Below are 47,102 nucleotides of genomic sequence, written 5' to 3'. Positions count from 1 at the left end.
GCCGCGACCTCAATGTCCAGCTCGCCGGAGGACACCGCCTCCATGTCGGCGCAGATCCGGTCGATCGGTTTGGTCACAGACCGCGCGAACAGCCAGCCGAAGATGGACATGCCGCCGGCGCAGATCAGCGATGCCAGCAGCAGCATGTTGCGCTTCTCGGCCGCCGGCGCCATCAGTTCCGCCCAGTCCTGTTCGGCAATGATTGCCCAGTTGGCGAAGGCCAGCGGCAGCGGCTCGGAATAGGCCAGAACTTTTTGGCCGTTGAGACCGCTTACACCTCGCAGAACATGGGATTCCCCGTCAAAGGCTTTCTGCACCTGCTCAGTGTCCGGCAGCTGCGACAGCACGTCAAAGCCGCCTTCAAACCGGGAGTTGGTCCGCGCCATCATGTCCTCGCCCGCCAGATAGATCTGGGTGGTGCCGCCCATGCCCTGCTCGTTGTTGACGATGGCGCCCAGCAGGTCCACCGGGATCTGCACTGCCAGCACGCCGACGGTGAGGTTGGCGTCATTCACAACCGGCGAGGCGGCAAAAGCCGCTGCGGCGCCGCCAGAGGGCGCATAAGGCATCATGTCGGCAAAGAACACCTCGCCGCGGCTGCCTTCCAACGCGCTGCGGTAAACATCGGCCAGGCCTGAATCCTTGAACGGGCCGGTCATCATGTTGGTGCCGAAGTCGTTCTCCTTGAACACCGAGTAGACGATGTCGCCCGCGAGGTTGATCAGGAAGGCGTCATAGTAGCCCTTGCTTTCGATCAGGGTTTTGTAGGCCGGATGAAAGGTCTCGTGATGCATGTGGTACGGCGACTCGCCCTTGCCGCGCAGCAGCAGATGCTTCTGCCCGACCGGGTTCGGGTTGTCGCCGATATAGGCCTGGCGCAGGATCTGGCCCGGGTTCCCGTCAAGGTCATTCCAGGTCATCGTCAGCCATTCGATGGCAGTCGCCGTGGAGGGCACCGCGGCCAGGGTCTGCACATCCGCACGGATCCCTGTCAGCAGAGTCTGGACCGAGTATTTCCGGTCCGCCACCATGGACCGGAACTGGTCCTCAGCATTTTGTTCGGCGCTGCGCTGGAAACTGATGGTGCTGATGGTGACGAGAATCGCCGTCACAAGCACACCGAACCCAACAACAAACAGCGGCAATTTATGTGCCAGCTTGAGCGATTTGAACGCTTTCATTCCGTCCTCCTAAGAGCAATGCGGTCTAGGCCACCGCAAAAGTGATGCCAGCCAGATTGCGGCGCATATGTTAATTTGCCGCTTACGGGGCAGGCTGCCTGCCGCATTTCGGTGCAGAAAACCGCCGGATTCTGCCGCGCTCCGGCGTCACTTTCTGAAGGTCCGGTAAAGATGCATCCGCAGGCTGTGCGCGGCGCCAAAAACACGCCTGCCGCCGCGCCGGCAGGTGATTCTGCCGGCCGTAAAACCACTGATAAAAATTGACGCTATTTCTGCAGCGGATTTGCCGCCGGCCTCCTTATGAATCCCCGCCCGGGCGCAGGCTGCGGCAATCAAATGTTAAGGCCCGCCGCATAAGAATTGCCTCATCGAACTCGAATTGATCGCCGACAACGGGGGGTGCGAATCGCCGAAAATGACTACGGAAACGCAAAAGCACATTTTGGACCTGCCAAACGCTTTCGCGGAGCTGGATCCGCTGATCGCCTTCCTGCAAGGCGCCCGCGCCCAGGCAGTTGAAATCGACTGCCGCGGCGTTGCCCTGATGCCGTCGCGCTGCCTGCAGCTTCTGCTCGGCGCGGAGCAGCAGTGGCGGTCCGAGGGGGTAGGCTTCTCAGTCACCAACATCACCGAAACCTGCCGCAAGTCCCTGACGCTTCTGGGGCTGGAGCCCAACCGTTTTGAAGACGAGGAAACAGCATGAAGACCAAAGTTCTGGCAATCGACGATTCCCGCACCATCAGGAATCTGCTGGCCGCAACCCTGGAAGAAGCCGGCTTTGAATACCACTGCGCGGTCGACGGCCGCGAAGGCGTGGACATGTACCCCGACGTGGCGCCGGATGTGGTGATCACCGACATCAACATGCCCAACCTCGACGGCTTCGGCGTGATCGAGGAGCTGCGCGGCGACGGCATCAACTCCAAGGTGCCGATCCTGGTGCTGACCACCGAAAGCGCACCGGAGCTGAAGGCCCGCGCCCGCGGCGCCGGCGCCACCGGCTGGATCACCAAGCCGTTCGACGACGCGTCGCTGATCTTTGCCCTCAAGCGCGTGACCGGAGCCGCGGCCTAAGATGTCGGGGTCGATTCAGGATACCTTCTTTGAGGAGTGCGAAGAGCTCCTCGAAGCAACGGATGAGGGGCTGACCGCCATCGAAGGAGGCGATCACGACCCTGAGGTTGTCAACGCGATCTTCCGGGCCGTGCACTCGATCAAGGGCGGCGCCGGGGCCTTCGGCCTCGATGACCTGGTGGCCTTTGCCCACCGGTTCGAGACCGTGTTTGACGAGGTGCGCTCGAACCGGCTGGATCTGGACGAGAAGCTGATCCAGCTGCTGCTGCGCGCCAGCGACCATCTGTCGGCGCTGGTCGAAGCCGCCCGCGACGGCGGCCAGATCGACGAGGCGCATCATGACACCCTGCTGGCCGCGCTAGATGAATACATCCCCGAAGAAGAGGAAGACCTCACCTTCGAGCCGATGGGCCTTGGCGGCCCGGCGCCGATGATGGACCTCGGCGATCTCGGCGCCGCCCCGGCGGTGCCGCAAGAGGAGACCTACCGGATCCGCTTCCAGCCGCTGAAGGAAATGTACGGCACCGGAAACGAGCCGTTCTTCCTGTTCCAGGCGCTGAAGGACATGGGGGAGCTGACCGTCCAGCTGGACGAGAACGAGCTGCCTGGTTTCGATGCGATGGACATGGGTGAAAGCTATCTGGCCTGGGACCTGGTGCTGGTCACCAAGGAGCCGCGCTCGGTGGTCGAAGCGGTGTTCGAATTTGTCGAAGGCCTGTGCGAGCTGTCGATCGCAGGCGACGGCGATGCCGAGGCGGAAGCCAATGCGCTGGCCGCGCTCGATGCGATGTTTGCCGCGCCGCCCGCCGCTGAGGCTGCAGACGGGGACACCCCTGCCGCCCCTTTTGAACCGCCGGTCCCCGCACCTGAACCCGAAGCCAAACCGGCAGCCGCCGAGGAAAAGGCATCGGCCCCGAAAGCCGAGAGCGGCAAACAGGAGCAGCGCGGCGGTCCCAAGCCCACGCTCCGTGTCGAGCTTGAGCGGGTGGACCGGCTGATCAACGCTGTCGGGGAGCTTATCATCAACCATTCGATGCTGGCCCAGCAGATCGCCAATCTCAACGTGCCCGACACCCGGGACGTCGAGACCGAGCTGGAAGGCTTCAAGAACCTGGCGCGCGACATCCAGGAAGGCGTCATGGCCATCCGCGCACAGCCGGTAAAGCCGCTGTTCCAGCGCATGGCGCGGATCGTCCGCGAGGCCTCTGCCGCCACCGGCAAGACCTGCAAGCTGGTCACCGAAGGCGAGAACACCGAGGTCGACAAGACGGTGATCGAACGGCTGTCCGACCCGCTGACGCACATCCTGCGCAACGCGGTCGACCACGGCGTTGAAAAGCCCGATGACCGCGAGGCGGCTGGCAAGTCGAAAACCGGTGAAATCCGGCTGTCGGCATCGCACCGCTCCGGCAGTGTCTGCATCGAGATCAAGGACGACGGCGCCGGCGTGAACCGCCCGCGGGTCAAGCAGATCGCGATCGAAAAGGGGCTGATCCCGGAGAACGCCGAGCTGACCGACGGCGAAATCGACAACCTGCTGTTTGCACCGGGTTTCTCGACGGCCAAGGAGATTTCCAACCTGTCCGGCCGCGGCGTCGGCATGGATGTTGTCAAGAATGCGGTGACCGGCCTTGGCGGGCGCATCAACATCTCTTCCGCCCCGGGCAAGGGTTCCACCTTCACCATCATCCTGCCGCTGACCCTGGCGGTGATGGACGGCATGGTGGTGTCGGTGGCCGATCAGACCATGGTGGTGCCGATCACCTCGATCGTCGAAACCATGCGCGGCAGCGACGACATGATCAACAGCCTGGGCGCCGACGGCACCCTGCTGTCGATCCGCGGCAACTTCGTGCCGATCTGCGATGTCGCCGGCGCTTTGGGCCTTTACCGCGAAAGCGATCAGCAGGCCGGCGTCTACCTGCTGGTGGAAACCGAAACCGGCCAGCGCTGCGCGCTGGCAGTCGATGACATCCACGATCAGCGCCAGGTGGTGATCAAGAGCCTGGACGGCGTCTGCGGGGAAATCCCCGGCGTCGCCGCGGCCACCATCCTGGGCGACGGCAAGATCGCCATGATCCTGGACCCTGAAAGCATCATTGCGGCCTCGCCCACTGCGGCCGCCTTTGACACCGAGCGGAGAATGAGCAATGCAAGCTGAAGTGAAGCAATCTGATCAGGAAGTGAAACACGCTGAACACAGCGAGTTTGTCAGCTTCACGGTGGCCGGGCAGGCCTTCTGCCTGAAGATCACCCAGATCCGGGAAATCCGGCGCTGGTCGCCGGTGACCATCCTGCCGCATGCCCCGGCCGACGTTTTGGGGGTGATGAACCTGCGCGGCGCGGTGATCCCGATCTACGACCTCTCCGCCCGCTTCGGCCTGCAGCAGACCGAAGCCAGCGAGCGCAACGTGGTCATTGTCGTCTCGGTGCACGGCAAGCCGGTCGGCCTGCTGGCCGAGTCGGTCTCCGAGATCATCTCGATCAACCCGGACGACATCCAGGACACCCCGCCGGTGGATAGCCGCAACACGATGGAATACATCCAGGGCATCATCTCGCATGATGACACCATGGTGCGCATCATCAACCTGGATGCGGTGATCTCGGCGCCGGAGCAGGTGATGCCGTGAGCGCAGAAGGGACCATCACTGCCCCGGCCGACAGCTTCACGCTCAGCGACCAGGAATTCGAAGCGATTGCGCAGTTCGCGCACAAGCACTTCGGCCTGGCGATGGCGAAAAGCAAGAAGCCGCTGGTGTCGTCGCGCCTGGCCCGCAAGCTGCGCCAGCGCAACATCACCAATTTCAAGGACTACCTCGCCAGCCTGGACGGCCCCAATGCCGACCAGGAGCGCAGCGGGCTGCTGTCGCTGCTGACCACCAATGTGACCCATTTCTTCCGGGAGCCGCATCATTTCGAAACCCTGCGCAACGAGGTGCTGCCGCCGCTGGTGGAACAGGCCCGGCGCGGCGGCCGGGTGCGGCTGTGGTCGGCGGGCTGCTCCAACGGGCAGGAGCCCTACTCGATCGCGATGACGCTGCTGGATGTCTGTCCGGAAGCGGCCAAGCTGGACATCAAGATCCTGGGCACGGACATCGACCCGGTGGTGGTGCGCCATGCCCAGGCGGCCAAGTACCCCGAGGACGAGCTGGCCCAGATCGATGCGAAATACAGCAGGCTGGTGCCCAAGCGCGATCCGGACGGGCGGCTGCCGGAGAGCCTGCGCCAGCTGATCACCTTCGGGGTGCTGAACCTGATCGAACCGTTCCCGTTCCGGGGCAAGTTCGATGCGATCTTCTGCCGGAATGTCGCGATCTATTTCGACAACCCGACCCAGCAGAAAGTCTGGAGCGCCTTCCAGAATGCCCTGAACCCGGGCGGCACCCTCTTCATCGGTCACTCCGAGCGCATGTCTGGCCCGGCTGCGCAGCACCTGAAGACGGCCGGGATCACCACTTATGTCAACTCACCCGCTGGCAGGTAACCCTGTCCACGGCTGCAAGCAGAGCAGAAGGAAACAAAAATGAGCTTGAAAGACTCTCTCCGCGTCATGGTTGTCGATGACATGTCGACGAGCCGGGGGATCATCACACAAAGCCTGGATGAGATCGGCATCAAGAACTACATGGTCGAAAACGCCGGCCAGTCCGCCTACCAGAAGCTGACCCAGACCCCGGTGCACCTGGTGCTGTCGGACTACAACATGCCGGGCATGGACGGGCTGGGACTGCTGAAGGCGCTGCGCAGCCACCAGGTGACGCAGCGCGTCGGCTTCATCCTGGTCACCGGCAAGCCGACACCGGAAATCATCCAGGTGGGCAAGCAGCTTGGCCTGAACAACATCATCCGCAAGCCGTTCACGGTGGCAACCATGAAGCAGGCCATCGAACAGGTCGTCGGGCGGCTCTGATCATGGAACGTCCCGACAAAGCCCTGGGCGAACTGTGCGCCGCATCGGCGTGGGAAATGGAGCAGCTGCGCAGCCAGATGCAAGCGCTGGAGGACGTCGTCCTGGATGTGCTGGAGCGGGGCACCGCCCCGACCAGCCAGGAGCTGCGCTCGCTGCAGGACTTTGACCTGGTGATCCAGACCCTGTCGGGGCTCTCCGGGTTCTACCGGCGGGTTCAGGCCCAGGTTGACGAGGCCGGCCCCGCGGACCTGCCGGCCGCTGCGGCCGGGGTCACTCTGGAAAAGCTGCGCGACCGGCTGCGTTCGGCCAGCAGCATGGCCAGCACCTGATATCACAAGGCTCCGCCCCTTCGGGGGCGGGGCCCTGCTGCGCCGCGGGCGCGGCGAATTTCCTTTTTCTTTGACGCCGCGGCGGATTACATTGGGTCCAGCAGAAACTGCCACCCCGGGTATCCGCATGTCTTTTCTTTTCAAACCCTTGATTTTCACAACCTGCCTTCTGCTTGCGGCAGGGGCGCAGGCTGCCAGCGACCGCATTGCTCTGGTTATCGGGGTGGCGGAATACCAGCACCTGCCGCCACTGGAGAATACCCGCAACGATGCGGTTGCGATGGCGGACACGCTGGAAGGGATCGGCTTCGACGTCAGCCTGGCACTGGATCCGGGCACCTCTGAAATGGAACAGCTGCTGGATGATTTCGCCTTCCGCTCCGAGGTCGCCGATCTGGCGCTGGTCTATTTCGCCGGCCACGGGATCGAGGTGCAGGGCGAGAATTTCCTGATCCCCGCTGACGCCAAAGTGGCCAGCAACCGCGATGTGCAGCGCCAGTCGCTGTCGCTGAAACAGCTTCTGGATGCGGTGGACCGGGCCCGCAAGATGCGGATCGTGATCCTCGACAGCTGCCGCGACAACCCGCTGGGCGACTCCATTGCCCTTGATCAGAGCAGCGGCCAGACCGCCGATACCGGGCAGGCAACCCGCGGCGGCGGCGGCATGGCGCCTGCCGATCCGGACCGCGGCACTCTTGTGGCCTTTGCCGCCAAGGACGGCCAGGTGGCGCTGGACGGCAGCGGCAGCAACTCGCCCTATGCCACCGCGCTGATGGAGAAAATGGTGCAGCCGGGTTTGGAGATCAGCCTGATGTTCCGCCAGGTGCGCGACCAGGTGCTGCAGAGCACCGCCAACCTGCAGGAGCCGCATACCTACGGCTCGCTGACCGGCGTGCCGTTCTATCTGGCCGGCCCCGGCGAAAATGACGCCCCGGTGGCGGTTGCCGATGCCTCTGCTGCATGGGCGGCGCTGAAGCCCGACCAGGAGGAGCAGCTGCTGGCACTGGCCGAACTGGGCGACACCCGCTCGATGCTGGGTCTTGCCTATATCCGCTTGAACCCGAACGAAGGCCGGTTCGACCCCAAGGCGGCGGTGGATTTCCTGCAGCGGGCCGCCGATGCGGGCTCGCCCGAGGCCCAGTTCGAGCTGGCCAAGCTGTATGAGCGCGGCACCGGCGTTGAAGTCGATCAGCCCAGGGCGCTGGAACTGTACCAGGCCGCCGCGGCCCAGGATTTTGCCGATGCAATCAACGATCTCGGTTTCCTGCACTATCAGGGCGGGCTGGGCCTGCCTTCCAACCCGAAAAAGGCCCTGACCTTCTTTGAGCGGGCTGCCGACCTGCGTCATCCGCAGGCGCAGTTCAACTTTGCAGCGCTGATCGACGATGGTCTGATTCCGTCGAAAGGTCCTGCAGATTCAGCGCATTACCTTTACGCCGCGCTACGCAGCGGGAGTTCCGACGTGCTGAACCTGCTCAGCGAACGGCCGAAGATGTTCACGCCCGAAACCCGTCGCGCCTTGCAGCAGAAGCTGAAGGAGAACAACTTCTACGCCGGCGCGATTGACGGGGATTTCGGCCCAGGCACCCAGCGCGGAATCCGCCAAGCCTATGGACTGGAGGGGTAACCGGGCTACTTCAAGCCGATGTTACATCGTGCTTTGTTCCTCGTCCTGCTCACCTGTTTTCTGAACACACCCTTGGATAGCCAAGCCGCCGGCGGCTATGGCGGAGGAGGCGGCGCTGGTGACGGCGGCGGCGATGGCGGCGGCGATGGCGGCGGTGACGGCGGCGGCGATGGCGGCGGCGATGGCGGCGGTGACGGCGGCGGCGATGGCGGCGGTGACGGCGGCGGTGACGGCGGCGGCGATGGCGGCGGTGACGGCGGCGGCGATGGCGGCGGTGACGGCGGCGGCGATGGCGGCGGTGACGGCGGCGGCGATGGCGGCGGCGATGGCGGCGCTGGTGACGGCGGCGGCGATGGCGGCGGCGATGGCGGCGGTGATGGCGGCGGTGATGGCGGCGGCGATGGCGGCGGTGACGGCGGCGCTAGCGGAGTCGGCTCACGCGGTGGCAGCGGCGGTAATGGCGGCAATGGCGGCCGCGATGGCGGCGGTGAAGGCGAAGGCAGTACCTTCGGAGGTTCCACTGGCAGCGGACGGCACTTTTTTGACCGCGTCCGGTCAGCCGATGAAGTGGTGGACCGCGTCGCTGGGTTCCAGGACCTGTGCGGCATCGTGGGCCCCTATCTGATCGACTGCCTGGCGGAACGCTTTGAAGCCTTGGAGAAAGACCTGGCAGGCCTGCCCGGGCATGAGCCCCTGCGCACAATTCTGCAGGAAACAGCCCGGGATCTGCGGCAGATCGCGCGGGAGAACCGCGACCCGTCGCGGCCGCGAGGCAAGGCACGGTCCCTGAACAGCACAGACCGGTCGCACCGTCCGATTGTGGCGGTGGCACCGGAACGGCAGGCAACCGCGGTTGCCCAGGCGCTGGCCGTGCTGGAAGAAACCCAGACCAAACTGCTGCGTTCGGCTGAAAGCTCGCCCACCAGGTCGGTGGTGCGCTACCAGCGGATTGCGGCGGCAATCGACTCCAGCAAGGTCTTGCTGCGGTCGGCGTGACCGCAGGCTGCAAAGCGGCTTACAGCAGCCCGTTCGCCAGCCATTCATCCAACTGGCGGCGGCTGATTTCAAAATGCATGCTGTCCTCGCGCCGGAACCCGGCGCCCCAGACCCAGCCCTGATCGTAGAAGAAATCCGCCATGATGGTGAGGCCCAGCTGGGTCTTTCCATCGGTGAAATTGTCCAGCTTGCCGTCGATGTTGAGATCCACCGCCAGGCCATAGCTGTGGGTGGACAGGGAATTTGCGGTGCCGCGAATCCGGCGCACACATAGCGCACCCGCTGTATTGATGCGGGCGTAAAGGTCCGGATCAGCCTGGCGGATGTTCTCGAACACCACTTTCAGGCTTTCGATCGCCGGGCGCAGCATGCTGACCCGGATCGGCCCGACCTGTTCTGTCACCAGCTTGTCCTTCAGCTCCGGGTTGGTCATCGGCTGGCAGGTGTCGTTCAGATCTTCCCGCGGGCGGCCCAGTTTCTCGGTCAGATAAGAGCCCCCGGTCACCCGCAGGCCCCGGTTCACGTTCAGCCGGTCGGCAATCAGCACCACCTGGGCATAATCCAGATCGGCGCCGCCGGTCTGGTTCCAGATCGCGGCCTCGCCGGCCGCATCATCAGTGAAAGGGCCGCCGGCGCCTGCCCCTCCCGCGGGCAGGCTGGCGACTTCGTTTTGCAAATCCGTCATCCTGGCCTGCAGATCCTCGACCTGCTGGCGCAGCATCTCGATCTCGATCCGGGCAGTGGAATCCACCCCGCCGGCCCCCTGGTAGTCCTCTTCGCTCAGCAGCCAGCTGAGCCCGAACCAGATGGCCGGGGCCAGCACCAGGCCAATGGCGATAATCACAGCTGGCAGAACCCGCATCTTTCCTCCCATCCGGTTTCGCGCCTATTTTCAAACTTTCACCTGCTGCCAGTAAAGCCCCTGTTTACAACTTGCCGGAAACACCGTGTTTTTTTCCCGGGCTGGCCGCCGCCCGCCATTGGCAGGCTGCAGGCGCTGGTATAAACTGCCCGCAATGTTGAAACGGTAGGGGAGGGCGCCGAGCATGATCCGCCTGAAAGGAATTTTCGCAAGTGTTCTGGGAGCCGGGCTGATTTTCGCTCCATTGGCGCAGGCGCAGTCGAACAGCGGCGAACTTTCGGTCGAGGAAATCACCGAAGCCTTCAAGAAGCAGAAAACCCGCGGCCTGGTGATCGTGCCCAGCAGCGCGGGCGCGGCTGAGAACACGGCAGAGGAAACCGCGACCGTTGCCGCCGCGGCAGAGGAATACAATCCAGTCGACCGCCAGACGCAGATCAACGTCCAGATCTCCTTTGACTTCGACAGCGCTGCCCTGCGCGCGGACCAGGAACCGAAGCTGGCCAACATGTGCGCATCGATGAAAGCGCTTGACGGCACCGTGTTCCAAATCATCGGCCACACCGACAGCTCCGGTTCGGCGGCTTACAACGAACGCCTGTCGCTGCTGCGCGCGCAGGAAGTGCGCCGTCACCTGATCAGCTCCTGCGGCGTGCCCGAGGATATGCTCAAGGCCATCGGCATGGGCGAAACTGCACCCTTCAATCAGGAAAACACCCGTGCCGATGAAAACCGGCGCGTCGAATTCCAGGCTCTGGGCTGACAACAGCTCAGGCCCGCGCCGGATCCAAGGCCAGGGAGACCTCCATGCTTGAATCGCGCCCTGGCGACTTGTTCCAGCCGGGTGACCTGCTCAACAACACCTACAGGATCGAATGCCTGCTGGGCCGCGGCGGCACCTCCGACGTCTACAAGGCGCGCTCGGAAATTTCCGGCAACCTTGTGGCCCTGAAAGTGCTGAAGCAGGAGCTCGCCGCCAACGAGGATTTCACCGTCCTGATGGCGCGCGAGGAAAACATCCGCGAAATCCGCCATGCCGCCGTGGTGCGCTACTCGGAGAACCATCGCACCCCCGACGGCCATATCTATCTGCTGATGGATTATGTCGACGGCCCCGGCCTCGACAAGCGCCTGAAACAGGGGCCGATGGCGGCCGAGGATCTGCTGGTGATCTGCCGCCGCGTGGCCGAAGGGCTGCAGGCGGCCCATGCCCGCAATATCGTCCACCGCGATCTCAGCCCCGACAACATCATCCTGCGCGGCGGCGATCCGGCAGAGGCAGTGATCATCGATTTCGGCATTGCCAAGGACACCAACCCGGGCGCCCAGACCATTGTCGGCAATGAATTCGCCGGCAAGTACTCCTATGCCGCGCCGGAGCAGATGAGCGGCGACACCGATGCCCGCTCCGACATCTATTCGCTGGGGGCATTGCTGCTGGCCAACTTTCGCGGTGCAGCGCCCAAGCTTGGCTCCAACCCGATGGAAGTGGTTGAAAACAAGCAGAAACCAGTGGACACTAGCGGAGTGCCGGAACCGCTCAAGACCCTGATCGACCGGATGTGTGCACCGGATCCGGCCGACCGGTTCCAGAGCGCGGGCGAGGTCCTCGCGTTCCTCGACAATCCCGACGGCGGCAGCCAGCGGGAGGTGCCGGAGGCCCCGGCCGAAGACGCAACCATCATCGTGCCGAAGACCAGCAAACCCGCACCGCCGCCATCGCCGCCGGCCTCGAAACCGGCGCCGGAAAAGGCAAAAAAAGGCGGCGGGCTCTGGGCGGCGCTGGCAGTTCTGCTGCTGCTTGGCGGCGGCGGGGCCGGTGCCTATTTCGGCGGCTTCCTCGACAGTTTCCTCGGACCCAGCTACCCGGAGGTCCGCCCCTATTCGCTGATTGCCGAAAAACAGCCAGACGGCCCGGTGCAGATCGTCGGCAACGTGCCGTCCGAAACGGTGCGCGACGGGCTGCTGGCGCTGTCGCAGGAGGCCGACCTGACACTCGCCTCCGGCGCCATCGCAGAGACCTGGGGAGCCGATGTGCTGGACACCGTGCAGCCGCTGGAGGGCCTGCGCGAATGGCGCCTGGTCATCAGCAACAACAAGGCCCGGCTCAGCGGCAGCACCGATGACCCCAATGTCGCGGAAATGCTTAACGAGAGGTTTCGCAACGGCCTGCCCGGCGCCCTGGAAGGCATGGCCGAGATCCGCTTCGAATTGCCGATGCTGCCGGTGGCAGAGGTCAAGGCGATCATGGAGTCCTTTGCCGACTGCGGCCCGCTGGTGCGGCAGGGCAACGGCCATTTCGAGGGCTACGGCCCCAATGATCCGATCCTGATCAGCGGCCGGGTCGCCAGCACCGCCACCCGGCTCGAGCTGTTCGATGCGCTGCGCGCGCTGGCTCATGAACGGCAGGTGGTACTGGATGTCGAGGTGCTGAACGACGCGTTGTGCGTGGTGGAACAGCACCTGCCCAAGGCCCCCTCCGGCGGTGCCGAGGTAGAGTTTGCGGTCGGCGGCGATACCGAGGAGCCGAACCCCTCGGGCCGCTTCTTTGTCGGCGAAAACCCGGTGATCGACGTGGTGCTGCCGGATGACGTGACAGACGGCTACCTGACCGTATCGATCCTCGATGTCTCCGGCAACGTGTTCCACCTGCTGCCCAATATCTCGCGCGGGGACAACGCGGTTGCCAGCCTGCGCGGCGGCACCGAGGGGGAGGTTCCGGTACGGGTCGCCTACAGCCTGGAGGAATCCGCGGCCAATGGCGGCATCGCGTTCAAGGTCGATGACAGCACGCTGGGCAAAAGCAAGGTTCTGGTGCTGCATTCCGCAGAGCCGCTGTTTGACGGCATGCGGCCGACGTCGGAAAGCGCAGTGGGGTTCGCCGAAGCCCTGAAAGCCAGTTACGAGGCGGATTCCAGCCGCATCCGTTCCCTCGACAGCCGTATCCTGGTCACTGCCAAGCCCTGACCCGGAACATCGGAGGTTTGCGGGAATTCCGGCCCGGGAAACATCTGTCCTCCGGAGCCCCTTCTTTGGCCGGGACACGGTCCCGCTACAGCACGTCCACCACGATAACGGTGATGTTGTCCGCCCCGCCGCCGGTCAGGGCGAGCTGGATCAGCCGGTCCCCCACGGTTTCCAGCGGCGTGCTGCCCAGCACGTCCTCGAGGATCTGGAAGGTGGCGTATTTGGTCAGCCCGTCAGAGCAGACCAGGAACCGGTCGCCGGGTTCGGTGCTGCCGCGGATCTTGTCGATCTCCAGCTCCTCCCCGACCCCGACGGCGCGGGTGATGGCATTGGAATGCGGGTGCTGCTCTGCCTCGTCCCAGGTCATCTTGCCGGCCAGGACATATTCCGCCACCGCGGAGTGATCCTCGGTCAGCATCTCGATATGGCCATCGCGCAGCCGGTAGATGCGGCTGTCGCCGGCCCAGAGGCCGACAAAATGCTGGTTCGCCATGATCAGCGCCGCAACGGTTGAGCCGATGGTGCCGCCGCCGCGCGCCTCGGCCTCAGCCCGGATCGCCTTGTGGGCATTCTGGATCGCCTCGCGCAGACCGTGCATCCGCGCCGCGGGATCCAGGCCCAGCGGGATCATCGCCACCGCATCGGCGATCAGCCGGCTGGCGAAATCGCCTGCATCATGGCCGCCCATGCCATCGGCAACCAGCCAGATGTCGTGCTCCGGCAGCGCCAGCACCGCGTCCTCGTTGACCTTGCGTTTCAATCCCACATGGGTCTTCGCGACGTAGCGGTATTTGCGCAGCTGGTTCATCCCGCCACCTCAGCGCCGGTCCAGACCGGCGCCCCCAGATCGAACAGCGCCAGCGCTGCAGCCCCCGCCGGCAGGCCCATGCAGGCCAGCGTCCGCGGCCCGCCATCCAGCAGCGCCGTCCACAGGCTGCAGCCGGACAACCGCGGGTTCAGCTGTCCTTCCGCCCCTGCTGCGCCAAGCCGCTCAGACCCCTGCGGCCCGGCCAGCACCACTTCCATGGCATCGGCCAAAGGTGCCGCGGCCTCTGCCGCATCGGGCACCGGAATGGCTGCAAGCCGTTCTGCCAGGCTGTCCTTGGTCATCGTGTCCTCCAATGCATCCAGTGCCAGGTCCTCCAGCCGCTCAAACACCCTTTCCGCGCCCAGATGGCCCAGCCCCGCCGGGTCCGTCCCGGGCAGCGCCGCCATCAGCGTCAGCGGAAACCGCCGCCCCACCCGGTCGACCGAGGGCATCATCACCCCCGCGGTTCTGGCAGCACCGGCAAGGCCCGCAGGCAGGGTGAACCGCCAGATCGGCGCGGTCATGTAATGCGCGTCAAAGCCGGACCCATAGGCGGTCCTGCCGTCGAGCAGAACCTGCTGCAGCCAGGCGTCCCAGACCCGCACAAACCCGCCCGGCGTGTTCAGCCGGAAGAAATCCCCGGCCGCAGGCATCTTGCCGAATGCGCCGAACCCCGCCATCACATCGACTTCGGGCAGCTGAACTTTGCCATCGCCGGCAGGGCGAAGGGATTGATGACCGACCCGGACTGCAGCTCGAACAGCGCCAGCCGCCCGCCGACCCGGAAATTCACCCGCCGCCGGTCGGAGACATTGGTGCGCCGCACCTCTGCCGCATCCAGCAGCCGGAACCAGGCCCAGGGCCCGTCCCGCGACAGCACGTTCTGGCTGTCTTTCTTCTGCGGCAGCAGCGTCAGCCGCGCCAGCCCGACCGAGCCGGGCCAGGTCACCGCCACCGGCGTCGGCGCGCCGGAGCGGTGATTATAGGCCACTTTTGTGCCGTCGATTTCCAGCAGCACTTCCTTGGCCTTGGGGTCCAGCGCATTGACGGTGATCTGGAAGCTCACTGCCGGCTGCGCGCCGCCCGCAAAGAAAGCCTCCTTGATCTCTGAAGCATACTGCATCTGCTGCAGCACCGCAGGGCTGATCCCCAGATCCACGTCGTTGACCCGTTTCCAGGTCCAGGGGCGGCTGCGGGTATCGACATATTTCAGCAGATGCTCATTGAAGAAGCTGTCGATCATGCCGTCGGGCGAAAACAGCTTGGCAAAATCCGCCATCGCAACGTCGGCGCGCGCCGAGCGGTTGAACGGGTACCGGTTCGCCAGCGCCTTTTCGCAGAACGGCAGCACCGCCGATTGCCAGCGCGCATTGATCGAGGCCCGGGTACCCTCAGACGTGATGCCCGACGAACCCGCAGAAATCTGCGTCGCCCAGCGGGGCAGCGGCCCGCCCATCCGGCTGGCGGTCTGCTGGAACTGCAGCAGCGCCTGGCCGCTTTGGCCGCCGGTTGCCACGCCGGAGAAGGACATCTTGTTCAGCTCCTGATAGACCAGCTGCAGCTGCCCCATCAGATCGTCCAGCTGCGACGGCTGGCCTTCGGGCCGGTTCACCAGATCATAAAGCCACTGGAACCGCTCCTGCACATAGGCTCCCGGCGGCTTGGCGGCCTGCCCCGGCGCATTGGCCGCGGAATTGACCAGCGCCTCCAGCAGGATCTGGCCCTGAATGGACAGGTTCGACCGCGACTCGATTGCCGCAACCTGCTGCGCGCCCTCTGCCAGTGAGCCGGAGTCCAGCACCGACTTGTCCTCGTTCAGCCGGGTCTCATTGCTGACCTCGGTCAGGATGTTGACGATGGGCGAGGTCGGCCCGGACAGAACATTGGTGACTTCCACTGCATGCGAGAGCGATTCCAGCGGGATGATGTCGATATCCCCCAGCAACTGGTCATAGCGGCTGATGTAGTCATTGTAATAGAGGTCCAGCACATCGCGGCTGAGCTTCAAGAGCACCGCCTGGTTCTGGGCCGCCTCGTTCTGCTCGCCCAGCACCCAGGCCTCGCGGTGGACCCGTTCGGCGACGCTGACCGCCTCCGGCAGGAACACGTTGTGGAAGCCGTCATAGGTGAAGATGCCTTCGATCCCGTCGTTCAGCTGCTTGCCGGAGCTGCGCACCAGCACCCGCCGGACCGAGGGGCCGCCAACGTCGGTGATCCGCCATTTCGGCAGCGCCGTAGCCTGCTGCGAGTTCAGGATGCCGTTATAGACCCGCTGCGCCAGCGGCATTTCCGACAGGATATTCTGTGCCTGGGCGATCAGCGGGCCGTTGAGGGCGATTTCCTCCATCGGCTGCGACAGAAGCGCGGTCAGGTGGTCCATCAGATCGGCGCGCAGCTGATTGCGGGCAATGCCAGGATAGGCAATGTTTTCCCAGTCGAGCCGCATCCATTCCTTGACCAGATCCTGGTTCATCGGCCCCTGCAGACCCAGCATCAGATAGATCTTCAGCGCCTCATACAGCGCATCGGGGTTGTTGATATTGCCCTCGATCTGCTGCTCCAGCCGCACCAGCAGCCGCGGCAGCAGGCGCCGGTTCAGCGCGCCGCGGTAGGTCTGCGCCGCCTGGGTGCCGATCACCTCGCCCTGATACAGGCCGTAGGTCATCGCCCGGTCCGGATCCGGGTCGGACAGCACCGGATTGCCCGGCATGTCGCGCAGGTTGTTCAGCGCCGCGGCCACCGGAACCAGATCAGTATCGCCGACCGGGCTCGGCGGCAGCTGCGCCGCCGCCGCCTGATAGGCCGCGACCTGCCCGTCCGCCTGGGCGATCAGGTCGGTGTTCTTGAGGTACGACCGCACCCACAGCGTGCCCATCGCAATGGCCACCAGCACAGTGGCCGCAATCGCAATCCGCCGGGTCCAGCGGTAGCGGCGCTCGACCTTGTCGTCGGCCGACACCAGTCCGGCCTCGGGGAACATCACGCCTTCGAACAGCCGGGTCAGGAAGAAGCTGCGCCCGGTGCCCTGCCCCGAGCCGATCGCCTGGCGCCCGATGCCGAAGGTCTGCGCCATGCCCAGCATCAGCCGGTCGATCGGCGTGCCTTCCTGGGTGCCGGAGGTGAAATAGACACCGCGCAGCATCTGGCGCTGCTCATAGCGGTTGTCCTGGAACACCTCCATCAGGAACTCGCGCGCCACCGCGCGCATCGAGGCCACCTGCGCCGGGAAGCCCGCGATCAGCGCCCGGCGCTGATGGTCGGTCTCGGTCTGCATCTTCTCCAGAAGCTGCGCGTTGAGCTGCCCCAGCAACAGGCCGAACTCCTCGTCGAAACCGGCAATCGGCGGCTGCTCCTTCTTGCCTTTAGGCAGCGGCAGGGTGAAGCCCCAGACCTGCTCGCGGTCCTCCTTGCCCAAGGCGTCGTGGAACTCCTGGAAGCCGGCAATCAGGTCCGCCTTGGTGAACAGCACATAGACCGGGAAGCGCACGCCCAGCTTCTCGCGCAGTTCCGCCAGGCGGCGGCGCACGGCGGCAGCGTGGCTTTTCTGGGTGATCTCGTCCTGCAAGCTGAGGTCCGACAGCGAGATCGCAATGATCGCGCCGTTGATCGGCTGCCGCTTGCGGTACTTCTTCAACAGGCCCAGGAACCCCAGCCAGGCGGCATTGTCGGCCTCGGCATCGCTTTCCTGCGTGGTATAGCGCCCGGCAGTGTCGATCAGCACTGCGTCATTGGTGAACCACCAGTCGCAGTTACGGGTGCCGCCGACGCCGCCAATCGCCGCCTTGCCCAGCTTTTCAGCCAGCGGAAACTGCAGGCCGGAATTCACGATCGCGGTGGTCTTACCGGCGCCGGGCGGGCCGATCATGATGTACCACGGCAGGTCGTTCAGGTGGCGCCGCCCGCCCTTGGACTTGCGCAGCTCCTTCATCGCGTCCTTGAACTTGCCGCGCAGCTCGCCGATTTCCTCCGACAGCACGTCATCTTCCGAGGTGTCGACGGTTTCCGCCATCTCCTCGGTCATCTCCTTGTCCTTGCGGCGGCGCCGCCAGAAGATGATGCCGATGGTGATGAAATACAGCAGGAAGATCACCCCGATGGTGATCAGCCGCGCCATCACGCCGTCGAACGGGCGCCAGTCATCGCTGCCGATGAAGGGCGCGAAAAACCACACGCAGGCCGACAGCACCGCCGCCAGGATCAGCAGAACGGTGTAGATCGACCGGAACAGGGGAATGATATAACGGCGGATCATCCTTCAACCTCCTGAACCAGCAGGATTTCGATTCTGCGGTTCTTGGCCCGCCCGGCGCGGGTGCTGTTGTCTGCAATCGGTTCTTTATCGGCGCGGCCCTCGGCCGACAGCCGGTCCGGATCGGTCATCACCCTGGCCATACCGGCCATCACCGATTTCGCCCGCGCCAGCGACAGCGCCATGTTCGAGGGGAAGCGGGAGGAGCGGATCGGCACGTTGTCGGAATGCCCTGCCACGATGATCTTGCCCTTTTCGTCATTCAGCGCCTCGGCCACCCGGTTCACCGGGTTGCGGAACGCCTTGCTCAGCTGGTCAGAGCCGGAGCCGAACATGCCGGAGCCGGCCAGCCGGATGATCAGCGTATTGCCCTTCTGGAAGACCTGCACGATGCCTTCCTTGATTTCCGGCTCCAGGAAGCCCGCGACCTTGGCAACCTGCTCCTCGGTGGTCGGCGCCAGCGGCGGCGGCGGCGGCGGCGGCGCGCGCCGTTCCAGCTCCGGCTTGGGGCCGGAATCCACAATGGTCAGCTGCCCGACCACATTTTCGGTCTGGTTCGACAGCATCCAGCTGAGGCCAAGGAACTGCAGCGCCAGAATGGCGCAGGTCGCGGCCATGGTGATCCACACCAGCCGCCAGACCGACAATGCCTTGAACGGTTTGACGATGCCTTCCCAATGCGGCGACAGATCGCGCTCGACGGGGCCGCGCTGGTTGCGGATGATCCGGGCCAGCGCGCCGCGGATCTGCAAATGCTTCTCGGAACCGCCCTGCTCAACCCGCAGGCGGCCCTCGAACCCCAGCGACAGGCACATATAGAGGAACTCGAGCATGTCGATATTGTTGCCCGGCTCCTTCTCCAGCCGCGCCAGCAGGTCATAGAAGCGGTCGCCGCCCACCACCTCGCGGTGGAAGGTCGCCACCATCGACTGCAGCCCCCAGGAGGACTGCCCGCCCCAGGGCGTGTTCAGCACCACATCGTCCAGCGTCGCGCACAGCGCATAGCGCGCAACCTTCACCGTCTGCGCGGCAATGCCAGCCTGCAGGGCGCGGTTTTCAAACGCGCGCACCTCGGCCACCACATTCTTGCGCAAGCCGTCCGGGTCCATGTGCTGCGCCCGGTTGCGGATGCGGGAAATCAGCGCGAACAGGGTCGAGGCGCAGGCCGTCAGCTGGTTCATCCCCGTCAGCGCCATCTTCGGCGCCTTGGCGCCGCCGGCCGCGGCCTGCGGTTTCGGCGCTGCTGCCTGCGGCACGCCATAGGCATCCAGGTCCGGCTCCGCCGGCTGTTCCGGCGCCGGCTGGGCCTGCTGCGGCACCTCCGGCTGCTGCACCGGCGTGGCCGTGCGCCGCCCGCCCGGGTTCGGCTTGATCACCGTCTTGTCGGTATCCCCGGGTTCAGCAAAGGGATCGTCATAATCAGCCATCTCAGCGCCTTCCCTTATGCATTACGGATCGCCCAAAGCTCCATCTTGAGCCCCGGATACTGGCCCGACACATGCACCGCGATGCCGCCCGAAGTGGTCATTTTGCGCCAATAGGGGCTGTCCGCATCCATCTCGAAATAGACCACGCCGGAGTGATAGGGGATCTGCCGCGGCGCCACCGGCAAGGGGCGCAGGGTGATCCCCGGCAGAGCCGAGTTCACCAGCTGGCGGATTTCCTCCACCGGGCCGATCTTGGCCTGGCCGGAGAAATGCTTGCGCACGTCCTCGGCCGGGATATCGGCGCTGACCGCCAGCACAAAGCCCGCGTTGCCCAGCAGTTTGCGGTCGGCGATGACCCCGACCGAGATGCCGTATTTGCGCGCCTCCAGCTTGATCGGAATTGCGGTCTGCTCCAGCACCGAGCTCAGATACTGCCGCAGCACCCGGATCACCGGCGCAAAGCAGGCCACCAGGTTGTCATGGGTATAGGGCGGAAATTCCGGCGCCTGCTTTTCGGTCGACATGAACACCGACAGCTCCCCCGCCAGGCCGGCGCAGGCGGCAAACAGCCGTTCGGGGTGCAGGTTCTCGATGTTGCGCAGGTGGCGCACCTGCGGCAGCAGCCGGTTCACCACCGCCAGCAGCATAAAGTCCGACACATCCGCCACCCCGCGGGCGCCGCCCGCTTCCGACAGGCGGCCCGCCAGCGCCTCCATCCGGTGCGCCAGAAGCCCTTCCAGCTCCCGCAGGAAACCGCTCAGCGCCGGTGCCGCCCGCACATCCAGGCAGGACGGGATAAAGGCTTGGTCCAGCACGATCTCCTTGTCCGGGCGCACCTCGATGATGCGCGCCACCGGGATCGCCAGCAGGTCGGCCAGATCATCCACCTCCAGCGCGAACTGCAGGCGCATCTTGCCCACGTCCAGCTCCACCGGCTTGCGCTCGGTGGAGGTCACGTCGGTCACTTCCACCTTGTCCGGGCGCAGCCGGCTGGCAGAGCGCTCTGCCCCGCTCAGGTCGACTTCGGTGGCGCCCTGGCGGCGCTGCGGCACGGTCAGATAGACGATGCAGTCCTTGACGGTGGTCGGCACTTCCATCGCGGGCGGATGCGGGTCTGCCATCGGCACCCGGAACACGGTGCCGTCATGGGTCAGCCCCTCGCAGGACTTGACCGCGAACTGGCCGATCTTCAGCGCCTCATGGTCGATCTCCAGCCCGTTCACGCCCCAGGCATAGGGGCTGAGCCGCCGCGCCAGGCCGCTGACCAGCGCCTCGTTGTAGCGGTCGGACTGCTGGAAATGGTGCGGCTGCAGAAACAGCCCCTCCGTCCAAAGTACCTTGCTGTCCCAGGACACCGGGATCTCCTCTTACTTGCGGGCACGCGCCCGGGGCGCGGTGCCGGTCATTCCTTCAGCCTGTCCAGCTGGTCTTTGTAGGCCCGCGCAAATTCGCGGCTGAACAGGTCGTGAAAATCATTCTCAGCCTGGTCGGAAATCTCCGCATAGAGCTGTTCATAAACATCCCAGTACCGCGCCTTCTTGCCGCGCAAGAGGCCGGTGAAGCCGCCCTTGTCCTCGATCTGCGCCTCCAGCGCCTTGGGGTCGAGCCGCTTGAGCACGCCTTTCAGCGCCGCCTCCATGCCGGTGACCATCGCCACCTCATGCGCCTTGATGTCCCGCAGCGCCTCCTCGGCAGCGGTTTCCGGGCTGAGGTAGCCGCGGGTGGCCGGGCGCACCATCGCCTCCACCGCCTGTTCCGGGGTGATCGAGAATTTCAGCGGGTTGTTCCCGCCGGCGGAAATCATCGTCTGCTCAATGCGGAACTCCGACTTGATCGAGGTCCGCGTCATCAGGATTTCGCGCAGGCCCGTGACCAGCGTCTTCATCACCCGGCCCATCCGCGCCATGGTGCTGGCGTGCTCTGCCGGATCAATGCTGAGCTCCGCACCAACCCCACTGAGGAAGGCGGCAACAGCCTCCTGCGCCTCTTGCGAGGGCGCGGCTGCCGGCGCCACTGTCTTCTCTCCGGTATCCTGCTGCGGCGGGATTTCCTGCGGCGGCGCCGGCGGGGCCTCTTGCGGCGGCGCCACCGGTGGCACCTCCGTCGGCGGCTGCGGCATCTCGCGCGGCGGCGTGGCAGGCTGCGGGTCGGGCTGGGGCACCGGGACTTCAGGCTCGCCGATGCCAGACAGGAACTCATCATCCCAGTCGTCCGGGATCATGTTCGGCTGCGACGCAGGTGCGGCAAACCCGTCCGAGGCAGTCGGGTTGTGGTTGGGCAGGCTTGCCCCCTCGCCTTCGCGCCCGTCGCTGGCCTTCTGGAAGAACGGATCCTCCTCCTCGCCCAGCGGCGGCAGCAGTTCGTCGATCGGGTCCACCGGGTTGAACTGCGCAGGCCCCTTCGGCCCCTCGCCCAGGAGATCGTCCAGAAAATCGCCGCCCGGCCCGGAATCCTCCAGCAGCTGCAAGGGGTCGGGCGCATTGGCGGCATTGCCGTGCGAGGCCGGCGCCTGCGCCGCAGGCGCCGCGATCATGCCGCCCACATCGGCCAGGTCGTCACGGATTTCCACCACCAGCTCGTAATTGCCGACACACAGCACGTCGCCGTTGTTCAGCGGCGTCGGGGTGCGGCCCAGCGGGATCTTGGAATAGTTCAGAAAGGTGCCGTTGGAGCTGAGATCGACCACCACCACATTGCCGTTGTGATCCTCGATCACACAGTGATTGCGCGACAGCATCTGGTCCGGGTCCGGCAGCACCAGGTCATTGCTGGCGCCGCGCCCCACGGTCAGGCTTGGCCCCCGCATCGGAACAGGGGCCGCATCGCCGGGCATCGCGCCCGAGCTCTGGAATTTCAGTGTCACTCCCATGCTGGGCTTATCCTCCCACCAGCACAGTGAATTCCCCTTTGACGACCATGCCGCCGCAGGCGGTGTTGTCCAGGATCCGCGCAGCCGGCAGGTTGCTGATCAGCACCGTTGCCGAGCCCTTGATGATCGGGTGCGGCGCGGGCGCCGCGGTGCACATGTCGGTCAGCCGCGCGGCCGGCAGCTTGCCCACCAGCACGGTCACCGCGCAGGGCGGCAGGATCGGCGTCGGCACCGGCAGCACCGGCGGCGGCGGGGTGGAGGGCAGCATGCAGGCATGCAGATCCGTCACCCGGGCCTGTGGCATTCCCATCTGTTACATCCTCCCTGTCAGTCCTGCGCCGCGTGCTGCGGGACTTCGATCACCTGCCCCTTGCCGCCGCGCGCGATATCAAGCGCGCGCTCCACCAGAACGCCGCCGTGTTCTTCAAACTTATCAGACAATTGACCCAAGGCCACCATATTCATGGCAAAGGCGGCCGCCTCAGAGGCCCCTGCCGGGGCAGGATATTGATTCAATTCTCCGGGTCCCAGCGTTCCCGCCGCATAAAGCACCGCCAGCGCGCAATTCACCGTGTCATCGTCCACATAGGCATGATCCAGTGTGATCCGCGCCTTGTCGCGGTTCTCCTCGCTGGGGTCGAACACCCAAGCCTCGGACGCGGTCAGCGAGGCCGGGTCCTGGTCCGAGCGCGGCCCGATGTAATCGCGCGCCGCCAGACAGGCCCACCACACCCGCTCGCGCGGGGGCAGCAGCACCGCCAGCGTGCGCAGGAGATCGACCAGGGCGCCCTTGCGCTCCAGCTCCTCCAGCACAACCCCCGCCTGCGCCGTCGGCGGCGCCTCCAGCGGGGTTTTCAGGATGACATTTGCCCGCGACAGCAGCTTTGCCACTGGATCAGCGGGCATTTTCACCAGCTTTTCAAATCTTGCCGACATCTGCGCCCACCTAGTTGATCATCGTGAGGCCGCCCTTCAGGGTCAGCATCGCGTCGCCTTTGACGGTGGTCATCGGCGCTTTTGCCTCAACCATGCCGGTGCCTTCGATCTTGATCATCGGCCCTTTGATGGTGACGCCCGAGTTGTCGATCTTGACCGAAGACGCGCCCACGGTCAGCTTGATTTCCTGGCCTGCGCTCATGGCGATCTTGCCCGCGGTCACATCCACGGTCAGATTGCCCAGCGACACGGTTTCCGAGTGGTTGCCCTGGGCAATGGTTTCGGTCAGGTTGCCGGTGTCGATGTCCAGGGTCATGTTGCCGGTCTGGATGTTCTCCGACTTGTCTCCGGTCTCCACCACTTCCGTCCTGTCGCCCTGATGCACGGTTTCCGTCATGTGCTGCTGAACCGTGAACACATAACTCTTCTCGTCCGCCGAGGTGACTTCAGGGTCAGGCGCATCCATGCCCACCGTCACCGTCGAGCGGTCCTTGACCAGCATCTGGTGATCCTTCTCGGCCTGCACCCGCATCAGTTCGCTGTCTTTCTTGTCGTCGAACATCAGCTCGTTATAGCCGCCCCCGCCCTTTGACGAATTGGTCTTGATGCCCAGCTGGGTCTGGTCGTCAGGATAGGTATAGGGCGGCATTGTTTCCGCATTGTAAAGCATGCCGGTGCAGATCGGCCGGTCCGGGTTGCCGTCCTCGAACTGGATCACAACCTCCTGGCCCATCCGCGGGATCGCCACCATGCCCCAGTTCTTGCCGGACCACGGCGTCATCACCCGCACAAAGCAGGACGAGGTTTCGTTCTCCTTGCCCTCGCGGTCCCAATGGAACTGGATCTTGATGCGGCCGTGCTCATCGGTCCAGATTTCCTCGCCGCTCTGCCCGACCACGGTTGCGGTCTGCAGGCCCTGCACTTCGGGCCAGGGTGTCACCAGCGGCGCCCGGAACTGGTCGGACTTCAGGATCGCACTAAAGGTCGAAGCGTAAACGTCGTGCTCCATCTCCTCGGGCACATCCATGTTCTTCGGCTTCAGATCGCGGCGCATCGACCCTTGGTCAGCTATCTTCTTCTGCCTCTGGCTTTCCCGCTCGCCGTAATCCCATGCCACCTTGATGTGATGCTTGGCATCAATCACCAGGTATTCCTTGTTGTGCTCCTGCACCGGGTGCTCCGACATGGTGAAGGTGCAGCCGGTCACCAGCGTCGGCACGCTGGAGGCGCCGCGCCAGCGGATGTGCTTGATCGCCTCCGCTTCCATCCGCACCCGCGCCAGTTTGTTGCCGAGGCTGGAATTCTTACGGTAATGGCCCTGGTAGTCGTAGACCTCATAGTCCTTGTAGGAATGCTTGCCCTTGGCGATCGCAGAAGTTGCCTTGAGATCCGCCGAAGGTGTCAGGAAATCGAAGTCGTTCAGCGTGACCTTGCCGCGGGTGACGCGCTCGTCCTTGGTCCACTCGGAGATATGCTCTTCCCGCCGCCGGTCGCTGTCATCGCGGGAATGGAACTCAACGGTTGAACCGCCGCTGATCGGGGAATGGCCGCTGACCCCGTCGCACAGGATCAGCTTTTCCCGCGTGGTCTCGCCGACCGGGCTTTCGAAATAGTAATAGATCCCCTCCTCCTCCATCAGGCGGCACAGGAAATCAAAGTCGCTCTCGCGGTACTGCAGGCAATACTCCCGCTTCTCATAGCTCTCGCTCAGCTTGTCTGTGAAATCGCTGAAACCGTATTCGCCGAACAGCTGTTTGATAATCTCAACCGTGGTCAGCTCCTGAAACACCCGCAGGTCGCAGGTCCGCGTCAGCATCCAGAACCAGGGGCGCACTTCGGCCACATACATCTCATAGCCGTTGCGGAACCCGAGATGCTCGACCGAGACGCAAAATCCGTTGAACTGATGCTCCGTCTCCTTGCGCATCACATGCACATTCATCTGCTTGCCGACCAGATCCTCCAGCTTGGGCTGGGCCTTGGTTGCGGCAAATTCGATGGTGGTTTCGGTGAGCTTGCTCAGCCCCTCGCGCACAATCGCCCGGCTCATCATCAGCCCGTCGGTGGAATATGTCCCCGACATCCAGGCGAGGTCGTTTTCATGGCCCTTGCTTACAACCATGACTCCTCCTTTCCGCGAAGGGAACCGGGCCGGAAATTGCCGGCGGTGTTCTCAAACATTCGCATCACAAATCATCCAAAAGCGCGGCGAGGTCCGCATCCATTCCGTCGTCATCCCCGTCATCGTCATCATCGCCGTCCCCAAACGACGACAACAAATCGTCCAGATCCCCGAGGCCGTCGTCATCCCCGTCGCCGCCTCCGAAATCCAGGTCATCCAGGCCGAGATCATCGTCGTCATCCCCGCCCAAATCCAAATCAAGATCCAGGTCATCATCTTCATCGCCGCCGTCCGCAGGCGGCTTGGCCGCGGGCAGTCCGCGCGGGTCCGGCGGCGACGGCTCCGGCGCCGGCAAGCCGGTCCAGGGCCCCAGGATCTCATTGCCCTTCAGCGAGTTGAAGGAGGTCAGCCGCACCTCGTCCCGCCCCTTGACTGCGCTCACCGCCATAAAGCCGCGCTCCTGCGCCAGCGCGATCTTGTCCAGGTCGATGTTGCGCTCGGTGCAGGGCAGCGCCACCTGATCGCCGAACCTGTCGTTCACATAATGATAGGGCATCCCGCCCAGAGACATAATCTTTCCCAGCTGCAGCGACGGCCCGTTCTCCTTGAACGACCGCGCCAGCAGGATCGCCACCAGCACCACCGGATTGGCCCAGAGCATGCCGCGCAGGCCTTCCGCTTCGGTGAACTCCTCGAAATCGAACTCATAACAGGGCTCGGTTTTTTCCCCATAGGGGCGGCGCAGCAGGAACCGCGGGCTGACCAGCCCCAGATGCCCGGCTTCTGCCATGCCCTGCAGGGTGTCCCAGGCCTCTGCCACCAGCTTGGGCCGCTCCGCCTTGGGCGTTTTCAGGAACTCCGGCGATATCGACGCAAAGAAGGGCGCATCGACATGCGCCGCCACCCGCGCGATCCGGCCCAGCAGTTCCGCATGCGGCGGTGTTTCCTCGAACTGGTACATGCCGATCAGCGCCGAATAGCCGCCGCGCCCGTTCTCCTCGTCCAGCGGCTCCTCGGTCAAAAGCCGCACAAAGCCGGTTTTTGACAGGTCGTCCTCCGCCGCCAGATCCGCCGCCAGCTCCTCCGCCGAGATGTCATAGAGCATCACATCCAGCGTATCGTCCGCCTCAATCGAGCGCGCCATCAGATCCAGCGACCGCCACTGCGCCTCAACCGACTGAAACTCCGGATGGTGCAGCACCAGCCGCATGGCGTCAGACAGCGCCTCATCCACCGCTTTCTGCATTGCCGCCACATCCGGGTCCGGCAGCGCCCGGATATGCGGGCCCACCACCCGCGCCAGCAATTCCTCAACCGGCGTGGCCGGGCGCGGGCTAATGCCGGTGTCCTTGATCAGCTGCTGAAAGGCGCTCAACCGCTTGTCCGCAGGCACCGCGTTCCCCGCCGATGTCCGCTTTGGCGCCCGTGCCTTGGTGCCGTATTTCTCCGCCCAGGCCTTCAGCGTCTTGGCGGCGTGATCCGCCGTCGCGCCGCTCTGCAGCTGTTTGCGCAAGCCCACCAGCTCGGAAAACAGCTCGACGTTTTCATAAAGCTCATCCGGGTGCAGCCCGTCGAGATCCTCCAGCTTGACCGCAATGCCCGCACCCTCCTTGCCGATCGGCAGCACCAGCTCGGTGGCGAAGCTTTCGATCACATCCTCGACCGTGTCCGGGTCCAAGAGGATCGCCTTGCGCGCAGCCAAGGTATCGCCGGTCTCCAGCTGCCCCTTGGCGGCCCTGCCGGAAAAATCGCCCAGGATGGCCAGCCGGAACCGCTTGCGCTCCAGCTTCTGCGCCGCGGGCCGTTCCGCGCTCATGGTGCCATAGGCAAACTCCGGCTCCTCCGAGACCTCTGCCGCGGCTGCCTCCGGCGCCGCCGCATCGCTGCCTTCGTCCAGATCTCCCAGCAGCGCATCCAGATCATCACCGCCGTCCTCCGCGGCGTCCTCATCTTCACCGCCAAGATCGCCAAGCAGATCGTCCAGGTCCATGTCCCCGTCGTCTTCGGTCAGGTCGCTGTCCTCCTCCAGACCGCCGAGCAGCGCATCCAGATCGTCCTCGGCGCTCTCCGCATTCGCCGCCTCTTCGGCCTCCGCTTCTTCACCAAGCCCGGCCAGCAGACCGTCCAGATCGCCGTCCTCATCCTCATCAGCCCCGAGATCGCCCAGCAGGTCATCCAGGCTGGTGTCGTCCTCAGTCTCCTCGCCGTCCAGCCCGCCCAGCAGCGCGTCCAGGTCTTCCTCTGCCGCATCCTCAGGCCCAGCGCTGGCGTCGTCTTCCAAACCGCCAAGCAGGTCATCCAATGCCTCATCGGCATCGTCTTCCGACTCATCAAGGCCGCCCAGCAAGGCGTCCAGATCATCGCCGCCGTCTTCTTCGGAGCCTTCACCGCCAGCCAGCAGCGCATCCAGGCCGGAACTGTCCCCGTCTTCATCCTCCGCGGCATCCAGATCGCCGAGCAGATCATCCAAACCGCTCTCGTCTTCCTCAGCCGCTGCAGCCGGTTCGTCTGCGGCGTCCCCCAAAAGCGCATCCAGATCATCCGAAAGCGCAGGCTCTTTATCCTCTTCCAGATCCCCAAGCAGACTGTCGAGATCGTCGTCCGGCTCGGTGTCCCCGGCATCGTCCGCATCCGCCAGAAGCGAATCCAGGTCCGGATCTGAAGCCTCCTCCGGGTCCGCACCGACGGCATCAGCACCCAAGCCTTCCAGCACATCAGCAGCCTCGTCTGCCGTGCTCTCCTCCGGTTCGCCGCTGCCGAGGTCCGCCAGCAGATCATCCAGCCCGCTGTCCCCGGCCTCCGTTTCCTCAGAAGCCTCCAGCGTATCAAGCACAGCGCTCAGGTCCTCTTCACCGGTGTCCTCGTCCGGTTCATCAAGGCTGCCAAGAATACCGTCCAGATCCGCGCCGCCGTCCGGTTCGTCATCCGGCAGATCATCCGCCAGCCCGGCCAGCACATCCGCAGCGGCATCCGCCGTTTCGGTCTCTTCCGGCGCATCCAGGCTGTCCAGAACGGCGCTCAAGTCTTCACCCGCCACCTCTTCCGCTTCCGGCGCGGCGTCCAGCAGCCCGTCCAGAATGCCGTCGGCGCCATCGTCTTCAGCGTCCTCCACCTCAACAGCGGCCAGGCTCTCCAGCGCATCCTCTGTTTCACCGGCGGCCTCTTCCTCTTCGGGCGCATCCTCCAGCAGGCCGCCCAGCACATCGTCCAGGCCCTCGTCTTCCTCCAACTCCGGAACGGCCGCCTCCGCCAGGCTCTCCAAGGCTGCCGCTTCCTCTTCGCCGTCGTCCTCCTCGTCCTGTTCCAGATCCGCCAGCCCGCTCAGAACGCCGGAAACATCTTCCTCCGCTTCTTCGGAGACCTCCACCGCAGCCAGGCTTTCCAAAGCCGCGCCAGAATCGTCTTCATCTTCAGCCGCTTCCGGCTCCAGCTCTGCCAGCCCCTCCAGAATATCCGAATGATCCTCGGCGTCCGGCTCCTCCACCTCGACCGAGGCCAGCTCATCCAGTACCGAGGAGGTATCTTCTTCCGCCTCCGCCTCCGGCACATCCAGGGCCGCCAGGCTCTCCAGGGCCGCGCCGGCTGTGTCCTCTTCCGGAGCGTCTCCGGGCGCCTGACCGGAAAGACTCTCCAGAACACCCGCGTGATCTTCCGCAGCCTCTTCCTCGGTCTCTATCTCAGCCAGGCTTTCGAGCGCGTCATCGGCCGCGGTGTCCTCGGCTTCATCCACTGCAATATCCGCCAGCGCGTCCAAGACGCCGGAAGGATCCTCCTCCTCGGCCTCAGCCACCTCAACCGCAGCCAGGCTTTCCAGCGCCGCGCCTGCGGCATCCTCTTCGGCAGCTTCCTCTGGCTCCTGCGCCGCCAGCCCGGCGAGCACATCGCCCGAGGTGTCTTCTTCCTCCACAGGGATTTCCGCCTGCGCCAATCCTTCCAGAACGGATCCGGTCTGATCGTCCGCTTCGGTTTCCGGGACCTCCGCCGCTGCCAGCGACGCCAGCGCCTCGCCGGCTTCATCGCCCTGGTCTTCCTCGTCCGGCGCGGCGGCGCTCAAGCCCGCCAGCACATCCGCCGAACCATCATCCGCCACCGCCTCGGCAGGTTCCGCCGCCCGCAGCTCGTCCAACACGCTGCCGGAGGCATCTTCCGCTTCGGTCTCCTCCGGCACCTGGGCCGCAAGCCCTTCCAGCACCCCGGCAGAGGCATCCTCGGCTTCCGGCTCCGGAACGTCGGCCTGGGCCAGCCCTTCCAGGACCGCAGCAGATGTGTCTTCCTCAACAGTTTCCTGAACCTCAGCCGCTGCCAGCGACGCCAAGGCATCCGCGGCCTCGTCCTGCTGTTCCGTTTCCACAGGGGCCGCCGCGCTCAGGCCCGCCAGCACATCCGCGGAGGTGTCTTCCGGCTCCGCAGTCTCCGGCGCTGCAGACCGCAGCCCTTCCAGCACACCTGCCGACGCATCCTCCTCGGCCTGCTCCTCAGGCGCCGCTTCGCGCAGCGCATCCAGAACCCCGGCTGAGGCATCCTCAGGCGCTGCATCCTCAGGTGCCTGCGCGGCGAGACCGGCCAGCACGTCGCCCGTGGTGTCCGCTTCATCCTCCGGCAGCTCCAGATCGCGCAGACTGTCCAGCGCCGCGGCGCTCTCCGCATTTGCAGCCGGCGCCGACACCGCGGCCAGCAGCGACGGGTCGTTCAGGATTGTCTCGATCAGCGCCTCGGCGCCGGTCTTGCCGTCCATATAGGCCATCAGGTTCTGCAGCTGGGTGCGCGCCTCCAGCAGCGGGCGCAGCGCGTCGACCTTGGCGGCAATTGCGCCGGGTGAGAAATCCTCCATGCTCTCGAACGTCAGATCCACCGCCAGATTGCCCTCGCCGGTCAGCGTGTTCGGCACGGTGAAGGCCGCGCGCGGCGCCAGGCCTTTCATGCGCTCGTCGAAATTATCGACGTCGATCTCCAGGAACTTGCGGTCCGCCACCGCGGGCTGCTCGACTTCGGATTTGCCCACCAGGTCGCTCATCACGCCCATCACGAACGGCAGCTGCACCTTCTTCTCGGCGCCATACAGCTCCACGTCATATTCGATCTGAACCCTGGGCGCCCGGTTCCTTGCGATGAACTTCTGCGAGCTGTCAGCCATTGCCCTGCCCCTTCAGCTGGGCAATCTCCGCCCTGAGCGCCTTGATCTCCTCGTGCAGCTCCAGCACATGCGCGTCCACCACATCGGTCTCCGATTTCACCAGGTCGCGCAGTTTCTCGAATTCCGCCTCGGCTTCGGCCTCCACCGCCGACTGCATCGTGTTGACCAGGAGGCCGATGAACAGGTTTAGCACCGAAAAGGCGGTGATCACGATGAACGGCACGAAGAACGACCAGGCCAGGGGAAACTCTTCCATCACCGGGCGCACGATGCCCATCGACCAGCTTTCCAGCGTCATGATCTGGAACAGCGAATACAGCGACCGCCCCAGGGTGCCGAACCATTCGTCAAAGACGGCACCGTACATCATCGTCGCCATCACCCCGAAGACGTAGAACACGATGGAGATCATCACGATCACCGCGCCCATGCCCGGCAGCGCGTCCAACAGTGCCTGCACCACCGCGCGCATCTGCGGAATGACGGACAGAAGGCGCAGGGCACGCACCACCCGCAGGCCGCGCAGCGCCGACAGGCCCTGGCTGTCCGGGAACAGGCCGAAGGAGACAACGACGAGGTCGAAGATATTCCAGGCCGAGGAGAAGAACCGCCAGCCATAGGCAAACAGCTTCAGCGCCAGCTCCAGCACGAAGATGGTCAGCACCGTGGTGTCGATCACATCCAGCAGCCCGCCCGCATGCGCCCGCACCGCCGCCGAGGTGCCAAGGCCCAGCGTGATGGCGTTAAAGATGATGACGCCCAGAATGGCATTGGTCACCCACGGGCGCTCGACAAATTCGCGGGCCCGGTCCCGAAGCGTATCTGCGGTCTGCGCGCTGCTGTCCACGGTCTTTCTCCAGCCGGTCTTTCCATTGGCCGGGCGCGCGCAGCGCCCGGTGTCTTTCCTTCAGTTTCAGGCCGCGTCGAACACGGTCCCGTCCAGCACCTTGCTGGTGATCTTGTCATAGGCATAGCCGCCCACCGCGCCGCCCACGCCCAGGGCCAGATCCTTGGCGCCGGTGGCAATCGAGTTGCCATCAAGCGGCGCCAGCGCCAGGGCCGCGAACTTCAGCCCTTCGCGGAAAACCTTCAGCGCCTTCGGATCCTTGATCGTCAGTGCCTTCACCCGCTTCATCAGGTCCTTGATGTTGTTGGCCCAGCCGCGCGCGTCGGCATACATGATCTGGATCTTGTCGATCGCCTTCTGAACTTCGGCATAGTTATTCGCCAAAGCCGTATCCAGCGCCTTGCTGATCATCACCAGCTGCGCCTTTTTGTCCTGCACCGGGTGCTTCTTCAGCTTCTTGCCGACCTCACCCAGAAACTCCTTCTTCAGCTTCTCCTGCTGCTTCAGGATCTTGTTCAGGGTCTTCGACAGGTCATGCATCTTGACGACCATCTGGGCGTATTTCGCCTTCAGGGTATCAGCCGCATCCTCCACCGTCTTGACCGAGGGCTGGGAGATGCCGAGGAACTCCTGGAACACCGCCGCCGACACCTCGTTCGCCGCGTTCAGCGCCTTGTTGGAGGCCGCCTTTTCCACCACCACCAGGTTCTTCACCAGGATGGTCTTGGACTGATCGATATTGATCGCCAGCTTGCCGATGTCCTTGGCCAGCGACACCCCGGACTTGATCAGCCCGATGATGCCAAAGGCCGCGCCCGCGCCGCCGGAAAACGGCGAGGACGCCATTGCCGCGATGCTCACCGCCAGCCCGGCCAGGGTGCCCGCGATGGACACGCCAACCTTGATCTTGAACTTGGACCATTCCTTTTTCTTCTTCTGCAGATTGGTCCAGGCCTTCTGCGCCGCCAGCTCTGCCGCCTTTTCGCCGACCTTGATGTCGTTCTTGATGGCGTCGTTCAGCCCTTTCAGCTGCTTTTCCATCGTTTTCTTGTCAGCGCCCTTGTTGGCCATCTCGACAAAGGCCTTGTCGAACACCTTGCACTTCTTCGCGATGGTGTCGCGGGTCTGCTCAAAGACCTCGCTGGCACCGGCATGAAACTCCTGCTGCAGAAGCGGGTCTTTCTCGACCCCCTTCTCCATTTTCTTGTCCAGTTCGACCACGACCTTGAAGGACAATTGGGGCGGCTTGACCATCTCCAGCCCCGAAGCGCCGACATCGACGTTCTTCATGTCCATGACAATGTGTTTAACCATAGGAACTCCTTCCCCACTGAATACTTTTTGGCGTGATCAATCGAATGCGTAGGTGAATTCTCCGTCCTTGACGCCGATGGCCACTTTCTCGACTTCCGCGCCTTCCATCAGGCGGCGCAGGAACTCGTTGGAAATCTCCGGCAGCATGGTGTTGGTGACAATCGCGTCGATCATCCGCCCGCCCGAGTCCAGCTCCTGGCAGCGGTTGACGATTTCCCCGACCACGGCATCGGTGTATTCGAACGGCACCCCATGCGCCTCTTCGACCCGCTTCTGAATGCGGCCCAGCTGCAGCTTGGTGATCTCGCCGATCATTTCCGGGCTGAGCGGATAATAGGGGATCGTCACCAGACGCCCCAAGAGCGCCGGCGGGAACACCTTCAGCAGCGGATCGCGCAGGGCTTTCGCCATGCCTTCCGGGTCCGGCATCAGCTCCGGATCGGAGCACAGATCCATGATCGTCTCGGTGCCCACGTTAGAGGTCAGCAGGATCAGCGTGTTCTTGAAGTCGATCACGCGCCCTTCGCCGTCCTCCATGACGCCCTTGTCGAACACCTGAAAGAAGATCTCATGCACATCCGGGTGCGCCTTCTCGACCTCGTCCAGCAGCACCACGGAATAGGGCTTGCGCCGCACCGCCTCGGTCAGCACCCCGCCCTCGCCATAGCCGACATAGCCCGGCGGCGCGCCCTTCAGCGAGCTGACGGTATGGGCCTCCTGGTATTCCGACATGTTGATGGTGATGACGTTCTGCTCGCCGCCGTACAGCACCTCGGCCAGCGCCAGCGCGGTTTCGGTCTTGCCGACGCCAGAGGTCCCCGCCAGCATGAACACCCCGATCGGCTTGTTCGGGTTGTCGAGGCCTGCGCGGCTGGTCTGGATGCGCTTGGCGATCATTTTCATCGCGTGGTCCTGGCCGATCACCCGCTGGGCCAGCCGCTCTTCCAGGTTCAGGATGGTCTCGATCTCATCCTTGACCATGCGGCCCACCGGGATGCCGGTCCAGTCGCCCACCACGGATGCCACGGCCTGATGATCGACAATCGGCAGGATCAGCGCGGAATCGCCCTGCAGCGCCTCCAGCTCCGCGTTCTTGTCCTTCAGTTCCTGCATCAGCTTGGCGCGTTCTTCGTCAGACAGCGGGCTATCGGCGGCGCCTTCCGCCGCGTCATCCCCGGCATCCGCCGGAGCGTCCACGGGCGCGGCCCCCTCCCGGAGCTTGGCGCGCAGTTCCAGAATGCCTTCGACCACCGCCTTTTCCTTGTCCCAGCGCTCGGTCAGCCCGGCCAGCCGCTCCTCCTCGGCGGCCTTGGCCGCCTCCACCGCCTCGCGCCGGTCGGCAACCTCGTAACCTGCGGTCTCGTCGCGGCCGATAATCTCCAGCTCGGTGGTCAGCGCCTCGATCCGGCGCTGGCTGTCATCGACCTCGGCCGGCACCGCGTGCTGGCTGACGGCCACGCGGGCGCAGGCGGTGTCCAGCAGGCTCACCGACTTGTCCGGCAGCTGCCGCGCCGGGATATAGCGCGCCGACAGGCTGACTGCCGCCTCGATCCCCTCGTCCAGAACCTGCACCCGGTGGTGCTTCTCCAGCATCGAAGCGATGCCGCGCATCATCAGGATCGCCTTCGGGATGCCCGGCTCGTCGACCTTGACCACCTGGAAGCGGCGGGTCAGCGCCGGGTCCTTCTCGATGTATTTCTTGTACTCGGCCCAGGTGGTGGCGCCGATGGTCCTGAGCGTCCCGCGCGCCAGCGCCGGTTTCAGCAGGTTCGCCGCATCGCCGGTGCCGGCCGCGCCCCCTGCCCCGACCAGCGTGTGGGTCTCATCGACAAACATCACAATCGGCACCGGGCTCGCCTGCACCTCGTCGATCACCTGCCGCAGGCGGTTCTCGAACTCGCCCTTCATGCTGGCACCGGCCTGCAGCAGGCCCACGTCCAGCACCATCAGCCGCACATCCTTCAGGCTTGGCGGCACGTCGCCGCGGGCGATCCGCAGGGCGAAGCCCTCGACCACCGCGGTTTTCCCGACACCCGCCTCGCCGGTCAGGATCGGGTTGTTCTGCCGCCGCCGCATCAGGATGTCGACGATCTGGCGGATTTCCTCATCCCGGCCGACGATCGGGTCGATCTCGCCATTGCGCGCCTGTTCGGTCAGGTCGGTGCAGAACTGCTCCAGCGCCTCGCCCTTGCCCATCGCGCCCGGCGCCATCGAGCCGGACGCCTCGCCCGGCTCCGCCCCGCCGCCGGTCACGTTGGAGCCGTCCTGCGCCCCCAGCCGCTCCTCCGGCGAGCCGTCGGTGGCCTCGTTGAAATGGTCCGCCAGATCATCGGCGCCGATCTTCGCCAGCTCGGGCGACATGGAGGACAGGATGTTGCGCAGCGCCGGCGTCTTCAGCATCCCCAAGAGCAGATGCCCGCTGCGCACCTGGCCCGAGGAATAAAGCAGCGATCCCCAGACCCAGCCCCGCTCCATCGCGTCCATCAGGTGATCCGACAGGTCGGAGATCGTCGAGGCCCCGCGCGGCAGCATGTCCAGCGCCCGGGTCAGTTCGGTGGCAATCTTGCCCGCATCCAGGTCGTAATGCTGGATGATCCGGTGCAGGTCGCTGTCCTGCTGCGCCAACAGCTGATGCATCCAATGCACCAGTTCGACATAGGGGTTCCCGCGCATCTTGCAGAACACGGTTGCGCTTTCGACGGCCTGGTATCCCAGCTTGTTCAATTTGCCAAACAGCGCCACGCGGCTGATCTCGGTCATCTCAAATCCCTCCCTCTACTCGCTCTTCAGCCCCGGCGCCTAATCCCGGGTACAGGTACAAATCATTCACGTCCGGCTGGTCGGCATCCGGGTCCGGGCGCGACCGCACCCAGCTGGTGTGGCCCAGCCGGGTGGTGCCGCCCAAGGACGCCCGCGGCACCTCGTCGCCCGCCAGCACCAGGTTCACGTCCCAGTCCAGCACGTCGCCGGCGTAGGACCGCACAATCGCCCGCAGCCGGTTCAAGGCTGCGCCGCCCGGCAGCAGCCGCTCGTAATCCTTCAGCGTCAGCGGCCCGATGCGGATGCGGAACTTGGCAGACCGGCTCCAGACCTTGTCGCCGATGCTGGTGGCCTGCCCCAGCCCGCCATAGCCCAGCTGCCAGCGGTCATCCGGCTCCAGCTCCAGCCAGCTGCCGACATATTCCTCCAAAGAGACCGGCACTTCGAAAAACGCCGACAGGATCGACACCAGCCCCTCGGCGTTCTTGGCTCCCTTCGCCAGGTGGCCCGCGAAATGCAGCTTGGCCAGATCCGGCATGTCGTCCCGGTCGCGGAACTTGAAGCCGTTGTAGCCGATCAGCGACGCCACCTTGCGCGACATCGGATCATCGGCCCGGTCAAAGCTCACCGCGGGCGAGCCTTGCGTCCAGGCCCGGTACAACAGGCTCATCAGCCGGTGCGTCAGCATGTCGGCAAAGGCCACCATCGTCGGGTCGCGGTGGTTGCGCTTGCGATCGCGGGCGTATTCGGTCAGATGCAGCGGCAGCGGGCCTTGCGGGCCGAACAGCCCGAAGAACCGGTTGGTCAGCACCGCGGGCTTGCCGCCCTCGGCCGGCTTGAAGGCCGCAATGGTCGAGGGCGGAAACGCCAGCTCCGCCTCCTGCCCCAGACGCAGCATGTCCTGGCGCGGGCGGCGGCTTTCGCCAAGGCGCGGGGCGTCATCGAAATGCGCCTCCAATACCCTGAGGGCCTGAAAAACGTGGTGCTTTTCAGGCTCGATGGCCAGCCGGCCATACAGGCTCAGATCATCCGGCCAAGGCCCTTTTCCGGTCGCCATCTGGCAATTTCCCCGCGTTTTTCAGTCTTCAGGACTGTCTCCGTGAATGAGTTTATGCTGGCATAGCCGCGGAAGAACCGCTCCAGCACGGCCCCCAGCGCATAGATGTTGCTGCCCTCGAAGAAGCTCTCGTCAAAGCCCAGGGTGATCTCCAGCCCCCGCACCGCGGTGGACAGCACCTCGTCGCTCATCCGGCGCACGATGGGCCGGGCGCCGACGGACAGGATGCCCTCCAGCTGCTTTTCCGTCACCCGGTCGCCCAGCGGCGCATACAGCCCGACCAGCTCGCGCAGCGCCTCCGCCGACTGGCCCTTGCCGGTTTCGGCAATCGACGCGTAGTTCAGGCTCAGGTGCGAGATCAGCCGCCAGGCAGTATCGCCCTGCGCCAGCGTCGGATGCGGGCGGGTCGGCGACACCGGCAGCGTCACCTTATGCACCGGTCCGCCCTCCGGCAGGTGGAACACATTGTCATTGCCGGTCGCGAGCAGCATCGGCAGGTCGCGGTTGGTGCACAGCGCATTGACCGCCAGCTGCTCCAGCCCGGCCGAGTACGGCGCCTGCGCCCGGTCTACCAGCGTCAGATAGACCTCCGAGCCGAGGTAGGAGCTGCGCACCCCGCGCAGCCGCTCCTTCTCCGAGCGCTGGCGCATCCGCCGCTTGACGGTGTAATAGGCCGGGTGGCTTTCACCCGCGGCGGTGAAATCGTTGGCGGAGTAGAACGGGCGGAAGATCACGTCGTCCTCGCCCTCGCCGCTGATGCCGGTCACGCTCTGCAGCCCGTAGATCTCGAAATCGAGACCCGCGGTGCGGTTCGGGATCACATGGTGTTCGGTATCAATCGGCGCGATCCGCACCCGGTCGCAGCGTTTCTCGAACAGGTTCACGGCCGGCACCGCGTTCAGCTTGAACACCTCCGGCACCACGATCGGCGCGACTTCCGGCATCCCCTCGCGCAGCAGGATATAAAGGTCGACCTCATTGCCCTCGGACTTCTGCAAGCCCGCCTGCAGCCCCTGCAGCTCGACAAAGCGGAACCGCTCCGGCATCGCGAAATATTCCTGCAGCAGCCGGTAGCCATCATAGACCCGGCGCGGCAGCGGCAGCAGTGCCTCCTCGGGGCTGAACCCCTTCTGCACCACCTTGGCCTGGCGCAGCGGCAGCTGCCAGTCCGCCCGCCGGTCGGTGGAGCGCGCAACGATCCCCTGCACCTGGGTGCAGAGCAGTTCCAGCAGCGGCCAGCTGTTGCCCGCCTCGCCGGTCAGGTACAGCGTCAGCTTGTCCATCTCCAGCTTGCTGATCGGGTCGCCGTCGATCCGCTTGATCCGCAGCCGGATGCCGGCGCGGGCGTCATACCCGGTGGCAACCCCTGCCGCCACCAGCTCGCCGCGCCCGTCGATATACTGCGCCTCGGTGATCTGGATCGGCCACATGGTCAGATCGGCGGAGGTGCGGAACTCGCAGGGGGTCTGCTCGCCTTCGGTCAGCCGCGACCGCAGGGTGGAGCCGCGCTTCAGCACATAGCCGCTTTTGACCGCCGAGTTCGCCACATCCGGCTCAAACGCCGCGATCATCATCGACGGCGTCGGCGCCAGGTAATGCGGATAGATGATCTCCAGCAGGTTGGAGGTGAAATTCGGATACTGTAGCTCCAGTTCCAGCTGCACCCGCGCGGTCAGAAAGGCGGCGCCTTCCAGCAGCCGCTCGACATAAGGATCAAGAACCTCGACTCCCTCCATCCCCAGCCGGGCGGCAATCTTGGGATAGGCGGCGGCAAACTCCGCGCCCATGTCGCGCAGGTAGTTCAGCTCGTTCTCGTAATGGGTCAGCAGCCGTGTATCCATCACATGGCCCTTTCCATTTCCACTTCGCCGGTGGTCAGATCGACCTTGCTGCGCAGATACAGCTCCAGCGGCATCGGCTGCGCCCACATGTCGGCGCGGATCTCCAGCCCTACGGTCATCTCGGTGGCATCCGTCCCCTCCTGCAGCCGCACATCCACCGAACCGTCGATGATCCGCGGCTCGTATGTTGCGATCGCCTGCTTGATCGAGCGCCGGATCGCCTCCGCCTTCTCAGAGGTCGAGGCCTCGCCGGCCACTTCCACCAGCCCGTAGTTCAGCACCGAGGCCGACACCGACGGGTATTTTTCCGCATCGAAATGGCTTTCGACATTCTGGGTGTTCAAGAGCCAGGACAGGTCCCGCTGGATGATTTCCCGCAGCCGCACCAGGTCGATCACCCGGCTCTCGCGGGTTTCCTTCAGATCGCCGGGCGCATTGTCGGTCAGCCGGTCCAGCAGCGAAGGCTGCAGGCGCTCGGCCAGTGTCTTGTCAGCCATTCTCTACGCCGTGCCCATCCATCCGGAGTGTGCGCACATCCATGATGGCAATGTCCTCGTCGCCGATCGCCAGCAGCCGCTGGCCCAGACCGGTATAGGTTTCCTCGCCGGCATCCTGCCACACGGTGGCGCGTGCCAGCATCGACAGCCCGTCAGCCTTTTCGCTGCCGGGGTAACGGGTCGGGATCAGCGCCGCCATCGCGCCGCCGCCCGCCAGCGTCAGCGTGCCGGCGGTCCAGACCGCATCGCGCAGGTCGCTCGGCTCCTCCGCCTCGAACGAGACGATCTTGGAAAACGGCAGCCAGTAGTATTTGCCGTTCACAATCGTCTCCAGCACAGGGCCCAGCCGCATGTCGGCATCCGCGATCCATTCGAACCGCTTGCCGTTCACCTCGCCCGGGCTGGCCGGGGCTGCATCAAAGGCCTTGGCGCGCAGCTCCGCGGCTTCCTTCACCTTGCCCTGCGCCAGCAGCTTCTGCGCCTCGATCAGATGCGCCAGCCACTCTTCCGGCTCGCCTAGGATCAGCGGCGACTTCTCCCCGGCAAAGACCTTTTCGCGGTAGACTTCGCAAATGATCGCCTCGCGGTAGGCCTGCGCCATCACCGTGGCGCCTTCGTCCAGCCCGGCGGCCGCCTTCAGCTGGGCAATCGCCCGGTTCCAGTCGCCCAGCACGCACAGCAGCTGAAACAGGAAGACCCGCAGCTTGGCATTGCTTGCGTCCGCCCGGATCTTGGCCTGCAGCGCCTCCAGCGCCGCCCTGGGATCACCGGCTTTCAGATGCTCTTCGGGTGTCATGGGGCTTTACTCCGGAACTAGGGCTGGGTGCTGCAAACGGGATCAGAAAAACGGACCCCGGGCGCAGAGACGCCCGGGGCCGGCCATGGGTCTTACTCGACCTTGCCGGTCTGCACGTTCCACTTGAAGGTGCCTTCAGTGGTGAGCTTGCCGGTTTTCTGGTTGGTCGACTTGTACTCATGCTCCAGCGAAGCATAGGCCAGCGACCAGGTTTCTTCCGGGATGCCGTCTTCGCTGGCAGAGATGGAATAGCTGTCAACCACCACATCCTTGAACTTCCAGATCGAATAGACCAGCAGGCCCTGGCTGGCGCTGTCGCCGGAACGGCACCAGTGCATAATGATTTCCGGGCGCACGGTGCCGTTGGCCACCGACAGCGCCAGGTCGTTCGACGCCTTGCCCATCTGCGAGGTCAGCTCAACCTTGCCGAAGTTCGAGTTCGCGTGCATCCGCTGGGTCGAACCCAGATCGGTCATTTCAACTGCACGTTCCACGTTCCAGCTTGCCGACTGGACCACGATCCACTTCTTGTGGTTCTCCTCGGTTGCATCGCCTTCGATGTCCGAGATCTGTACGAACATGTTTGCAGCCATTTTGCTATCCTTTCAAAAATTTAGAACTCTACTGCACTATGCTTGGTTAAGGCTGGGGAGTGGGTAATCAGCCTCCTTTTTCCGAGGGCAGTTTCGATACCAGCCGCAGCGAGACCGAAAGCCCCTCGAGCTGGTAATGCGGGCGCAGGAAGAATTTTGAGGTGTAATACCCCGGGTTGCCCTCGACCTCTTCCACAACCACTTCGGCTGCAGCCAGAGGCTTGCGCGCCTTCTCGTTCTCCGAGGAGATATCCGCGTTGAAATCAACATAGTTGTTGATCCAGTCCTGCAGCCAGGACTCCATGTCCTGACGGCTTTTGAACGAGCCGACTTTGTCCCGCACCATGCACTTCAGATAGTGCGCGAACCGGCAGGTGGCGAACAGATAAGGCAGCCGCGCGCCCAGATTAGCGTTGGCGGTGGCGTCCGGATCGTCGTATTCGGCCGGCTTGTGCAGCGACTGCGCCCCCATGAAGGTGGCAACATCGGTGTTCTTGCGGTGGATCAGCGGCATCATGCCGTTCTTCGCCAGTTCCGCCTCGCGCCGGTCGTCGATGGCAATCTCGGTCGGGCATTTCTGATCGACGCCGCCATCGGTGGTCGGGAAGGTGTGGCTGGGCAGGTTCTCCAGCGTGCCGCCGCTTTCCACCCCGCGGATGCGCGAGCACCAGCCGTACATCTTGAACGACCGGGTGATGTTCACCGCCATGCCGTAGGCCGCGTTGACCCAGCCGTACTTGTCGCTGGTCGCGCCTGCGGTGTCCTCCTCAAAGGCGAACTCCTCCACCGGGTCGGTCTTGGAGCCATAGGGCAGACGGCCCAGGAACCGCGGCATTGCCAGGCCGACGTATTTGGCGTCCTCGCTTTCGCGCAGGCTGCGCCAGGCGGCATATTCCGGGGTCTGGAAGATCTTGGTCAGATCGCGCGGGTTCGACAGTTCCGCCCAGCTGTCCATCTGGAACAGCGTCGGCTTGGCGCCGGTGATCAGCGGCGCATGCGCGGCCGCGGCGATCTTGGACATTTCACCCAGCAGCTCGATATCCGGCGGCGAGTGGTCGAAATGGTAATCTGCCACCAGCGAGCCGTAGGGCTCGCCGCCCAGCTGGCTGAATTCCTCGGTGTAGATCTTCTTGAAGATCGGCGACTGATCCCAGGCCGTGCCCTTGAACTTCTTCAGGGTCTTCGACATTTCCTTCTTGGTGATCGGCATCACCCGGATCTTCAGCATCTCGTCGGTTTCGGTGTTGTTCACCAGATAGTGCAGGCCGCGCCAGGCACTTTCGAGCTGCTGGAAATCCTCATTGTGCAGGATCAGGTTGACCTGTTCGGTCAGCTTCTTGTCGATCTCCGCCACGATGCTCTCGATCGAGCGCAGCGCGTCATCGGAAATCAGCGCGGAGTTTGCCAGCGCCTGCTCGGCCAGGGTCTTGACCGCGCTTTCCACGGCCGTCTTGGCCTGGTCCGACTTGGGGCGAAATTCCTTCTGCAGCAGGCTTGCGAATTCGGCAGAGCCAAAGGCGGCTTCACCGGCAGCGGCTTCCGCCTGGAGTTCTTCTTCAGCCATCTTTGTCCTCCCCTATTATTCTTCGCTGTCGGCTTCGTTGCCGGGTTTCGGCTGCGCCGCCAGGGTTTTCAGCAGGCTCGGGTCCTGGATGATCTTGGAGATCAGATCCTCGGCGCCGGTCTTGCCGTCCATGTAGGTCATCAGGTTCGAAAGCTGGGTGCGCGCCTCCAGAAGCTCGCGCAGCGGCTCCACCTTGGCGGCGATCGCGGCGGGCTGGAAATCGTCCATGCTCTCAAAGGTGATGTCGACCGCCAGGTTGCCCTCGCCGGTCAGCGTGTTGGGCACGGTGAAGGCGGCGCGCGGCGCCATCGACTTCATCCGGTCATCGAAGTTGTCCACGTCGATTTCCAGGAACTTGCGGTCCGCCACCGCGGGCTGCTCCACTTCGGATTTGCCCACCAGGTCGCTCATCACGCCCATCACGAACGGCAGCTGCACCTTCTTCTCGGCGCCATACAGCTCCACGTCATATTCGATCTGGACCCTTGGTGCCCGGTTGCGGGCAATGAATTTCTGTGAACTTCCGGCCATCTAGGTCTCCTTACTCGTCTTGCTTTCACGGGTCCCGCAGCCGGTCCGGCCGCGGCCTGCCCCGTGTCGGTCAGTCTTCGTCGTCTTCGATGCCGCCAATGAGGTTGACGTTGTCCACCCCCTGCGGCGCCATGTCATTCATGATGGTGAGGAAGTCGGCCCCCACCAGCCGTTTGGCCCGCTCCAGCAGGATCGGCAGCGGGCTCGACGGTTCCGCGCGCCGGTAGTAGCCGATGATCCGGTCCAGCGCGTTGGACACATCCGCTGGCGAGTTGATCGCCCCCGGCGCGCCGCCCGGACGCCCGGCGGCAGCCGCAGCCGGGGCAGCCGCCCCGGCCTCCGCGGCCTCATCTTCGTCGCCGCTGTCCTCAGCCGCTTCACCCGCACCGACATTGGCATAGGTGCGGATGCGCTTGGCGATCTGCTGCAGCAGCTTGATCAGCGCGCTCAGATCCGGGCCCTGCCCCGGCGTCTGCTCGTCGAACACCGCCGAGATCGCCCGTACATTCTCCTCCGCCTTCTCCACCGCTGCCAGCCGTTCCGCAACGGTGTCCCCGTCGCTGTCCTGAAAGGCTGCGCCGATGGTGGCGGAATCCGGCACGTGCTCCATGTCCGGCGGCGCCGTCATCAGCCCTTCGGCAATTTCGATGTCGCGCAGGCAGAACCGCCCGAAGCCGCGGCTTTCGCTCAGCGGCGCCCGGCGCAATGAGCGGTACAGCGGCGACGCCCCCGCCATCCCGTCCGGCTGGCCGCACAGGTCCTGAATGGCGTTGATCCGCATCGTCGGGTCGCCGTCGTCCTCATCCAGCTCCGGATGGCAGGTGTCCCAGAAATCCTCCAGGCAGCCGCGGATATAGGCGGTTACATCGGCAAAGCCGGTCAGCCCCTCGGAATGCAAAAGCGCATCGCCCAGGAACACCGCCGCACGCAGGTCGTGGCTGCGCTCCAGCACTTCCAGCGCTTTCTTCTGAACTTCGCGGTAATCCGGATCGGTGGCTTCGATCTTCTCATCGCCCACCACCGACTCTTCGCCCGGCTGGGCCGCCAGCTCCATGTCGGTGAAGGCGGGATCGTATTCCAGATTTTCGCCGCTTGGGGCATCATCCCCTTTGGATTGCAGCAATACTGCAGGATCCATCGTCTTTCGCCCCCCTGGGTGCTTTGATTATTGGTCACGCAACCCTCAGGTAACGCAACGTAAAGCGGGAGCCACTCTTTTCGTGCCTGGTGGTTAAACCCGCGGAAACCTCAAACAATAACTTGACCCCAAGTGAGCCTTATCGCCATCCTAAAGTCAAACCTTTTCCAAGCTCTTACCCGCGGCTGAATGATGAGTATTGATCGTATTTCTGGCAAGGAAGTCAAAGAGATGGTCCGCGAGGGGGCCAAGAAGAGGATGAGCTTCGCCTTCTGCCTGGACCAGGGCAAGGACCCGCTGCTGATGATCCAGCCCGGCAAGAAACCGGAAACCCTGAAGACCCCGATGAAGAACGCGGGCGGCGGCCCGCCGATGGCCTGGGGCACTTATGTGGTGCGCTCCGGGGCGATGGAGATGATCTGCGAAAGCGCACCGCAGCGCATGGTCACGGAGCTCAAGAAGTTCCTCAAGCGCAACCCGGCCAAGGTCAACGTGCTGTTCTACGATGACGGCGGCAACCTGCTGGACAGCCTCAAACCCGAAGCCCCCGAGGGCCAGGTGACAGAGGAGGACGCCTCCGACATCTCCGCCACCGGCATCGACCCCGACGCCATCGCGCCGCTGAAACGGCGGCTGAAACGCATCCAGCCGCGCATCGGCCTCGCTCCCGGTCCCTTGGAACTGAAACTGAAACGCGCGCTGGCAAAATCCGTCAGCCTGATCAACGACGGCCGCCTGCAGGAGGCCGAGACCATGATCGTGGTGATCGAACGCGCCGTCGCCCGCATCGGCGCCGACCGTGAAGACGAAGCCAAATCGATGAAACGCGGCCAGCGCGAGATGGACCAGCGCTCGCTCGGCGCCCAGGTCAAACGCGCCCAGTCGCTGCAGGCCAATGTCGCCCGCGCGCCCGGCAAGGTCCGCGACCGGCTGGGCCGCGCCCTGCATGTGGCCGCCCGCCACCTGAAACGCCGCGACCTCGATTCAGCCCGCGACGCGATGGACAAAATCGAAAAGGCCCTGACCGCCCTGGTCTGACCCCGAAAACAGCCCGGCCCGCAGCGGTTGCGGGCTGGGCATCCCACCGGAACCCGGAGACAGTGATGCCCCTGAAACGCCTGCTGACTGCCCTCGCCCTGATCTGCCTGCCGCTGGCCGCCGCGGCGGAGACCGGCCCGCTGCGGGTCGAGCTGAACAAGGCCGAGGAAATCGAGGGCGGCGGCTGCCGCGCCTTCTTCCTGTTCCGCAACCAGACCGGCAAAAGCTTCGAAGGCTTCGAGATGTCGCTCGCCATCCTCGACAGCCAGGGGGTGATCGACCGCCTCCTGTCGATCGACGCCGCCCCCCTGCCCGTCCAGCGCACCACCCTGAAACTGTTCGAAATCCCCGAGATCGCCTGCAGCAACATCTCGGAGATCCTGCTGCACGACATCACTTCCTGCCAGCCCCAGAACGAGGAGCAGATGGACTGTTTCCCGATCCTCGAGCTCGGCTCCCGCGCTGCCGCGCAGCTGGTGAAGTAAGCCATGAGCGGCACCTGGGACATGCTCGGCACCGGCGGCCCGGTGATTGCGCTTCTGGCGCTGATGTCGCTGCTGTCGGTCACCGTAATTGCGGTCAAGCTGATCCAGCTCTGGCCGGTGCGCTCCGGCCAGGACGCCCGCGAACAGGCGCTGACCCTGTGGAAGGACGGCGACCGCAAGCAGGCGCAGGACAGCATTGCTGGCGGCAGATCCCCGGCCGACAGGGTGATGGGCTACGCCATGCAGGCGCTGCAGGAGGGCCTGCGCGGCCCGCTGCTGCAGGACGAGCTGCAACGCCGCGGCAATGAGGAGGTGAACCGGATGAATTCCCTCATCCGCCTCCTGGAGCTCATCGCCATGGTGTCGCCGCTCCTGGGCCTCCTTGGCACCGTTCTCGGCATGATCCAGTCGTTTCAGGAACTGGAGCTGGCGCAGGGCGCCGCCAATGCCTCGGTGCTGGCCGGCGGCATCTGGCAGGCGCTGCTGACCACTGCCGCGGGCCTTCTTGTGGCAATCCCCGCCGCCGTTGCCGCCGGTCTCTTCGCCGCCCGCATCGACGCCGCCGCCCAGGCCATCGAAAGCGCCGCCGGCCGCCTGCTGCTGATCGACGGGTCGCGCTGACACGGGGGGAACGCCGCCATGATGATCAACCGGCCCGCACGCCCCCGCGCCCTGATCTCGCTGGTGCCGATGATCGACGTCATGCTGATCCTCTTGGTGTTCTTCATGGTGACCTCCACCTACCTGAACCTCGACATGATCCCGGCGGTGAAACCTTCCGAAGGCTCGGCCGGCAGCAGCCAATCCCCGGCCGGCACACTGATGATCCGGCTCGGCGCCGACGGCGTGCCGGTGCTGCGCGGCACCGCGCTGGACGGCGGAACCCTGCGCGCCGCCCTCGCCGCAGCGGTGGCAGAGGAACCGCTGACCCAGGTGGTGATCCTGCCCTCCGGCGCGGCGCAGACCCAGGCGCTGATCGCCGTGATGGACAGCGCCGCCCTGGCCGGCGTCACCCGCCTGCGCGTCCTGCGGCTGGAGGCGGCGCAATGAAGCTCAACCGCCCCGCCCGCAGCCCCCATACCGAAACCATCATCGCCCTGATCGACGTGGTGTTCTTCCTGCTGGTGTTCTTCATGCTGATCGGCCGGATGGACGCCACCGCGCCGTTCGACGTCCGCCCCGCCACCGCCGTCACCGGCCGCGACATGCCCGCCGGCGGCATCACTCTCGCCATCTCGGCGCAAGGCGCTTTGGCGCTGGACGGCAACGAACTCCCCCGCGCGGCTCTCTCCCCTGCCCTCTCCGCCCTGCTGGCAGACGACCCGGAGCTGCGCCTGCGCATCAACGCCCACCGCGCCGCAGAGCTGCGCAACGTGCTGCCGCTGGTGGCCGAGGGCGAGGCGCTGGGGTTCAAGGACGTGGTGCTGGTGGTCACCCCGGAAACCGACGGGTGACGCGCCAGCCTGCCATATGGGCGCTGGGGCTTGCGGCCTCCTCGCTGGTGCACGCCGCAGGCGCCGGCGCGCTTCTGATCTCGCTCACCCCGGACCCGCTGCCGCAGCAGCCAACCCCTGAAAGCAGCCTCAACCTGCAGGCCCACCGCATTCCCCGGTCCGAGGCGGTGCCGCAAGCGGCCAAAGGCGCGCAGGCCCCTGAAGCCCAGCCGCAAAGCCAGGGCCTCGCCGCCGGCAGCATCCCGCAGTCCAAGGCCCTGCCCCAAGCCCCCGCGGCAGACAGCCTCGCCTCCGCTGCCCCGCCGGCGGACAGCCTGCCTCCGGCGGCGCCGCGGGCATCCGCGGCGGCTCCGGCCCCGGCGGCGGCAAACAGGCTCGCCAGCACTGCGGCGCCCGCCGCCAGCCTGCCCGTTGCCCGCTTGCAAAGCACGCCTGCTGAAACTGCCGAACCATCCGCAGCACAGGCCGTCCAGGCGGCCGCTGCCGTCCAGCAGGCACCCTCCGCAGTGCCGGAGCCGGTCTTGCTCGCCGCTGCAGAAGGCCCCGCTGTCCCGCTGCCCGATGCTGCTGCCCCGCTGGCCTCCGCCGCAGCCGTGCATCCCGCCCCGGCAGCCCTGCCGCAGGCGGTCCCGGCCAGCCAGCCCAGCCCGGAGGCGCAGCCCGAGACCACCGCCCTGCCCGGCACCGACCCCGACC

Annotated in this window: 39 protein-coding genes and 2 pseudogenes; 17 read left to right on the top strand and 24 right to left on the bottom strand. The window is 64.9% G+C overall.

The window, feature by feature from the left end; translation table 11 throughout:
- Positions 1-1,181, bottom strand: a 1,181-nt coding sequence (locus tag LHL23_RS21395; protein WP_226431479.1) for a cache domain-containing protein, incomplete at its 3' end; no start/stop codon positions are given.
- A 415-nt stretch (positions 1,182-1,596) separates the two neighbouring features.
- On the opposite strand from LHL23_RS21395, the gene LHL23_RS21390 reads away from it, so the two are divergent.
- From LHL23_RS21390 to LHL23_RS21350, 9 genes are all read left to right on the top strand, one after another.
- Positions 1,597-1,884, top strand: a complete 288-nt coding sequence (locus tag LHL23_RS21390) for an STAS domain-containing protein (protein WP_222480223.1) — start codon at positions 1,597-1,599, stop codon at positions 1,882-1,884.
- Complete coding sequence (locus LHL23_RS21385; RefSeq protein ID WP_222480221.1) at positions 1,881-2,255, top strand: response regulator; 375 nt, start codon at positions 1,881-1,883, stop codon at positions 2,253-2,255. The genes LHL23_RS21390 and LHL23_RS21385 overlap by 4 nt, the downstream gene beginning before the upstream one ends.
- A 1-nt stretch (position 2,256) precedes the next feature.
- The gene (locus tag LHL23_RS21380) at positions 2,257-4,416 is read left to right on the top strand and encodes a chemotaxis protein CheA (protein ID WP_226431478.1); all 2,160 of its coding nucleotides are present in this window, start codon (positions 2,257-2,259) and stop codon (positions 4,414-4,416) included.
- Positions 4,406-4,888, top strand: coding sequence for a chemotaxis protein CheW (locus tag LHL23_RS21375; protein WP_222480217.1), 483 nt, complete (start codon positions 4,406-4,408; stop codon positions 4,886-4,888). Before LHL23_RS21380 ends, LHL23_RS21375 begins: the two co-directional genes overlap by 11 nt.
- On the top strand, positions 4,885-5,742 hold the full coding sequence (locus LHL23_RS21370; protein WP_226431477.1) for a CheR family methyltransferase: 858 nt from the start codon (positions 4,885-4,887) through the stop codon (positions 5,740-5,742). The genes LHL23_RS21375 and LHL23_RS21370 overlap by 4 nt, the downstream gene beginning before the upstream one ends.
- 39 nt (positions 5,743-5,781) lie before the next feature.
- Positions 5,782-6,168, top strand: coding sequence for a response regulator (locus LHL23_RS21365; RefSeq protein WP_222480213.1), 387 nt, complete (start codon positions 5,782-5,784; stop codon positions 6,166-6,168).
- A 2-nt stretch (positions 6,169-6,170) separates the two neighbouring features.
- Positions 6,171-6,497 (top strand): hypothetical protein, encoded by a 327-nt coding sequence (locus LHL23_RS21360; protein WP_222480211.1) that lies wholly within the window; start codon positions 6,171-6,173, stop codon positions 6,495-6,497.
- Positions 6,498-6,645: 148 nt separating this feature from the next.
- Positions 6,646-8,124, top strand: a complete 1,479-nt coding sequence (locus LHL23_RS21355; RefSeq protein WP_226431476.1) for a caspase family protein — start codon at positions 6,646-6,648, stop codon at positions 8,122-8,124.
- A gap of 72 nt (positions 8,125-8,196) precedes the next feature.
- A complete protein-coding gene (locus LHL23_RS21350) occupies positions 8,197-9,120 on the top strand; it encodes a hypothetical protein (RefSeq protein ID WP_226431475.1) in 924 nt (307 codons plus the stop codon).
- 19 nt (positions 9,121-9,139) lie between these two features.
- Here the strand turns inward: LHL23_RS21350 and LHL23_RS21345 are convergent, their stop codons facing one another.
- The gene (locus LHL23_RS21345; RefSeq protein WP_222480205.1) at positions 9,140-9,982 is read right to left on the bottom strand and encodes a M15 family metallopeptidase; all 843 of its coding nucleotides are present in this window, start codon (positions 9,980-9,982) and stop codon (positions 9,140-9,142) included.
- A 184-nt stretch (positions 9,983-10,166) separates the two neighbouring features.
- Between LHL23_RS21345 and LHL23_RS21340 the strand changes: the two genes are divergently transcribed.
- On the top strand, positions 10,167-10,742 hold the full coding sequence (locus tag LHL23_RS21340) for an OmpA family protein (RefSeq protein WP_222480202.1): 576 nt from the start codon (positions 10,167-10,169) through the stop codon (positions 10,740-10,742).
- A 44-nt stretch (positions 10,743-10,786) separates the two neighbouring features.
- Complete coding sequence (locus LHL23_RS21335) at positions 10,787-12,946, top strand: serine/threonine protein kinase (protein WP_226431474.1); 2,160 nt, start codon at positions 10,787-10,789, stop codon at positions 12,944-12,946.
- 85 nt (positions 12,947-13,031) lie between these two features.
- Here the strand turns inward: LHL23_RS21335 and LHL23_RS21330 are convergent, their stop codons facing one another.
- From LHL23_RS21330 to tssA, 22 genes and pseudogenes are all read right to left on the bottom strand, one after another.
- Positions 13,032-13,754, bottom strand: a complete 723-nt coding sequence (locus LHL23_RS21330) for a PP2C family protein-serine/threonine phosphatase (protein WP_222480198.1) — start codon at positions 13,752-13,754, stop codon at positions 13,032-13,034.
- Entirely contained in the window at positions 13,751-14,434 is a 684-nt protein-coding gene (gene tagF, locus LHL23_RS21325; RefSeq protein WP_226431473.1) for a type VI secretion system-associated protein TagF, read from the bottom strand. Before tagF ends, LHL23_RS21330 begins: the two co-directional genes overlap by 4 nt.
- Positions 14,434-18,006 carry a type VI secretion system membrane subunit TssM gene (tssM, locus tag LHL23_RS21320; RefSeq protein WP_226431472.1) on the bottom strand — a complete coding sequence of 1,191 codons (3,573 nt, stop codon included), beginning with the start codon at positions 18,004-18,006 and terminating at the stop codon, positions 14,434-14,436. Before tssM ends, tagF begins: the two co-directional genes overlap by 1 nt.
- A complete protein-coding gene (gene tssL / locus LHL23_RS21315) occupies positions 18,003-19,430 on the bottom strand; it encodes a type VI secretion system protein TssL, long form (protein WP_226431471.1) in 1,428 nt (475 codons plus the stop codon). The genes tssM and tssL overlap by 4 nt, the downstream gene beginning before the upstream one ends.
- 14 nt (positions 19,431-19,444) lie before the next feature.
- Positions 19,445-20,785 (bottom strand): type VI secretion system baseplate subunit TssK, encoded by a 1,341-nt coding sequence (tssK, locus tag LHL23_RS21310; RefSeq protein WP_226431470.1) that lies wholly within the window; start codon positions 20,783-20,785, stop codon positions 19,445-19,447.
- Positions 20,786-20,832: 47 nt separating this feature from the next.
- Positions 20,833-22,299, bottom strand: coding sequence for a type VI secretion system-associated FHA domain protein TagH (gene tagH / locus LHL23_RS21305; RefSeq protein ID WP_264181308.1), 1,467 nt, complete (start codon positions 22,297-22,299; stop codon positions 20,833-20,835).
- Positions 22,300-22,306: 7 nt separating this feature from the next.
- Positions 22,307-22,609 carry a PAAR domain-containing protein gene (locus LHL23_RS21300; RefSeq protein ID WP_222480185.1) on the bottom strand — a complete coding sequence of 101 codons (303 nt, stop codon included), beginning with the start codon at positions 22,607-22,609 and terminating at the stop codon, positions 22,307-22,309.
- A 17-nt stretch (positions 22,610-22,626) separates the two neighbouring features.
- Positions 22,627-23,235 carry a DUF6931 family protein gene (locus tag LHL23_RS21295; RefSeq protein WP_222480183.1) on the bottom strand — a complete coding sequence of 203 codons (609 nt, stop codon included), beginning with the start codon at positions 23,233-23,235 and terminating at the stop codon, positions 22,627-22,629.
- Between the two features lie 10 nt (positions 23,236-23,245).
- The gene (locus LHL23_RS21290) at positions 23,246-25,357 is read right to left on the bottom strand and encodes a type VI secretion system Vgr family protein (protein WP_226431469.1); all 2,112 of its coding nucleotides are present in this window, start codon (positions 25,355-25,357) and stop codon (positions 23,246-23,248) included.
- Between the two features lie 64 nt (positions 25,358-25,421).
- The gene (locus LHL23_RS23610) at positions 25,422-28,904 is read right to left on the bottom strand and encodes a type VI secretion system contractile sheath domain-containing protein (protein WP_413229489.1); all 3,483 of its coding nucleotides are present in this window, start codon (positions 28,902-28,904) and stop codon (positions 25,422-25,424) included.
- Between the two features lie 1,089 nt (positions 28,905-29,993).
- Positions 29,994-30,491: pseudogene (gene tssB / locus LHL23_RS21280) on the bottom strand (type VI secretion system contractile sheath small subunit); the annotation flags it as partial.
- On the bottom strand, positions 30,484-31,338 hold the full coding sequence (locus LHL23_RS21275) for an ion transporter (protein WP_222480177.1): 855 nt from the start codon (positions 31,336-31,338) through the stop codon (positions 30,484-30,486). The pseudogene tssB (LHL23_RS21280) and the gene LHL23_RS21275, both read right to left, overlap by 8 nt.
- 66 nt (positions 31,339-31,404) lie before the next feature.
- Entirely contained in the window at positions 31,405-32,652 is a 1,248-nt protein-coding gene (locus LHL23_RS21270) for a hypothetical protein (protein WP_226431468.1), read from the bottom strand.
- A 36-nt stretch (positions 32,653-32,688) separates the two neighbouring features.
- On the bottom strand, positions 32,689-35,412 hold the full coding sequence (gene tssH / locus LHL23_RS21265; RefSeq protein WP_226431467.1) for a type VI secretion system ATPase TssH: 2,724 nt from the start codon (positions 35,410-35,412) through the stop codon (positions 32,689-32,691).
- Between the two features lies 1 nt (position 35,413).
- Positions 35,414-36,469 (bottom strand): type VI secretion system baseplate subunit TssG, encoded by a 1,056-nt coding sequence (tssG, locus tag LHL23_RS21260; RefSeq protein ID WP_222480173.1) that lies wholly within the window; start codon positions 36,467-36,469, stop codon positions 35,414-35,416.
- Positions 36,433-38,310 (bottom strand): type VI secretion system baseplate subunit TssF, encoded by a 1,878-nt coding sequence (tssF, locus tag LHL23_RS21255; protein ID WP_226431466.1) that lies wholly within the window; start codon positions 38,308-38,310, stop codon positions 36,433-36,435. The genes tssG and tssF overlap by 37 nt, the downstream gene beginning before the upstream one ends.
- A complete protein-coding gene (gene tssE, locus LHL23_RS21250; RefSeq protein ID WP_222480169.1) occupies positions 38,310-38,807 on the bottom strand; it encodes a type VI secretion system baseplate subunit TssE in 498 nt (165 codons plus the stop codon). The genes tssF and tssE overlap by 1 nt, the downstream gene beginning before the upstream one ends.
- On the bottom strand, positions 38,800-39,603 hold the full coding sequence (locus tag LHL23_RS21245; RefSeq protein WP_226431465.1) for a type VI secretion system accessory protein TagJ: 804 nt from the start codon (positions 39,601-39,603) through the stop codon (positions 38,800-38,802). Before LHL23_RS21245 ends, tssE begins: the two co-directional genes overlap by 8 nt.
- Positions 39,604-39,695: 92 nt before the next feature.
- Positions 39,696-40,184 (bottom strand): Hcp family type VI secretion system effector, encoded by a 489-nt coding sequence (locus tag LHL23_RS21240; protein ID WP_226431464.1) that lies wholly within the window; start codon positions 40,182-40,184, stop codon positions 39,696-39,698.
- A 79-nt stretch (positions 40,185-40,263) separates the two neighbouring features.
- Positions 40,264-41,760: a type VI secretion system contractile sheath large subunit gene (tssC, locus tag LHL23_RS21235; RefSeq protein ID WP_222480163.1), complete on the bottom strand. Its 1,497-nt coding sequence runs from the start codon at positions 41,758-41,760 to the stop codon at positions 40,264-40,266.
- Positions 41,761-41,775: 15 nt separating this feature from the next.
- On the bottom strand, positions 41,776-42,291 hold the full coding sequence (gene tssB / locus LHL23_RS21230) for a type VI secretion system contractile sheath small subunit (RefSeq protein WP_222480161.1): 516 nt from the start codon (positions 42,289-42,291) through the stop codon (positions 41,776-41,778).
- A gap of 70 nt (positions 42,292-42,361) precedes the next feature.
- The gene (tssA, locus tag LHL23_RS21225; RefSeq protein ID WP_226431463.1) at positions 42,362-43,429 is read right to left on the bottom strand and encodes a type VI secretion system protein TssA; all 1,068 of its coding nucleotides are present in this window, start codon (positions 43,427-43,429) and stop codon (positions 42,362-42,364) included.
- 189 nt (positions 43,430-43,618) lie between these two features.
- Here tssA and LHL23_RS21220 point away from each other — a divergent pair, with 189 nt between their 5' ends.
- From LHL23_RS21220 to LHL23_RS21195, 6 genes and pseudogenes are all read left to right on the top strand, one after another.
- Complete coding sequence (locus LHL23_RS21220; protein ID WP_226431462.1) at positions 43,619-44,467, top strand: hypothetical protein; 849 nt, start codon at positions 43,619-43,621, stop codon at positions 44,465-44,467.
- Positions 44,468-44,532: 65 nt separating this feature from the next.
- Entirely contained in the window at positions 44,533-44,952 is a 420-nt protein-coding gene (locus LHL23_RS21215) for a hypothetical protein (RefSeq protein ID WP_222480153.1), read from the top strand.
- A 3-nt stretch (positions 44,953-44,955) separates the two neighbouring features.
- On the top strand, positions 44,956-45,573 hold the full coding sequence (locus LHL23_RS21210; protein WP_226431461.1) for a MotA/TolQ/ExbB proton channel family protein: 618 nt from the start codon (positions 44,956-44,958) through the stop codon (positions 45,571-45,573).
- Between the two features lie 18 nt (positions 45,574-45,591).
- Positions 45,592-46,002, top strand: a complete 411-nt coding sequence (locus LHL23_RS21205) for an ExbD/TolR family protein (protein ID WP_226431460.1) — start codon at positions 45,592-45,594, stop codon at positions 46,000-46,002.
- The gene (locus tag LHL23_RS21200) at positions 45,999-46,406 is read left to right on the top strand and encodes an ExbD/TolR family protein (protein ID WP_226431459.1); all 408 of its coding nucleotides are present in this window, start codon (positions 45,999-46,001) and stop codon (positions 46,404-46,406) included. Before LHL23_RS21205 ends, LHL23_RS21200 begins: the two co-directional genes overlap by 4 nt.
- Positions 46,403-47,102: pseudogene (locus tag LHL23_RS21195) on the top strand (hypothetical protein); the annotation flags it as partial. The gene LHL23_RS21200 and the pseudogene LHL23_RS21195, both read left to right, overlap by 4 nt.

The organism is Leisingera sp. McT4-56 (assembly GCF_020514995.1).
GTDB lineage: Bacteria > Pseudomonadota > Alphaproteobacteria > Rhodobacterales > Rhodobacteraceae > Leisingera > Leisingera aquaemixtae_A.
This window is presented reverse-complemented; position numbering and strand designations above follow the sequence as displayed.

Excerpts from the sequence above, each read along its gene's own strand:
- LHL23_RS21290 (WP_226431469.1), bottom strand. The coding sequence starts at position 25,357 with ATGGTTGTAAGCAAGGGCCATGAAAACGACCTCGCCTGGATGTCGGGG.
- tagH (WP_264181308.1), bottom strand. The coding sequence starts at position 22,299 with ATGGGAGTGACACTGAAATTCCAGAGCTCGGGCGCGATGCCCGGCGAT.
- tssM (WP_226431472.1), bottom strand. The coding sequence starts at position 18,006 with ATGATCCGCCGTTATATCATTCCCCTGTTCCGGTCGATCTACACCGTT.
- LHL23_RS21295 (WP_222480183.1), bottom strand. The coding sequence starts at position 23,235 with ATGTCGGCAAGATTTGAAAAGCTGGTGAAAATGCCCGCTGATCCAGTG.
- LHL23_RS21390 (WP_222480223.1), top strand. The coding sequence starts at position 1,597 with ATGACTACGGAAACGCAAAAGCACATTTTGGACCTGCCAAACGCTTTC.
- LHL23_RS21360 (WP_222480211.1), top strand. The coding sequence starts at position 6,171 with ATGGAACGTCCCGACAAAGCCCTGGGCGAACTGTGCGCCGCATCGGCG.
- LHL23_RS21200 (WP_226431459.1), top strand. The coding sequence starts at position 45,999 with ATGAAGCTCAACCGCCCCGCCCGCAGCCCCCATACCGAAACCATCATC.
- LHL23_RS21385 (WP_222480221.1), top strand. The coding sequence starts at position 1,881 with ATGAAGACCAAAGTTCTGGCAATCGACGATTCCCGCACCATCAGGAAT.
- LHL23_RS21240 (WP_226431464.1), bottom strand. The coding sequence starts at position 40,184 with ATGTTCGTACAGATCTCGGACATCGAAGGCGATGCAACCGAGGAGAAC.
- LHL23_RS21270 (WP_226431468.1), bottom strand. The coding sequence starts at position 32,652 with ATGGTTAAACACATTGTCATGGACATGAAGAACGTCGATGTCGGCGCT.
- tssC (WP_222480163.1), bottom strand. The coding sequence starts at position 41,760 with ATGGCTGAAGAAGAACTCCAGGCGGAAGCCGCTGCCGGTGAAGCCGCC.
- tssA (WP_226431463.1), bottom strand. The coding sequence starts at position 43,429 with ATGGATCCTGCAGTATTGCTGCAATCCAAAGGGGATGATGCCCCAAGC.
- LHL23_RS21300 (WP_222480185.1), bottom strand. The coding sequence starts at position 22,609 with ATGGGAATGCCACAGGCCCGGGTGACGGATCTGCATGCCTGCATGCTG.
- tssE (WP_222480169.1), bottom strand. The coding sequence starts at position 38,807 with ATGGCTGACAAGACACTGGCCGAGCGCCTGCAGCCTTCGCTGCTGGAC.
- tssL (WP_226431471.1), bottom strand. The coding sequence starts at position 19,430 with ATGGCTGATTATGACGATCCCTTTGCTGAACCCGGGGATACCGACAAG.
- LHL23_RS21245 (WP_226431465.1), bottom strand. The coding sequence starts at position 39,603 with ATGACACCCGAAGAGCATCTGAAAGCCGGTGATCCCAGGGCGGCGCTG.
- LHL23_RS21375 (WP_222480217.1), top strand. The coding sequence starts at position 4,406 with ATGCAAGCTGAAGTGAAGCAATCTGATCAGGAAGTGAAACACGCTGAA.
- LHL23_RS21335 (WP_226431474.1), top strand. The coding sequence starts at position 10,787 with ATGCTTGAATCGCGCCCTGGCGACTTGTTCCAGCCGGGTGACCTGCTC.
- LHL23_RS21215 (WP_222480153.1), top strand. The coding sequence starts at position 44,533 with ATGCCCCTGAAACGCCTGCTGACTGCCCTCGCCCTGATCTGCCTGCCG.
- LHL23_RS21210 (WP_226431461.1), top strand. The coding sequence starts at position 44,956 with ATGAGCGGCACCTGGGACATGCTCGGCACCGGCGGCCCGGTGATTGCG.
- LHL23_RS21380 (WP_226431478.1), top strand. The coding sequence starts at position 2,257 with ATGTCGGGGTCGATTCAGGATACCTTCTTTGAGGAGTGCGAAGAGCTC.
- tssF (WP_226431466.1), bottom strand. The coding sequence starts at position 38,310 with ATGGATACACGGCTGCTGACCCATTACGAGAACGAGCTGAACTACCTG.
- LHL23_RS21340 (WP_222480202.1), top strand. The coding sequence starts at position 10,167 with ATGATCCGCCTGAAAGGAATTTTCGCAAGTGTTCTGGGAGCCGGGCTG.
- LHL23_RS21345 (WP_222480205.1), bottom strand. The coding sequence starts at position 9,982 with ATGCGGGTTCTGCCAGCTGTGATTATCGCCATTGGCCTGGTGCTGGCC.
- tagF (WP_226431473.1), bottom strand. The coding sequence starts at position 14,434 with ATGGCGGGGTTCGGCGCATTCGGCAAGATGCCTGCGGCCGGGGATTTC.
- tssG (WP_222480173.1), bottom strand. The coding sequence starts at position 36,469 with ATGGCGACCGGAAAAGGGCCTTGGCCGGATGATCTGAGCCTGTATGGC.
- LHL23_RS21205 (WP_226431460.1), top strand. The coding sequence starts at position 45,592 with ATGATGATCAACCGGCCCGCACGCCCCCGCGCCCTGATCTCGCTGGTG.
- tssB (WP_222480161.1), bottom strand. The coding sequence starts at position 42,291 with ATGGCCGGAAGTTCACAGAAATTCATTGCCCGCAACCGGGCACCAAGG.
- LHL23_RS21220 (WP_226431462.1), top strand. The coding sequence starts at position 43,619 with ATGATGAGTATTGATCGTATTTCTGGCAAGGAAGTCAAAGAGATGGTC.
- tssH (WP_226431467.1), bottom strand. The coding sequence starts at position 35,412 with ATGACCGAGATCAGCCGCGTGGCGCTGTTTGGCAAATTGAACAAGCTG.
- LHL23_RS21330 (WP_222480198.1), bottom strand. The coding sequence starts at position 13,754 with ATGAACCAGCTGCGCAAATACCGCTACGTCGCGAAGACCCATGTGGGA.
- LHL23_RS21365 (WP_222480213.1), top strand. The coding sequence starts at position 5,782 with ATGAGCTTGAAAGACTCTCTCCGCGTCATGGTTGTCGATGACATGTCG.